Source organism: Methylomonas sp. LL1 (assembly GCF_015711015.1).
GTDB lineage: Bacteria > Pseudomonadota > Gammaproteobacteria > Methylococcales > Methylomonadaceae > Methylomonas.
Genome location: NZ_CP064653.1, coordinates 4,725,637 through 4,783,307 on the forward strand (window position 1 = coordinate 4,725,637; position 57,671 = coordinate 4,783,307).

Annotated in this window: 50 protein-coding genes (2 of these 50 only partly in view); 31 read left to right on the plus strand and 19 right to left on the minus strand. The window is 52.8% G+C overall.

Annotation, left to right across the window (positions count from 1 at the left end):
- The 3 genes in view from IVG45_RS22165 to IVG45_RS22175 are tightly spaced (at most 9 nt apart) and all read right to left on the minus strand, a layout consistent with a single transcriptional unit that may run on beyond the window.
- On the minus strand, positions 1-634 hold the 5' portion of the coding sequence (locus tag IVG45_RS22165) for a phosphorylase family protein (protein WP_230874694.1). Its footprint begins 131 nt before the window's first position; the window shows 634 of its 765 coding nt (coding positions 1-634); it begins with the start codon at positions 632-634; its stop codon lies off the left edge, out of view.
- On the minus strand, positions 631-2,589 hold the full coding sequence (gene shc, locus IVG45_RS22170; protein ID WP_196435909.1) for a squalene--hopene cyclase: 1,959 nt from the start codon (positions 2,587-2,589) through the stop codon (positions 631-633). The genes IVG45_RS22165 and shc overlap by 4 nt, the downstream gene beginning before the upstream one ends.
- 9 nt (positions 2,590-2,598) lie before the next feature.
- Positions 2,599-3,690, minus strand: coding sequence for a phytoene/squalene synthase family protein (locus IVG45_RS22175; RefSeq protein ID WP_196435910.1), 1,092 nt, complete (start codon positions 3,688-3,690; stop codon positions 2,599-2,601).
- 454 nt (positions 3,691-4,144) lie between these two features.
- Here IVG45_RS22175 and hpnH point away from each other — a divergent pair, with 454 nt between their 5' ends.
- Genes hpnH through IVG45_RS22190 form a run of 3 tightly spaced genes read left to right on the plus strand, consistent with a single transcriptional unit; the run spans position 4,145 to position 6,939 of the window.
- Positions 4,145-5,245 (plus strand): adenosyl-hopene transferase HpnH, encoded by a 1,101-nt coding sequence (gene hpnH / locus IVG45_RS22180; protein ID WP_196435911.1) that lies wholly within the window; start codon positions 4,145-4,147, stop codon positions 5,243-5,245.
- A gap of 50 nt (positions 5,246-5,295) precedes the next feature.
- Positions 5,296-5,901 (plus strand): ABC transporter substrate-binding protein, encoded by a 606-nt coding sequence (locus tag IVG45_RS22185; RefSeq protein ID WP_196435912.1) that lies wholly within the window; start codon positions 5,296-5,298, stop codon positions 5,899-5,901.
- A 21-nt stretch (positions 5,902-5,922) separates the two neighbouring features.
- Positions 5,923-6,939: an MlaA family lipoprotein gene (locus IVG45_RS22190; RefSeq protein WP_196435913.1), complete on the plus strand. Its 1,017-nt coding sequence runs from the start codon at positions 5,923-5,925 to the stop codon at positions 6,937-6,939.
- A 38-nt stretch (positions 6,940-6,977) separates the two neighbouring features.
- Here IVG45_RS22190 and IVG45_RS22195 read toward each other — a convergent pair whose 3' ends face one another.
- The 4 genes from IVG45_RS22195 to IVG45_RS22210 all read right to left on the minus strand — a co-directional run bounded on the left by IVG45_RS22195 (position 6,978) and on the right by IVG45_RS22210 (position 10,620).
- Positions 6,978-7,493, minus strand: a complete 516-nt coding sequence (locus tag IVG45_RS22195; RefSeq protein ID WP_196435914.1) for an adenine phosphoribosyltransferase — start codon at positions 7,491-7,493, stop codon at positions 6,978-6,980.
- 17 nt (positions 7,494-7,510) lie between these two features.
- The gene (gene dxs / locus IVG45_RS22200) at positions 7,511-9,370 is read right to left on the minus strand and encodes a 1-deoxy-D-xylulose-5-phosphate synthase (RefSeq protein WP_196435915.1); all 1,860 of its coding nucleotides are present in this window, start codon (positions 9,368-9,370) and stop codon (positions 7,511-7,513) included.
- Between the two features lie 130 nt (positions 9,371-9,500).
- A complete protein-coding gene (ispA, locus tag IVG45_RS22205; protein ID WP_196435916.1) occupies positions 9,501-10,394 on the minus strand; it encodes a (2E,6E)-farnesyl diphosphate synthase in 894 nt (297 codons plus the stop codon).
- A complete protein-coding gene (locus IVG45_RS22210) occupies positions 10,387-10,620 on the minus strand; it encodes an exodeoxyribonuclease VII small subunit (protein WP_196435917.1) in 234 nt (77 codons plus the stop codon). Before IVG45_RS22210 ends, ispA begins: the two co-directional genes overlap by 8 nt.
- A gap of 71 nt (positions 10,621-10,691) precedes the next feature.
- Here IVG45_RS22210 and parE point away from each other — a divergent pair, with 71 nt between their 5' ends.
- From parE to IVG45_RS22230, 4 genes are all read left to right on the plus strand, one after another.
- Positions 10,692-12,581: a DNA topoisomerase IV subunit B gene (parE, locus tag IVG45_RS22215; RefSeq protein ID WP_196435918.1), complete on the plus strand. Its 1,890-nt coding sequence runs from the start codon at positions 10,692-10,694 to the stop codon at positions 12,579-12,581.
- A 75-nt stretch (positions 12,582-12,656) separates the two neighbouring features.
- Positions 12,657-12,896 (plus strand): type II toxin-antitoxin system CcdA family antitoxin, encoded by a 240-nt coding sequence (locus IVG45_RS22220; protein ID WP_196435919.1) that lies wholly within the window; start codon positions 12,657-12,659, stop codon positions 12,894-12,896.
- A 1-nt stretch (position 12,897) separates the two neighbouring features.
- Entirely contained in the window at positions 12,898-13,215 is a 318-nt protein-coding gene (locus IVG45_RS22225) for a CcdB family protein (protein WP_196435920.1), read from the plus strand.
- Between the two features lie 63 nt (positions 13,216-13,278).
- Positions 13,279-14,112 (plus strand): CvfB family protein, encoded by an 834-nt coding sequence (locus IVG45_RS22230; RefSeq protein WP_196435921.1) that lies wholly within the window; start codon positions 13,279-13,281, stop codon positions 14,110-14,112.
- Positions 14,113-14,139: 27 nt separating this feature from the next.
- On the opposite strand, the gene IVG45_RS22235 is transcribed toward IVG45_RS22230, so the two are convergent.
- Positions 14,140-15,822: a serine/threonine-protein kinase gene (locus IVG45_RS22235; RefSeq protein WP_196435922.1), complete on the minus strand. Its 1,683-nt coding sequence runs from the start codon at positions 15,820-15,822 to the stop codon at positions 14,140-14,142.
- 348 nt (positions 15,823-16,170) lie between these two features.
- Between IVG45_RS22235 and tssJ the strand changes: the two genes are divergently transcribed.
- The 8 genes from tssJ (at position 16,171) to IVG45_RS22275 (ending at position 29,889) form a co-directional block, all read left to right on the plus strand.
- Positions 16,171-16,644 (plus strand): type VI secretion system lipoprotein TssJ, encoded by a 474-nt coding sequence (gene tssJ / locus IVG45_RS22240; RefSeq protein ID WP_196435923.1) that lies wholly within the window; start codon positions 16,171-16,173, stop codon positions 16,642-16,644.
- Between the two features lie 236 nt (positions 16,645-16,880).
- Positions 16,881-19,151 (plus strand): caspase family protein, encoded by a 2,271-nt coding sequence (locus tag IVG45_RS22245; protein WP_196435924.1) that lies wholly within the window; start codon positions 16,881-16,883, stop codon positions 19,149-19,151.
- A gap of 37 nt (positions 19,152-19,188) precedes the next feature.
- Positions 19,189-20,781 carry a type VI secretion system-associated FHA domain protein TagH gene (gene tagH, locus IVG45_RS22250; protein WP_196435925.1) on the plus strand — a complete coding sequence of 531 codons (1,593 nt, stop codon included), beginning with the start codon at positions 19,189-19,191 and terminating at the stop codon, positions 20,779-20,781.
- A 29-nt stretch (positions 20,782-20,810) separates the two neighbouring features.
- The gene (gene tssK / locus IVG45_RS22255) at positions 20,811-22,151 is read left to right on the plus strand and encodes a type VI secretion system baseplate subunit TssK (protein WP_196435926.1); all 1,341 of its coding nucleotides are present in this window, start codon (positions 20,811-20,813) and stop codon (positions 22,149-22,151) included.
- A gap of 5 nt (positions 22,152-22,156) precedes the next feature.
- Complete coding sequence (gene icmH, locus IVG45_RS22260; RefSeq protein ID WP_196435927.1) at positions 22,157-23,494, plus strand: type IVB secretion system protein IcmH/DotU; 1,338 nt, start codon at positions 22,157-22,159, stop codon at positions 23,492-23,494.
- 8 nt (positions 23,495-23,502) lie between these two features.
- Entirely contained in the window at positions 23,503-27,048 is a 3,546-nt protein-coding gene (gene tssM / locus IVG45_RS22265; RefSeq protein ID WP_196435928.1) for a type VI secretion system membrane subunit TssM, read from the plus strand.
- Positions 27,045-28,688: a type VI secretion system-associated protein TagF gene (gene tagF, locus IVG45_RS22270; protein WP_196435929.1), complete on the plus strand. Its 1,644-nt coding sequence runs from the start codon at positions 27,045-27,047 to the stop codon at positions 28,686-28,688. Before tssM ends, tagF begins: the two co-directional genes overlap by 4 nt.
- A 301-nt stretch (positions 28,689-28,989) precedes the next feature.
- Positions 28,990-29,889, plus strand: coding sequence for a CPBP family intramembrane glutamic endopeptidase (locus IVG45_RS22275; RefSeq protein ID WP_196435930.1), 900 nt, complete (start codon positions 28,990-28,992; stop codon positions 29,887-29,889).
- A gap of 131 nt (positions 29,890-30,020) precedes the next feature.
- On the opposite strand, the gene IVG45_RS22280 is transcribed toward IVG45_RS22275, so the two are convergent.
- A complete protein-coding gene (locus IVG45_RS22280; protein ID WP_196435931.1) occupies positions 30,021-30,635 on the minus strand; it encodes a hypothetical protein in 615 nt (204 codons plus the stop codon).
- A 90-nt stretch (positions 30,636-30,725) separates the two neighbouring features.
- Here IVG45_RS22280 and IVG45_RS22285 point away from each other — a divergent pair, with 90 nt between their 5' ends.
- The gene (locus tag IVG45_RS22285) at positions 30,726-31,625 is read left to right on the plus strand and encodes an IS1595 family transposase (protein WP_196435932.1); all 900 of its coding nucleotides are present in this window, start codon (positions 30,726-30,728) and stop codon (positions 31,623-31,625) included.
- Between the two features lie 3 nt (positions 31,626-31,628).
- On the opposite strand, the gene IVG45_RS22290 is transcribed toward IVG45_RS22285, so the two are convergent.
- On the minus strand, positions 31,629-31,946 hold the full coding sequence (locus IVG45_RS22290; protein ID WP_196435933.1) for a hypothetical protein: 318 nt from the start codon (positions 31,944-31,946) through the stop codon (positions 31,629-31,631).
- 788 nt (positions 31,947-32,734) lie between these two features.
- On the opposite strand from IVG45_RS22290, the gene IVG45_RS22295 reads away from it, so the two are divergent.
- Positions 32,735-33,067, plus strand: a complete 333-nt coding sequence (locus tag IVG45_RS22295; protein WP_196435934.1) for a hypothetical protein — start codon at positions 32,735-32,737, stop codon at positions 33,065-33,067.
- A 206-nt stretch (positions 33,068-33,273) separates the two neighbouring features.
- The gene (locus IVG45_RS22300; RefSeq protein WP_196435935.1) at positions 33,274-34,059 is read left to right on the plus strand and encodes a dienelactone hydrolase family protein; all 786 of its coding nucleotides are present in this window, start codon (positions 33,274-33,276) and stop codon (positions 34,057-34,059) included.
- 134 nt (positions 34,060-34,193) lie between these two features.
- On the opposite strand, the gene IVG45_RS22305 is transcribed toward IVG45_RS22300, so the two are convergent.
- Entirely contained in the window at positions 34,194-34,796 is a 603-nt protein-coding gene (locus IVG45_RS22305) for an arylesterase (RefSeq protein ID WP_196435936.1), read from the minus strand.
- 1 nt (position 34,797) lies between these two features.
- Here IVG45_RS22305 and IVG45_RS22310 point away from each other — a divergent pair, with 1 nt between their 5' ends.
- Together IVG45_RS22310 and IVG45_RS22315 are read left to right on the plus strand one after the other, a co-directional pair.
- On the plus strand, positions 34,798-35,487 hold the full coding sequence (locus IVG45_RS22310) for an ABC transporter ATP-binding protein (protein WP_196435937.1): 690 nt from the start codon (positions 34,798-34,800) through the stop codon (positions 35,485-35,487).
- Positions 35,484-37,967 (plus strand): ABC transporter permease, encoded by a 2,484-nt coding sequence (locus IVG45_RS22315; RefSeq protein ID WP_196435938.1) that lies wholly within the window; start codon positions 35,484-35,486, stop codon positions 37,965-37,967. The genes IVG45_RS22310 and IVG45_RS22315 overlap by 4 nt, the downstream gene beginning before the upstream one ends.
- A gap of 81 nt (positions 37,968-38,048) precedes the next feature.
- Here IVG45_RS22315 and IVG45_RS22320 read toward each other — a convergent pair whose 3' ends face one another.
- Positions 38,049-38,882, minus strand: a complete 834-nt coding sequence (locus tag IVG45_RS22320; protein ID WP_196435939.1) for a PEP-CTERM sorting domain-containing protein — start codon at positions 38,880-38,882, stop codon at positions 38,049-38,051.
- Positions 38,883-39,075: 193 nt separating this feature from the next.
- Between IVG45_RS22320 and IVG45_RS22325 the strand changes: the two genes are divergently transcribed.
- From IVG45_RS22325 to IVG45_RS22355, 7 genes are all read left to right on the plus strand, one after another.
- Positions 39,076-40,386: a sigma-54 interaction domain-containing protein gene (locus IVG45_RS22325; protein WP_196435940.1), complete on the plus strand. Its 1,311-nt coding sequence runs from the start codon at positions 39,076-39,078 to the stop codon at positions 40,384-40,386.
- Positions 40,387-40,409: 23 nt separating this feature from the next.
- Positions 40,410-41,318, plus strand: a complete 909-nt coding sequence (locus tag IVG45_RS22330) for an HDOD domain-containing protein (protein ID WP_230874695.1) — start codon at positions 40,410-40,412, stop codon at positions 41,316-41,318.
- An 89-nt stretch (positions 41,319-41,407) separates the two neighbouring features.
- Positions 41,408-42,862, plus strand: coding sequence for a serine/threonine protein kinase (locus IVG45_RS22335; RefSeq protein ID WP_196435942.1), 1,455 nt, complete (start codon positions 41,408-41,410; stop codon positions 42,860-42,862).
- A gap of 154 nt (positions 42,863-43,016) precedes the next feature.
- Positions 43,017-43,580 carry an FHA domain-containing protein gene (locus IVG45_RS22340; RefSeq protein ID WP_196435943.1) on the plus strand — a complete coding sequence of 188 codons (564 nt, stop codon included), beginning with the start codon at positions 43,017-43,019 and terminating at the stop codon, positions 43,578-43,580.
- A gap of 3 nt (positions 43,581-43,583) precedes the next feature.
- Positions 43,584-45,011: an FHA domain-containing protein gene (locus IVG45_RS22345; protein WP_196435944.1), complete on the plus strand. Its 1,428-nt coding sequence runs from the start codon at positions 43,584-43,586 to the stop codon at positions 45,009-45,011.
- Positions 45,011-45,889 (plus strand): PP2C family protein-serine/threonine phosphatase, encoded by an 879-nt coding sequence (locus tag IVG45_RS22350; protein WP_196435945.1) that lies wholly within the window; start codon positions 45,011-45,013, stop codon positions 45,887-45,889. The genes IVG45_RS22345 and IVG45_RS22350 overlap by 1 nt, the downstream gene beginning before the upstream one ends.
- A gap of 128 nt (positions 45,890-46,017) precedes the next feature.
- Positions 46,018-48,258, plus strand: a complete 2,241-nt coding sequence (locus tag IVG45_RS22355; protein ID WP_196435946.1) for a sensor domain-containing phosphodiesterase — start codon at positions 46,018-46,020, stop codon at positions 48,256-48,258.
- On the opposite strand, the gene IVG45_RS22360 is transcribed toward IVG45_RS22355, so the two are convergent.
- Both IVG45_RS22360 and IVG45_RS22365 read right to left on the minus strand, forming a co-directional pair.
- Positions 48,248-49,357, minus strand: a complete 1,110-nt coding sequence (locus IVG45_RS22360) for a GNAT family N-acetyltransferase/peptidase C39 family protein (protein ID WP_230874696.1) — start codon at positions 49,355-49,357, stop codon at positions 48,248-48,250. The two genes, IVG45_RS22355 and IVG45_RS22360, sit on opposite strands and share 11 nt — an antisense overlap.
- Positions 49,354-50,445: a DUF2817 domain-containing protein gene (locus IVG45_RS22365; protein WP_196435948.1), complete on the minus strand. Its 1,092-nt coding sequence runs from the start codon at positions 50,443-50,445 to the stop codon at positions 49,354-49,356. The genes IVG45_RS22360 and IVG45_RS22365 overlap by 4 nt, the downstream gene beginning before the upstream one ends.
- Positions 50,446-50,559: 114 nt before the next feature.
- Between IVG45_RS22365 and IVG45_RS22370 the strand changes: the two genes are divergently transcribed.
- The 3 genes from IVG45_RS22370 (at position 50,560) to IVG45_RS22380 (ending at position 53,653) form a co-directional block, all read left to right on the plus strand.
- On the plus strand, positions 50,560-52,035 hold the full coding sequence (locus IVG45_RS22370) for a RimK family protein (protein WP_196435949.1): 1,476 nt from the start codon (positions 50,560-50,562) through the stop codon (positions 52,033-52,035).
- Positions 52,036-52,136: 101 nt separating this feature from the next.
- Entirely contained in the window at positions 52,137-53,180 is a 1,044-nt protein-coding gene (locus IVG45_RS22375; protein WP_196435950.1) for a methyltransferase domain-containing protein, read from the plus strand.
- Positions 53,181-53,245: 65 nt separating this feature from the next.
- Complete coding sequence (locus IVG45_RS22380; protein ID WP_196435951.1) at positions 53,246-53,653, plus strand: hypothetical protein; 408 nt, start codon at positions 53,246-53,248, stop codon at positions 53,651-53,653.
- Between the two features lie 81 nt (positions 53,654-53,734).
- On the opposite strand, the gene IVG45_RS22385 is transcribed toward IVG45_RS22380, so the two are convergent.
- Together IVG45_RS22385 and IVG45_RS22390 are read right to left on the minus strand one after the other, a co-directional pair.
- Positions 53,735-54,175 carry a hypothetical protein gene (locus tag IVG45_RS22385; RefSeq protein ID WP_196435952.1) on the minus strand — a complete coding sequence of 147 codons (441 nt, stop codon included), beginning with the start codon at positions 54,173-54,175 and terminating at the stop codon, positions 53,735-53,737.
- Between the two features lie 38 nt (positions 54,176-54,213).
- A complete protein-coding gene (locus IVG45_RS22390; protein ID WP_196435953.1) occupies positions 54,214-54,615 on the minus strand; it encodes a hypothetical protein in 402 nt (133 codons plus the stop codon).
- Between the two features lie 392 nt (positions 54,616-55,007).
- On the opposite strand from IVG45_RS22390, the gene IVG45_RS22395 reads away from it, so the two are divergent.
- Complete coding sequence (locus IVG45_RS22395; protein ID WP_442923350.1) at positions 55,008-55,841, plus strand: ketose-bisphosphate aldolase; 834 nt, start codon at positions 55,008-55,010, stop codon at positions 55,839-55,841.
- 27 nt (positions 55,842-55,868) lie between these two features.
- Here IVG45_RS22395 and IVG45_RS22400 read toward each other — a convergent pair whose 3' ends face one another.
- The 3 genes from IVG45_RS22400 to IVG45_RS22410 form a co-directional block, all read right to left on the minus strand.
- The gene (locus tag IVG45_RS22400) at positions 55,869-56,732 is read right to left on the minus strand and encodes an IS3 family transposase (RefSeq protein ID WP_196438121.1); all 864 of its coding nucleotides are present in this window, start codon (positions 56,730-56,732) and stop codon (positions 55,869-55,871) included.
- Entirely contained in the window at positions 56,729-57,025 is a 297-nt protein-coding gene (locus IVG45_RS22405; RefSeq protein ID WP_196433868.1) for a transposase, read from the minus strand. The genes IVG45_RS22400 and IVG45_RS22405 overlap by 4 nt, the downstream gene beginning before the upstream one ends.
- Before the next feature lie 525 nt (positions 57,026-57,550).
- On the minus strand, positions 57,551-57,671 hold the end of the coding sequence (locus tag IVG45_RS22410; RefSeq protein WP_196435954.1) for a sulfate/molybdate ABC transporter ATP-binding protein. 923 nt of this gene lie beyond the right edge of the window; the window shows 121 of its 1,044 coding nt (coding positions 924-1,044); the start codon falls outside the window, past its right edge — the gene reads right to left on this strand; it ends in the stop codon at positions 57,551-57,553.

Genomic DNA, 57,671 nt, shown 5'->3' on the forward strand with positions numbered 1-57,671 from the left:
AGTAACGCAGCAATTTGGCCATGACCACCTGGCCGTCACTGTCTAAAGCACGTTGGACAGCTTGCGGCAAATCCATGCCGGCCGGATCGGCTATGGCGCGAACCGCCAGGCACGGCAGGCCGGCGCGCTGCGCGGTTTCGGCAATGGCGGCGCTTTCCATGTCCAACGCAATGGCTAGGCTGGTTTGATGAAGGCGCTGTTTGTGTTGGTGACTGCCGACCAATTCGGCGCTGCTGAATAATTTGCCGTCATGTACGGGGATGCCGGTGGGCAAAAAAGCAAGTATCCGGCTGCGCCAATGGCTATCGGTATCGAATTGTTGTTGCTCGGTGACGATTTGGGAGGCTAATACCAAGTCACCCGGTTTTAATTCAGGTGACAAGCCAGCCGCGCAGCCCCAACTGATCAGTTGCCGACAGCCTTTGTCAATCAGTAGCTCGGCGGCTTTGGTGGCATTGGCGGGACCGGCGCCGCTGTAAACGACCCATGTGTCGCCGATCCGGCAACATTCGCCTAGTTTGAGTTTGTGGTAGGTCAGCGTGCTCAGTTCTTCCGGCAGCGCAACGACGATGCCGACAAGGGCGTCGGCATCGTTGGTTACCGTGGGAGATGTCAAATGGGCGGTGTCGGTCACTGCTTGGCCAATTCGTTACGGTATCTGGCCAGCGCCCATAACGGGAAAAATTTGTCGTAGCCGTGATATTTCAGATAGAACACTTTTGGAAAGCCGGGCGCGGTGAAGCAGGGATCATTCCAGACGCCATCGGCTTGTTGATGGCGCAGCAGAAATTCGATGCCGGCTTTTACTTCCCTGCAGTGCACTTCGCCGGCCGCGATCAAGCCTAATACAGCCCAGGCGGTCTGGAATGCGGTGCTGAAATGGTAGCGGCCACGGAATTTTTTGTCGTCGTGATAGCTCAAGTTATCTTCGCCCCAACCGCCATCTTCGCGTTGCACACTTTTCAGCCAAGCGGCGGCTTTGGTGTACATCGGGTCGGTTTTAGGCAGGCTGGTTTGTTCCAGGCCCAGCAGAGCGGACCAGGTACCATAGATGTAGTTGGTACCCCAGCGGCCGAACCAGGAGCCGTCGGCTTCCTGATCGTTACGGATGTAGTCGATGGTGCGTTGCAGGGCTGGCAAATATTCGGCATGATCCTTGGTCACCCTGGCCATCAACATCGCGCAACGGGCACTGACATCGACTGTCGGCGGATCCAGCAGAGCGCCATGGTCGGCAAACGGAATCTCGTTCAGGTAGTAATAGGTGTTATCCACATCGAATGCGCCATAACCGCCGTTTTGCGACTGCATGCCGACGATCCAGCGGGTGGCGCGGTGAATGGATTCATCCAGGCCGGACTGCTCGGCTTCAGCCATCGAGAATGCCACGACCGCGGTATCGTCAACATCGGGATAATGCGGATTGGCAAATTGGAATGCCCAGCCACCACCGGCCAGTTCCGGGCGGCGCACGCGCCAATCGCCGGGTTCGTCCGACAATTGCACGCTTTTTAACCAATCATAGGCTCTACCGAGGCTGGTTTTGTTGCCTTGTTTGTCGGCTTCCAATAAAGCCAGGCTGGCCAGGCCGGTATCCCAAACCGGGGACAGGCAGGGTTGGCAGTAAGCATGGTCGTCCTTAATCACCAGCAATTTATCGATGGATTGGCGAGCAATTAAGACATTAGGGTGATCCTTGGGGAAGCCCAGCAACAACATGGACTCATAGGCGTTGACCATGGCTGGAAAAATACCGCCCAAGCCGTCTTCGCCATTCAGACGTTCGGTAAACCAGTCGACCGCTTTATCGATTGCTCGCTTGCGGATGCTTTTCGGAATCAAGGGTTCGGTGACCCGACCCAACTGATCCAATCCCAGGAAAAACTTGTTCAGCAAGGTGCGCTCGGGGAAATAATGCTTTTCCTCGTCGGGATGTACCACAAATAGTTCCAGGATGCTGACGTTATGTGGATTCTTGGCCTTGGCTTTTAAGGTACACATGATGAACAGCGGCACCATGACCGTCCGGGACCAATACGATACTTTATCCAGGTGAAACGGAAACCAGGATGGCAGCAACATGATTTCGACCGGGATATAGGGTACGCCGCGCCAAGGCAATTGCTCGAAGATGGCCAGGGCTATCCGGGTGAATACATTGGCCCGCGCCGCGCCGCCTTGGCTCAGGATCCATTCGCGCAAGCGTTTCATGTGCGGTTCATGGATGGAGTCGCCGGCCATTTTCAAGGCGTAATAGACTTTAACACTGCCGCTGATGTCGCCGGGGCCACCGGTAAACATCGGATAGCTGCCGTCTTCCGCTTGGCGGCTGCGCAGATATACCGCGATTTTGCTTTGCAGTTCTTCGTTAATGTCATCCAGGTAATGCATCATCATGATGTATTCGGCCGGGATGGTGCAGTCGGCTTCCAATTCAAATACCCAGTAACCCGCAGGATTTTGCAGGCTGAGCAATTTACTTTGCGCTCGCTCGATAGCGGCATTCAAACCACTCAGGATATTTGGGGTTGAAGTCGTGCTGTTAGGCATGTCGTGGCTGCTGGTATCTATAGGGGATTCGGTAAACATAATGATTCCTTATTGTCCAGTGTGCGATTGGGGTAAATACCGCCAGTCAGGGGTTTTTAAATCCCGGCTGCTTAGATTGAAAAGTAATGACAGTAAGATGTTGCTGCGAGCCGTCAGCTTGCAGGCGACAATTGTGGTCTTGACGCTGTTGCGGCTGATTTTGACTTGGCCGGATTCGTTGAAGCTCAAGTTTTGTTTGATTTTCTTCAGGGTCAAAACCGCCATGCCTAAAGCCCACAAGCAGAAGTTTCGTATACCGGTTTCATGACTGGGCAGCAATTGGGTGTAGGTCAGTGCGTTTTGCAAATGGCCGTGAGCGATGCCTATCAAATGTGTCAGACCGAGCCTGAAGCGTTCATCGTCGGTAGCCGGGGTCAACTCGGCCAGGTTGAAACCGGTTTCGGTGAAAATATCTTGCGGAAGCCAGCAGACACCTCGTTTGGCGTCGTCCCAAATGTCTTTCAGGATGTTGGTCATTTGCAAGCCTTGTCCAAAAGACACCGACAGCCTGAGCAGTTCTTCCCGATGTTGGGCAATTTCTTCCGAATAATGGCAAAACAATTTAGCCAGCATTTCACCGACACAGCCCGCGACGTAATAGCAGTAATCGTCCATGTCTTTCATGGTTTTCAAGCCCGCGTGCAAGTCTAGCGCTTGATAGACAGGCATGCCGTTAGCCATGGTTTCTACACAACATGCCAAGGCCTCGATTTGCGCGGCATCCAGGCTGCGGGTGATGGCGATTACTCGAGCGCTTAAACGGATCAGGCTGTGTTCGGCCGGAATGGTTTGTTGCGATAGCAAAGGCGCCAATTGGTCCGCGAAGGCTTGGGCATGTTGGCCGGTTTTGACGATGTCGATAAACATGCGGCAAAAATATTTTTTTTGCTCGGCGGTCAATGAGACTTCGTCTTCTATGGTGTCGACGATTCGGCATAGTAGATATGCGTTGGCAACGGCCGGATATAGGGCTGGCGGCAGTTGTGGAATTGTCAGCGCGAAGGTGCGGGACACTCCTTCAAGCAAAACGGCTTGCAGTTCGGTGTCGGATAATTGCGCGAGCAATTGCGGGTTATCGATGGGTGGTTGAGGTCCGTTCATGAGCTGTTGATAGCCAACTAAAGTGTTAAGTCAATGATAGACTGTTTGTTGGTGTTTTGCAAAGCCATGTTGTTTTACTGCAAATCTGGTGGCGAACAGTGTTTTGTTAGGTGGTTTTAGAGTTGGTCCAGCTTCGGTCGATTGGGGATTGACTGTTGTTTATTAAAGATATTTTTGCCATTTAATGTGGGGAAATAGCTCGGGATTTGTCGGCTGAATTCTGCGGTTGTTACTGATGTTTTAATCGAAAAATGTTGCTTTTTGATATTTAAGCTGGAGAGGGCGTTAAAAAAGTAGTATTCTAACAACAATCTAGCCATGTTTTTGCGTCGTATTTTGCCTATCTGCGAATTGTTGTGGCTCGAAGTAATTGTTTTTATTGGGGTTTTTGCTTTTTGTTGTTTTTTTGTGACAATTGCATGGACCGGGTGATTTGAAGTTTTGGAGAGTAGTCGTGAGTGTGCCTTTACGTCAGCAATTAGCTGTTGGTAGTTATCTGATCAAACAAAAATTAATGGGTGCGAAAAAGTATCCCTTGGTTTTAATGTTGGAGCCGTTGTTCAAATGCAACTTGGCTTGCGCCGGTTGCGGCAAGATCGATTACCCGGATGATATTCTCGATAAGCGTTTATCCGTTCAAGAATGTTTGGACGCGGTGGATGAGTGCGGTGCGCCAATGGTGTCAATTCCAGGCGGCGAGCCTCTGATTCATAAGGAAATGCCGCAAATTGTCGAAGGTATCATTGCCCGTAAAAAGTTTGTTTACCTGTGTACTAATGCCTTGTTGCTCCGAAAACGCATCAACGATTACAAGCCGTCACCTTATTTGACATTTTCCGTTCACCTAGACGGCCTTAAACACAAGCACGATAGCTCGGTTTGTCAGGAAGGTGTTTTCGATATCGCCGTTGAAGCGATTAAGCTGGCGCTGGGCAAGGGGTTCAGGGTCAATGTCAACTGCACGTTGTTTCAAGGTGAAACACCGGAAGAAGTTGCGGAGTTTTTGGACTATGCGATGGAATTGGGTGTCGAGGGCGTGACAATTGCGCCGGGATTCAGCTATGAGCGCGCGCCCAAGCAAGACGTATTTATCAAGGGTGTTGATGTTAAAAACCTGTTTCGCGGTATTTTTAAAATAGGTAAAAACAGAAAATGGAAATTGAACCATTCTTCGCTGTATCTGGATTTTCTGGCTGGAAACCAAAACTACAATTGCACGCCCTGGGGTAACCCGACCCGTAACGTTTTCGGTTGGCAAAAACCCTGCTATTTGCTGGCCGACGAGGGTAATGCCGGTTCGTTCAAGGAGTTGTTGGAAACTACGCCTTGGGAGAAATACGGCACGGTCAAAAATCCCAAGTGCGCAAACTGCATGGCGCATTGCGGTTATGAGGCAACGGCGGTCGAAGATACACTGGCACATCCGTTGAAATCGTTGTGGGCTAGTATTCGTGGCCCTAAAACATCCGGCGACATGGTGGTGGAATCAAGTCCGCAGTATGCCAGGGTTGGAAAAACCTCAATTTCCGATATTCCCGTCAAAATTGAATCATGAAGATTCGGAAGCGGATATTCTTGCGTTTTTATCAAATTTAGATGACGGCTATGTTAAAAAAAATTTATTTCAGTTTTAGTTTTTTAATGCTTCTCTGTCTATCGTCATTGTCCTGGGCCGAGGAAACCTCGGCACGTCAGGTGGTGGATGAGTTTCAAAATCAGCTGATCGATGTGATGAAGCAGGGTAAAGAGTTGGGCTTTCAGGGGCGCTACGACAAATTGGATGCGGCGGTAAAAAAGAGCCATGACTTACCCAAAATTGCCCGGATTGTGGTGGGTAAGCAATGGGAGGAGTTGACCGCTGAGCAGCAGAACAAATTGGAAGCCGTATTCAGTCAGTTGAGCGTGTCAGCCTATGCGCATAATTTCAAAAGCTTTTCCGGTGAGTCGTTTAGTTTTGTTTCGGAAGAAGAAACCGGACGAGGCGGCGTAGTGGTGCATACCAATCTGAAAATCCCCGGTGAAAAGGATGTCAAATTCGATTATATGATGAAGAAAAAAGACGATAGTTGGCAGATTATTAATATAATAGCGGACGGAGTCAGCGATTTGGCATTAAAGCGTTCGGATTACACCAGTGTTTTAAACCGGGAAGGGTTCGATGCGCTGATTGCTAAAATCAATGAGAAAATAGAAAGTTACGCTAAACAATAAGTCTGTCAGGAATTGTAAGTAATGCATACCCCCAGTTTACAAGGCAAAAGCCAAGCATCTCTAATTTGGGCGCTGTTTTTTTCGGGCGCGCTATCGGTAACGGGGTGTGCCACTACCGAACCCGCCACCAGTGGTGCCGGGTTTTCAGCCGTAAGCGCCAGCCCGGTTGATCCCTACGAGGGCTTTAATCGCTCGATGTACGGATTCAATATGGGCTTGGATAAGTATCTGTTGAAACCGGTCGCCGACAGTTATAAATTTATCACGCCCAACTTCATGCAAAGCGGAGTCACTAATTTCTTTAACAATCTTAAAGGTATCAATGTCGTTCTAAATGACATTCTACAAGGCAAGTTTGAGCAAAGTGCTTCCGATCTCGGCCGGTTTACCACTAATTCGACTATCGGTCTGTTCGGTTTATTCGATGTGGCAAGCGAATTGGGTTTGCAGCAAAATGTGGAAGATTTTGGTCAAACGCTGGCGGTTTGGGGTGTGGGCCAGGGAGCCTATCTGGTGCTGCCGATTTTAGGGCCAACCACTGTGCGTGATGGGGGAGGGGTTATCCTCGACAAGGCGGCCAATCCCGGTACTTATGTACCTGGTACGGGTGTGCTCGAAGGTATCAGTGATAGGGCTAACGCCGAAGGTGCTTTGAATTTTATCGACGAGGCCGCGTTGGATCCCTACGTGTTTACCCGCGAATCGTTTTTACAATATCGCAATAACCTGATCAACGACGGTAAAGCCGATGCCGACAGTTTTGATTTGGATGTGGATGCCGAAGTCGATGTCGGCGAGATATCCGAGGTTAAATCCAAGGAAGGCAATGGCGTCGACAAATCTAAAACGCCTAAGGTCAAGGATTCCGGCGGCCATGTCGAAAACAATCTTGAACTGGATGCGCCTAAAGCAGACGGTACCGTTCAGGCTTTTGACAGCATGTCTAAATCGTTCGATGATGCGGAGCGGCAATTTGAAGCGGTTTCTCTGAAGATGGACGACATCAGCAAAAAAAAAAGTCGCTGGAGAAGGCGTTAGTCTGACATAAAAGCCGCATGGATGCGGCTTTCGCTGAATCAATAATGCAATAGGGAATGTACCTCGTAATCCTTCAGTTTTTCCCGTCCCTCTAAAAAGTCTAGTTCCACTACAAACGCACAGGCAACCACCGTTGCGCCGAGTTTCTCAATCAATTCGCAACTGGCCTTGGCAGTGCCACCGGTTGCCAGCAAATCATCGATCAATAGCACTTTGTCGCTTTTATCCACCGCATCGATATGCGCTTGCAACTCGGCCGAGCCGTATTCCAGATCATAAGATACGCTTTGCACATCGTAAGGCAGTTTGCCGGGTTTTCTGAGCGGAATGAAGGGAATACCCAGTTCCCAGGCGACCAATGAACCGAAGATGAATCCACGGGCTTCCATGCCGGCAACGGCGGTAATATCACGACCTAGAAAGGGATGTAGCAGTTGATGAACTGCTAGCCTTAGTGCCGCCGGATCTTTCACCAATGGAGTAATATCTTTAAAAATAATGCCCGGTTTTGGGAAGTCGGGAATATCACGGATTTTAGTTTTCAATCTGTCCATCATTGCTCCAGTTTAATTTACGCAGCAAACGTTTGAATTTTCGCCAAAATGCCTTTGGCATCGAGCCCGCACAAACTGAGCAATTCCTCGCGGCTGCCTTGTTCGACGAAACGGTCGGGCAGACCGATATTCAACACCGGCATCAGGATTTTTTGCGCCTGTAAAAACTCGTTGATCGCGCTACCGGCACCGCCGGCGATGACGTTTTCCTCAATGGTGACGACGACGTCGTGGCTCTTGGCCAGTTCCAGCACCAAGGCTTCATCGAGCGGCTTCACAAAGCGCATGTTGACTACGGTAGCGCCCAGTTGTTTGCCAACTTCGACCGCTGGCGTGACCATGCTGCCCCAGGCCAGTATCGCGATGCGGCCGCCCTGATGTCTGACTTCGGCCTTGCCGATTTCCAGCTCGGTGAGCTCAGCCTCGACAGTCGCGCCGGGACCCTTGCCGCGCGGATAACGGACCGAGGCCGGGCCTTGGTGCTTGAAACCTGTCGTCAGCATCTGCCGGCACTCGTTTTCATCAGCGGGCGCCATCACCAGCATGTTGGGGATGCAGCGCATGTAGCTGTAATCGAAGGCACCGGCATGGGTGGGGCCGTCCGGACCCACTAACCCGGCTCTGTCCAATGCGAACAGCACATCCAGATTCTGCAACGCTACGTCGTGGATCAATTGGTCATAGGCCCGTTGCAAAAAGGTCGAATAAATCGCCACCACCGGTTTCGCGCCCTGGCAGGCTTGGCCGGCGGCCAGCGTCACCGCATGCTGCTCGGCGATCGCCACATCGAAATAACGTTTCGGAAACTGCTTGGAAAACTCCACCAGGCCCGAACCTTCCCGCATCGCCGGCGTAATGCCCAGCAAGCGCTCGTCCTGTTTCGCCATGTCGCACAACCAGCGGCCGAAGACTTCGGTGTAAGTCGGATGCGGCGACGGCGCGGCCTTGGGCAGATAATCCTTGCTCGGATCGAAGGCCGGCACGCCGTGATAAGCCAAAGGATCTTTCTCGGCCGGCGCGTAACCCTTGCCCTTCTTGGTCACCACATGCAGGAAAACCGGGCCGGTCAAATCCTTCAGATTCTCCAGCGTCGACACCAGCATATCGACATCGTGACCGTCGATCGGCCCGAAATAATTAAAGCCCAGCTCTTCGAACAAAGTACCGGGCACGATCATACCCTTGACATGTTCCTCGGTCTTGCGCGCCAATTCCCACACCGAAGGCATCTTGGCGAGAGCCTTCTTACTCTCTTCCCGCACCGACGAATAAAACTTACTCGACAACACCTTGGTCAGATAATTATTCATCGCCCCGACCGGCGGCGAAATCGACATATCGTTGTCGTTCAAAATCACCAACAGATTGGCGTTGACGTCGCCGGCATGGTTCATCGCCTCGTAGGCCATACCGCCGGTGATCGAACCGTCGCCGATAATGGCCACCATCTTCTTATCCTCGCCGCGCAGCTGTGAGGCGATCGCCATCCCCAGCGCCGCGCTGATCGACGTACTGGAATGGCCGACGCCGAAAGCATCGTATTCGCTTTCTTCGCGCGACGGAAAGGCCGAGACGCCGCCCAGCGTTCGGATTGTCGGCATCCTGTCCTTGCGTCCGGTCAGAATCTTATGCGGATAAGCCTGATGGCCCACATCCCAGACCAACTGATCCACCGGGGTATCGAACACATAATGCAGCGCCACGGTCAGCTCGACCGTGCCCAGGCCCGCCGAAAAGTGGCCGCCGGAGATGCTGACGGTATGAGTCAGATAGCTACGCAGCTCGTCGGCCAAGGCCTTGAGCTGTTCTTTCGGCAGGGCGCGGACATCGGACGGGCCGTGGATGGTGTTCAGCAAGGGGTAACTGGACAGAGTCATGTCTTAAAAAATTCCTTTATGTGTATCTAGGCAAGACCGGGCGCGCATTTCGGCGTCGCTCTTGCTCGCCAGGAGTAAATAACGACGCGATCCCGATTTAGATGATCACATCGTTGAGATAGTGCGAGGCTTAGTGCGTCCGTTCTATGATGTATAGTGATAAATCGCGCAGCAAGTCTGCTTCGGAGCCAAAACCGGCCAAACTTTCGACGGCTTGTTCGTGTAACTCCAGGGCTTTCTGCTTGGCGCCGGCCATGCCCAGCAGGGCGGGGTAGGTCGGTTTGTCGTTGTCTACATCCTTGCCTTGGGTTTTGCCCAGGGTGGCGGTATCGCTTTCCACGTCCAAGATGTCGTCCTTGACCTGAAACGATAAACCGATGCATTTGGCGTAGTGGTCCAGTTTTTTTGCAATGCAGGGATCGAGTTCGGACTTGGACAGCGCCGCAAGATTGACACTGGCGCGGATCAAGGCGCCGGTCTTATGGATGTGCATGTTTTCCAGTTCCGGCAGGGTCAATTTAGTGCCGACGGAACCCAGGTCAATAGCCTGGCCGCCGACCATGCCTTGCGAACCGCTGGCGCGAGTCAATGCGGCGATCATTTTCAGGCGGGCTTCGGCGTCGACCACAATGCTGGAATCGTTAGCCAGTATTTCAAATGCCAGGGCCTGCAGTGCGTCGCCGGCCAAAATCGCGGTAGCCTCGTCATAAGCCTTGTGACAAGTCGGTTTGCCTCGGCGCAGGTCGTCGTTGTCCATCGCCGGCAGATCGTCGTGAATTAAGGAGTAAACATGAATAAATTCCACCGCGCAGGCTGGCGCGTCCAGCACGTCTTCGCTCAAACCCAAAGCCCGGCCGGTTGCATATGTCAACAGTGGGCGGGTACGTTTGCCGCCGTCCAACACGCTGTAGCGCATGGCTTGGTGCAGGGTCTGCGGTAGAATGTTCTCCGCGGGCAAACGGTCGGCCAACGCGCGTTCGACGCGGTTTTGGCAGGCGGTAAGATAGGTTTTTAAATTACTCATCGTTGAATGGCTCCAGGGTTTGTTGGCCGTTTTTTTCTAATAGGATTTGCACTTTTTGCTCGGCTTCCTGCAAGGCTTGCTGGCAGTTGCGAGTCAATTTAATGCCGCGTTCGAAGGATTTTAAGGATTCCTCCAGGGAAATATCACCGCGTTCCATTTGCTCGACCAAATTCTCCAGTTCTTCCATCGCTTCCTCAAATTGGGATGCGCTTTTTCTTCTCGACATATAATGTGTACTGACGTGCTCAAAAATGACCGAGCATTATAGTATGAATTCACAGCCAATGATGAGTAACAATGAGTAACGAATATAACGCCGCGGCGATTGAAGTACTGAGCGGCCTGGACCCGGTGCGCAAACGCCCCGGCATGTACACCGACACCACGCGTCCCAACCATTTGGTGCAGGAAGTGGTAGACAACAGCGTCGACGAGGCTTTGGCCGGCCACGCCGACAGTATCGAAGTAACGCTTTACAAGGATGGCTCGGTCAAGGTAGTCGATAATGGCCGTGGTATGCCGGTCGACATTCATCCCGAGCAGGGAATTCCCGGCGTGGAAGTCATCCTGACCCAGTTGCATGCCGGCGGTAAGTTTTCCAACAAAAACTATCAGTTCTCCGGCGGTTTGCATGGTGTCGGGGTGTCGGTGGTCAATGCCTTGTCGGAAAAACTGCTGGTCGAGATCAAGCGCGGCGGCGGGGTGTATCAAATGGAATTTGCCGGCGGCGACAAAGTCAGCGAATTACAGCAAATCAATAACGTCGGCAAGAACAACACCGGAAGCACGGTACATTTCTGGCCGGACGGCAAGTATTTCGATTCCAACCGGGTGTCGGTCAGCAAGCTCAAACATGTGCTGCGCGCCAAGGCCGTGTTGTGCCCTGGCTTGAAAATCAGCTTGAATTCGGAGCTCAGCGACGAGCAATTCGAATGGTGTTATCAGAACGGCTTGCGGGAATATTTGCTGGACCGGGTCGGCGACGCGGAGATTTTCCCTCAGCCGCCGTTCATGGCCAACATGGCGGCCAGCAACGAGGCGGTGGAGTGGGGCATTGTCTGGACGCCGGACAGTCTGCCGGAAACCATCGCCGAGAGTTATGTCAATCTGGTGCCGACTGCCCAGGGCGGCACCCATGTCAACGGCTTGCGCGCAGGTTTGACCGAGGCGATGCGCGAGTTTTTAGACTTTCGCAACCTGTTGCCGCGCGGCGTCAAGGTCGCACCGGAAGACGTCTGGGAAAGTTGCCACTTCGTGCTGTCGGTAAAGCTGGAAGACCCGCAGTTTTCCGGGCAGACCAAGGAGCGTTTGAGTTCGCGCGAATGCGTGACCTTCGTCTCCGGCGTCGCCAAGGACACCTTCAGCCTGTGGTTGAACCAGCATCCGCAGGAAGGCGAAAAAATCGCCGAGATCATTTTGGCCAGCGCCCAGAAGCGTTTGAGGGCCGGCAAGAAAATCATCCGCAAGAAAATCACCAGCGGCCCGGCCTTGCCCGGCAAACTGGCGGATTGTTCGGGGCAGGATCTCAGTCGCACCGAACTGTTCCTGGTCGAGGGCGATTCGGCCGGCGGCTCGGCCAAGCAGGCCAGAGACCGCGAATTTCAGGCCATCATGCCGTTGCGCGGCAAGATTTTGAATACTTGGGAGGTCGATTCAGGCGAGGTGATGGCTTCACAAGAGGTGCATGACATAGCGGTGGCCTTAGGCATAGAGCCGGACAGCAACGACCTGCAAAACCTGCGTTACGGCAAGATCTGCATCCTGGCCGATGCCGATTCCGACGGCAACCACATCGCCACCTTGATCTGCGCGCTGTTTTATCAGCATTTCAACGCGTTGGTCAGGGCAGGGCATGTGTTCGTGGCGATGCCGCCCTTGTATCGGATCGATGTCGGCAAGAAGGTGTTTTATGCCTTGGACGAATCGGAACGACTGGGCGTGTTGGCAAGGATAGAAGCCGAAAAACTCACCGGCAAGATCAACATTCAGCGCTTCAAAGGTTTGGGCGAGATGAATCCGTCGCAGCTCAGGGAAACTACCATGAATCCCGACACCCGGCGCCTGGTGCAGTTGACCGTGGAAGAAAACGACGATACCCGTGAACAGATGGACTTGCTGCTGGCCAAGAAACGAGCCGGCGACCGCAAGAGTTGGCTGGAAGACAAGGGTAATTTGGCGGAAGTTTAGGTGCGGCCTACCTGGTTTGTTAAAGTATGTTGGGTTATCATGCGCATACGAAAGCAATAACTAAGAGAGTGTTTTATGGCAACCACCGGAGCGGCAGCAAAGAAAGCTACCAACATCACGCTGTCGGTTGATGTGTTGAACGAGGCCAAGGCTTTGGGTATCAACATTTCGCAAAGCTGTGATCAGTATTTGCGCGAACTGGTGCGTAGCGAGCGCGAACGCCGATGGCAGCAGGAAAATGCTGAATTTATTGCTATCTACAATCAAACCGTCGAGCAGGAGGGGTTGCCGTTGGAACCATGGCGGAATTTTTAGCGTGGCGCGTTTCGATGTCTATCGCAACAGTGGAGGCAAAGTTGAAGAGGTGCCTTTTTTACTGGATGTGCAAAGCGATGTGCTGAGCGCGTTGGATACGCGTGTGGTGGTGCCTTTACGTCGCCGGGATCGATTCTCCGCCAAGACGCTGCCCTCCAATTTAATGCCGGCTGTTATCGTTGACGGTTTGGAGTGTGTGCTGGAAATTCCAAAACTGGCCGCAGTGCCGATACGCATCCTGAAGCGACCAGTGACGACTCTTTACGATCATCAATTTGAAATTACGGCAGCGCTGGATTTTCTATTTCAAGGATTTTAGCCTGCACAATTGGTGTAATTCCCCGCCGGCGTAGCCTGCTTACTCATATCAATTCGGAATATCATGATAGAAATCGGCAAATTAAACACGCTGACCATTAACAATCAACGCGACAACCAGTTTTATCTGGATGGCGGCGAATTGGGGGATATTGCCCTTGCCGATAAGGAGTTTCGCGGACAGGTGGGTGATAGTCTACGGGTGTTCGTCTACATCGATGGTAAAAATCAGACTATCGCCACCATTCAAATCCCCAAGGCCCAGGCCGATCAAGTCGCCTGGTTGAAGGTGGTGTCGTTGAGTCACGCGGGTGCGTTCATGGATTGGGGCTTGCCCAAGGATTTGTTGGTACCGTTCAGCGAACAGAAATGCAAGATGGTGGAAGGCCGGTTTTATCTGGTGCGTTTGTTTTTGGACGAAAATAACCGTATCGCCGCCTCGATGCTGTTGGATGACTTTATTCAGGATGAAGCCTTTTATTACAAGGAAGGACAAGCGGTGGAGTTGATCATAGCCGACGAAACCGAATTGGGTTTCAAGGCGATAGTCGATCATAAATACTGGGGCGTGCTGTATAAAAACGAAATTTTCCAGCCGGTAAAGAAAGGTCAATCGCTGTCCGGTTTTATCAAAAAAGTGCGGTCGGATCACAAGTTGGATTTGATTCTGAACCAGGAGAAATATGGCCAGAAAGTCGATAGCACGTCCGCTAAGATTTTATCCGTGCTGGAAAAGCACGGCGGTTACATCGCCTTGACGGACAAGAGTCCGCCCGAGATGATTTACGATACCTTTGCGGTCAGCAAGAAAGTGTTCAAACAGGCCATTGGTGGCTTGTATAAACAACGTAAGATTGTGATCGAAGACAAGGGCATCAGGCTGGTTGACAAAAAATAGCCGTCCAAAATTTACCAGACAAGCCGGTTATTGGCTTGCCCGTAGCTTCTCTCTTAGCGATAGCAGGCCTTTGTGCGCTGGATGGGCTTCGAGCCCTTCCAACACTTTTTTCAATGCCGCCGAGCGGTCGTTTCTTTCATAGGCTTCCCAGGCTTGTTGCTCCAACGTGTCGGCAATTTTGATGATGCCCTGGGTTGCCGATTTATTGTAGGGATCGATTTTCAGTATTTCCTGGTAGGCCCATAAAGCGTTGCTGCCGGTGGGAGCGGTCAGGTAGCCGACGTCGGCATGGATACTGGCCAATTCCAATAAATCCTTGATTTTTTGCTGCTGTTCGGCGGAGAGCTGTATGGCCACTTTCGGGGCTTCGACCACGGTTGGCGGCGCAATCATGCTCAGATAAATGTTGGCCGCAAAGAGCCCGGTAGCCAGAACTCCGGTCCCCCATAAGCCGTAAAACACCGCCGAACGCGGCCCCAGAGCCGCCAGAAATTTGTCTACCGTCGGGGTGCGTTGCGTTTGTTGAAAAGCCAAGGCTTTTTGCAGGCCTTTCCATTGCCTGCGGGATAATTTGGGAATGGGTTTGGCCTGTAAATTGACTTCCAGGGCTTTTTCGGCGGAAAGGCGTCCGAAAGGATGTTTACCGCTCAACAGTTCATAACTGACGCAAGCCAGTGCGTAAATATCGTCGCGTTGATCCGGATCGCTGTGATGCAGTTGTTCCAGGCTGGCATAGGATGGCGTGAATGCCCCTAATGAACGGGCATTGAATATGGTGGCATCCTGGTGGTCTTTATCGCTACGGCTAATCGCGCAGGCGATGCCGAAATCCAGCACCCGCACTTCACCATTGATGTCGATAAACACGTTGCCCGGTTTGAAATCGGAATGGACGATATTTTTTTTATGGGCATGGCGTAAGGCATCGGCCATCGCATGAATAATCGGCCAGGCTTGTTTGAACGGTAAGCCGTCCGGATTTTCCTTGATTAAATGGCTTAGCGGTTGGCCCTCGAGGTATTCCATGGACATGAATACATGTCCGCCGTCGCGGTCGAAATCGTAAACTTTAATGATGTTGGGATGAGAAAGGGTCTGAGCGCGCTTGGTTTCGCGCTGCAGCGACACCAGAGCCATCGGGTTGGCCTGAAAGTCCTGATTCAATACTTTCAAGGCCACGAAAGGGTCTTTATCCTGGGCCTCGATTTTACGTAAATCGGTGGCCTTGAACACCATGCCCATGCCGCCCACGCCAAGCAGTTGTTGCAACTCGAACCGGTTTTTCAGAATGCTGCCGACCGTGAGTTCCCGGTGCGGATGCTGCTCCCGCAATCCCTTCAGTAGTGACTCGGTATTCATCGGGGGGGAGGTTGGGGACGAGGTCGGTGTTAACGTTTGAGCCAGGGCCGGTGACGGATTCGAGGCGGCGGGTTGGATCCGGGTTGCATCGTCTTGGTTGGCTGATGGGGGAAGGACAGTGGCCGAATCGAACGGCTGACTGATTTGGGTTTTGTCGCTCAATTCCCCTTCCAGGGCGCTATAGACCTGCGGGGGGATTCTGCCGGCGCGATATTCGGCTTCCAGTAACTGTCTGGCCGCATTACTCATGGCTTCCGGCGCTAGTCCGGTCTGTCTGGCGACTCGCGCTAATTCGTCGAAAGGGATTTGCGATTGCTGAAAGGCTTTTAATGCGGTGTCGAACGCGTTCATGGTGGTTTGGCCGTGGAAGTTGATCTTGATTTTAGCCGAACTCGAACCGGATGTCGTGTCGGGGCTGATTTAAGACTCGGATCGTAAAGTTGGATGAAGGCTTGCGCTAATCCAAGACAGCTTGGCCTTATAATCCGGGCTAAGTGTAGGTAAAGCTGTTTTACCGATAAGGCCGAGCGATTTAAATAGGCGCTGTTAATTTTGAAATGTTATCGTTAGCCTACAATTCGGGTTATCGATAAGGCTTGTAATCTTGCCGCTTCGGCAACGGTTTTGTGGAACAGGCTTTAATGGTTTTTAACCTAGGCTTAGGTCAAAACAACTAAATTGAATAGAGGTCTTGCGAATATGAAACGCTATTTTCTATTGTCCATAGTTAATTTTATGTTGCTGGGCTGCGCCGGTGATCCACCGCTGCAACCACTTCCGCCTCCACCTACTATCGTCAATTTGCAAATTGATGCAGCCTCGAACCTGAATGCCGACAATAATGGTAACGGCGCGCCGGTCATGCTTAGGATTTACGAGTTACGCGAGCGAAGCGCATTCCAATCCAGCGATTTTTTTGCTTTGTTTAATAATGACCAGGCCACCCTGGCAGCCGATTTGGTGCGCAAGCAAGAGTTATTGTTGACCCCCGGTGAAACTAAAAAACTGACGATCAAACCTGATGACAACGTGCGTTCCTTGGGTTTTTTTGCCGGTTTCAGGCAATTGGATACCGCGCAATGGCGTGCCGTGGCCGAGTTTCAGTTGAATCGAAGCCAAACTTACAACGTAAAACTGCAAAACAACCAATTAAGCGTTGCTCCCGCGCCTTAAGGGAATTCTAAGCCAGTTGATTCCGTTCATGGTTCGATAAACTTACCGCGAACGGAATCAGTCATTTACTCTTCATCCCGAGCCTACCGAACGAGGTAATCGGAGCTCCTTAAGCACTGTTTTATTCGGCTGGCAAACTCTTGGCGGACTTGGCAAAAAACAAATAGGCATTTGTCGCTATTGCCGTTTTCTGCTATTTTCGAGGGAGCTATTTATCACATCGACAAGGCGGCCGTATGTCTGTAAACCTTTTTAAAGCCCGCAAATTGGTGCTTGCCATCTCCACCGTGTTACTGGCGTCCTGCGCTCATGAAGCCAGCAAGGAGGAAATGGCTAAAGCCACCGAGGGTTTTGCCATACAGGACACCAATAAGCTGTTCGTGGTGGATTGTTTGCTGCCGGGGCAGGTACGCAAGCTGGGTTCGCAGATGACCTATTTGTCGCAGCGCCGGCCGATACGCACCACGGCGGCCGATTGCGAAGTGCGGGGCGGTGAATACGTGGCCTATGACCGGGCCAATTATGCCAGCGCGTTGAAAATCTGGTTGCCCAAGGCTCAGGAAGGCGATGCTTCCGCTCAGTTGTATGTCGGGGAAATTTTCGAAAAAGGCCTCGGCGCGCAGACCGATTATCAGGCGGCCGCGCAATGGTACGAAAAAGCCGCGAATCAAGGTAATTTCCAAGCCCAGTTAAATTTGGGCCATTTATACGAAAAAGGCTTGGGCGTTCCCGAAAATAAGGAAACCGCGATGCGCTGGTACCGCAAATCGGCGGGCCTGGATGAGGCCGGATTGCAATTTACCCCGGCGATCGAGGCCCAAAGCCCAGGCAGTAACGCTAGTAGTGAAATCAGCGCCTTGCGTGAAGAGGTTGCTCAATCGCGGCACGAAGCCGAGCAATTGCGTGAGCAATTGAAAAACACCCGGGAACAGGCCTTGGAGCAACAGGAAAGTCTGCGCCGGGCTCAGGACGAATTGGAGGCGTTACGCGACAAATTACAGCAACAAAAATCCGAAACCCCGGCCGGTTCCAGCGAAATTCAGGCCCTGGAACGGCAATTACGCGAAAAGGAAACCCAGTTGAAAAGCCAGCAGGCTAAGCTGGGAGACTTGACCAAAACCCTGGGACAGGAACGTAAACGCATGGAGCGCGAACTGGAAACCGCCCGTAAGGAAAAAACCACCGAAAAAGCACCTGAAACCGCCAAAAACGATTTGGAAGCCCGGTTGAACGAAAAGATAGAATCCTACCAAAAGCAGTCGGCCGAGCTGACCAACTGGTTGACGTCCAGCCAGAAACCGGACCGGGCTCAAATCGATCAGCGAAAACAAGCCTTGCAACAGCAAGCCAGGGAAATTGCCGGTCTGAAGGAAAAACTGGAACAACAGGCGCCCACTCAATTGGCGGCGGCCGGCGGCGGACCCAATATCGAGTTATTGGAACCGGCCGTGACCGTGACCCGCGGTATTCCGAGCATACAGTTCGGCCAGGGCGAATCGCGTAAACGTTTGGTGGGCCGTATCGATGCCAAGGCCGGATTGACCAAATTATTGCTGAACGATAAGCCGCTGACGGTCGATGCCAATGGTGAGTTCCAGACCGATGTTGCGTTGCAAGGCTCGGAAACTATGGTACATATCGTTGCAACCGATAAGCGCAATCAAACCAGCGATTTGAATGTACGCCTGTTGGCGTCCGAAAATGCCGGACAGGCCGATTTTCCAGCCACCGCCGTCACGGAAAGTAGGCAGGTCGGCGATATACAGTTCGGTAAGTTTTATGCGCTGATCATCGGCAATAATGATTATGCCGGCTATCCCGATCTGCAAACCCCGGCCGCCGACGCCAAAAGCCTTGAGTTATTGTTGCGCGAACGTTACGGCTTTAAAACCAAATTGCTGCTGAATGCTAACCGGCATGCCATCATGTCGGCCTTGAATGAATTGAACCAAAAATTGACCGACCAGGATAACTTGCTGATTTATTATGCCGGACACGGCGAAATCGACCCGAAATCGCAAAATGCCTACTGGTTGCCGGTGGATTCGGAAGCCGGTAACAGCGCTAACTGGATTTCCAGCCAAAGCATTACCGAATATTTAAGCATTATGCCGGCCAAACACATCATGGTGGTGGCCGACTCCTGCTATTCCGGGGCGTTGACCGGTTCGGCGATAGCCCGATTACCGGAGGGCATGGATCAGGCCAAGCGCGAACGCTGGCTTAAAGCGATGAACAGCCGTAAGGCCCGTACCGTGCTAACCTCCGGTGGCGTGAAACCGGTCATGGATAGAGGTGGCGGCGAACACTCGGTGTTTGCCAATGCCTTCTTGAAGGTATTGCGTTCCAACAAACGGGTGATCGAGGATTACGATATTTTTCGGGATGTGGCCAATCAGGTCAAACTATCGGCCTCCAAGGCAGGGTTTGAACAAACCCCGCAATATGCGCCGTTGCAACATGCCGGCCATGAAGGCAGCCCGTTCTTTTTCGTGCCCGAGGCGTAAGGTCCTGATTATGCATTTGACACACCAGGTATAGTCCGTGATATTGATTCTTAGAACCACAAGTTATAAAGGTCAACCGCCAAGCCAGGAAATCAGTGCGCAGTTCGATACGCTGGGGGGCTCGATAGGACGGGCTCCGAATAATCAACTGGTATTACCGGACCCGGACAAATTTATCTCCAGGCTGCATGCCTCCATCGTATTCGAAGCCGGGCAATTCTTCATCGAGGACAGCAGTACCGGCGGCACCTATCTGACCAATTGCGATATGTTGTTACAGCAGGGCCGGGCGGCATTGCATGATGGCGAAAAACTGCGGATAGGCGAGTACGAACTGTTGGTTTCGATTCCCGGTAGCGCGAGTACCGAATCCCTGCCCAACTTCGAAACCCCGCCTATAGTGCGTCAGCTGGATTTGGCCGAAAACAGTCTGCTGCAAAGCAGTATTCTGGACGGGCCATTCGCGCCGGCTAAACCGGCCCAACCGGAAACCGGTTTTTTCTCCAGTTTCATCGAGCAACCCGAGTCTTCGCCGATACACCAAAGTTTCACCGCGCCCGGCATCGAGCAGGCCCCGGTTAAAGCGGAGGTGGACGATCTCGATTTCGGCGATTTATTGTCCAAACTGGAAACGTTGCCGGGTAGCAGTAGCAGCGGTTTTAGCCAGCAGCCGGATCTGCCGGAGTTGCCTGACGATTTCTTTGCCGAGGATTTGGATAAACCCGATAGTTCGCATCCGTTTCAACCCGCTACCGGAATAGAGCCGGTAGCGGCGGAAACCCAGGACAGGACCGGTCCGCAGGCCGCATTTGGGTTATTCGGTCAAACCGAGCCGGAACCGCCGGTTGTGCAAGCGGCCGAACCGGCGCCTTTTTTTCAGGAGCCAGCCGAGACCGTCATCGAACAGGCCGCGCCCCTGCCCATTAGACCGCAGCCGGGCAGGGCGCCTCAAGTCGCACCGGTAGCCGCACCGGTAATTCCGGCTCAACCGGCGCCTGCCGTAACGCCTCAAATACCTTTGGCAGCCGCGGCAGATGCCGGATTGCCCGCCAATGACAGTTTGGTGCGTGAATTTTTAGCCGGGGCCGGAATCGCCGATCCGAGTTTTGTCGCGCCGGAACAACTGCCGGCACTGATGAGAACCTCGGGCGAATTGCTGCGTAGCATGGTCGAAGGCCTGATGTTGGTATTGCGGGCCAGGGCCGAATTGAAAAGCCAATTTCGGGTTTCGGTCACCACGATGCGTGCCGTCGATAACAATCCGTTGAAGTTCACCCCGAATGTCGACGATGCAATCAAGCTGATTCTGGCACCGACCAATCCAGGTTTTTTGCCGCCCAAGCAGGCGGTCAGCGAGGGCTTCAATGACATCATGAATCACCAGATAGCAATGACGGCGGGCATTCAGGCGGCGTTAGCGGAAATATTACGCAGTTTCGATCCCCAGCTAATCGAAAAAACCCAGGCCGAAGGGGTGCTGTTTCAGAAAAAAGCCAAATGCTGGGAGTATTACGTCGACAAATATCCGCAATTGAAAGCCGTGGCCCAGGAAGAGTTTTTCGGCGACGCTTTTGCCGACGCCTATGAAAAACAGATGCTGCTGCTGAGCCGCTCGTCAAAAAAACAATAATCATCGCTGTGCGCTAAGAGCTAAAACATATGTCAGAAAATAATCGGGTAGTCTGGTCTGAGGGGATGTTTCTCCGCCCTCAGCATTTTCAACAGCATGATCGCTATGTAGAAAGCCTGGTACGTGGTTTGTCGCAGGATATTCGGGCCTACACCTGGGGATTTTCGCGCTTGAAATTGGACCATGCCAACCTTGCCATCGGCAAGCTGGGACTAAGCCTTTGCAGTGGCGTGTTTCAAGACGGTACGCCGTTTAATTTGCCGCAGGATGACGATTTGCCGCTACCTTTGGAGGTGCCGGAGGACGAAAAAGCCAGCGTGGTCTATTTGGCCTTGCCGATACGGCGATCGGATTCCACCGAAGTCGATAGCGAACCCTATCCGGACAATATGGCGCGCTTTCGGCTAAGCGAACGCCAGGTGCGCGATCACAACAGCGGTGCCGATGGCCGCTACGATGTGCAGATCGGCGCGTTGAAACCGCGCTTGATGTGCGATAGTCAGGAGCGGTCGGGCTACGTCTGCCTGGGGGTGGCTCGTATTATTGAAATGCGCGCCGATAAAACCGTGATTTTGGATGAACAGTACATTCCGCCGGCCGTGCATTGTTCCAGCGCCGGCCTGCTGGGTGGTTTCGTCAAGGAATTGCAGGGCATGTTCCATACTCGAGGCGAAGCGCTGGCGGCTCGCGTGGCCGGTGGCGGGCAGGGCGGCGGCGTGGCGGAAATAGCCGATTTCATGTTGTTGCAAATGATCAATCGTTATCAACCGTTGCTGACGCATTTGGCTAACGCGGCCACCCTGCATCCGGAAGACTTTTTTCAATTGTGCCTGCAACTGGCGGGCGAACTCTCCACTTTTTACCGGCCCAACAAGCGGCCGATCGATTTTCCGGATTACAAGCATGACGATTTGAAAGCCAGCTTCATGCCGTTGATCGATGAACTGCGTGCGTTGTTGAGCATGATACTGGAACAAAACGCGGTGCAAATACCGTTGGCGGAAGTCAAGCCTGGCGTGTACGTGGCCAAGCGTCCCGATCTAAAGCTGCTGGAAGGCTCGGTGTTCGTGTTGGCGGCCAAGGCCCAGGTTTCGTCGGAATTACTGCGTTCACATTTCGCGCCGCAAGTCAAAATCGGGCCGGTGGAAAACATACAACAATTGGTCAGATCGGCATTGCCGGGTATCGATATTCAGGCCTTGCCGGTGGTTCCGAGGCAGCTGCCCTACCATGCGGGTTATTCCTATTTTGAGCTGAACAAGCAAAGCGAGTTGTGGGGCAAAATGCCCGCATCAGGTGGTTTTGGGATACACATTGGTGGTAATTTTCCGGAACTTGAACTCGAATTCTGGGCTATTAGAAAAGGTTGAAAGTCATGAATCCAAACGATCCTTCCGGACCTTTCGACGACGGTGACCGCACCGTGATCCGGCCGATGCCGGGCGGCAGACGCACGAGTCCCGCGCCGGCGGCCGAATCCCCGATATTTACCCCGCAGCCGGCGCCGGCTATCAATCCCAACTTCAATCCGGGCGCGCCGATTGCAATACCGGTCGCCGAATTTCAGCAAAATACCATGGTGGCCGCGGCGCTATCGATGATGTCACTGGCTAGCCGCTTGCGACAAATGGCGGTTTATCCGGCCATCGATCAATTGCGCCAGCGGCTGTTGTCGGAAGTCAGCGGTTTCGAAAACCGCATCCTGCAATCCGGGGTCAGCGCCGAGCATACCCGGATGGCCAGCTACGCGCTGTGCAGCTTTATGGACGAAACCATACTCAACACGCCCTGGGGTTCGCAAAGCAACTGGGGCCACCAGAGTTTATTGATTTCCTTTCATAAGGAAGCCTGGGGCGGCGAAAAATTTTTCGACATCATCGGTATGCTGGTCAAGCAACCCGCGCAAAACCTGGCGCTGATCGAGTTGACTTACTTATTCCTGAGCCTGGGGTTCGAGGGCAAGTTCCGGATACTGGTCGGTGGCGGCAATGCGCTGGAAAAATACCGGCTTGAGCTGTATCAGTTGATTCAACGGGTGAAGGGCGACTACGAACGCGAATTGTCGCCGCGTTGGCAAGGTTTGCGGGATGTGCGTAACGCGCTGGTGCGTTATGTGCCGTTGTGGGTGGTCGGCGCCGTGTTGGGCGTGGCCTTGATTCTGGCTTATATCGGCTTCGTGCTGGCGCTGAATGCCCGCTCCGACCGCTTGTTCAAGGAATTGTTCGAGCTTTCCAAGCAACCGATCGAGCTGGCTCAAGCCGCCATGCCTGTCCCGGTGGTCAAGCCGCCGGTACCCGGACGCAGCGAGCGCTTCAAACAACTGCTGGCCAATGAAATCGCCGCCAATATGGTCGAGGTGGTGGACGACAGGCTGTTGCGGGTCCGCAATTCCTTCGAATCCGGTAGCGATAAACTCAAGCCCGAGTTCGAGCCGATGTTGAAAAAAATCGCCGACGAACTGGTGGCCGGTAACGATAATGCACTACTCACCGGCCACTCGGACAACGTGCCTATCCGCTCGGCCCGTTTCCCATCCAATTGGCATTTGTCCACGGCACGGGCCAAATCGGTCAGCGATGATCTAGTGAAACTGGCGCCGGCCTTGAATGGCAAACTACGTTCCGAAGGGCGTGCCGACAGTGAACCGTTGGTCCCGAACGATACCCCCGAACACCGCGCGATCAATCGCCGTGTCGATTTACTGATTCAGTGAGAGCATAAATGGGCAGTCTCTTATCACTTTTTACCAATACCTGGTTCGTTCAGCTTTTTGGATTGGCGGCATTCAGCAATCTGATCTGGATGGGGGCATCGTTATTCGCCGTCGCCGGTATGATACCGTTCGAATCACCGCTATCCAGGATTTTATTGATAGCCGGTTTGTTTATAGTCTGGGGTACCATTCAACTGGTCAAGTATCTCAAGGCCAAAAAAACCGACAAGAAGCTGGTCGATGAACTGGTGGCTGGCGATGCCGATCATGTTGCCGCGGCCTCGGCGGATGAAGTCGATATGTTGCGCAAGGGTTTTGAGGAAGCCTTGACGGTTTTGAAACAATCGCGCACCGAAGCCAAAAAAGGTAACCAGTTTATCTATCAATTGCCCTGGTACGCGATTATCGGCGCGCCCGGCTCGGGTAAAACCACGGCCTTGATCAACTCCGGCCTGCATTTCCCGCTGGCGGAAAAAATTGGCAAGCATGCGGTCAAGGGCGTCAGCGGTACCCGCAACTGCGATTGGTGGTTTGCCGATGATGCGGTATTTTTGGATACCGCCGGCCGCTATACCACGCAGGAAAGCCATCAAGCAGTCGATGCGGCCGGTTGGACCGGATTTTTGAACTTGATCAAAAAGCATAGGCCCTTGCGTCCGTTGAACGGCGTGATCGTTGCAACCAGTATTTCCGATTTGTTGCAACAATCCGAACAAGAGCGCTTGGAGCATGCCAAGGCCGTGCGTACCCGCATCAACGAGCTGTATCAGCATCTGGGCGTGCGCTTGCCGATTTATTTACTGTTCACCAAGAGCGATTTGGTGGCCGGTTTTAGCGATTTCTTTGCCGATTTAAGCGCCGAAGAGCGCGCCCAGGTTTGGGGAGAAACCTTCTCCGCCCTCAGTCTGCAAGGCGACCACGATATGCTGGCGCAATTCGGCGACGCTTACGATGAATTGCTGCAACGCGTGCAAGGCCGGACGCTGAGACGGATTCAGGACGAACGCGATATTCAGCGGCGGGCGGTTATTCTGGATTTTCCGCAACAAATGGCCTTGCTGAAACCGGCCATCATGGATTTTCTGCAGGCGACCTTCGCGGTGAACCGTTACGAGCAAGCCTTGCTGTTACGCGGGGTTTATTTCACCAGCGGTACCCAGGAAGGCACGCCGATAGACCGGGTGTTGGGTATTTTGGCCGGGGCTTTTCATCTGGACAGGCAGTCCACGCCGATGTACAGCGGCCAGGGCAAGAGCTTCTTTCTGACCCGATTGCTGAAGGAAGTGCTGTTTCCGGAGGCCGAACTGGCCGGCGAGGATCCGAAACTGGCGAAACGCAAGCGCATGCTGCAACTGGCGTCCTATATCGGTGCCGGCGTGTTGTTTTTGCTGATGATAGGTTTGTGGACCATCAGTTATTACAACAATCAGGCGGCGCTGGACAAGGTCGAGGAACAGATTGCCCAGTACCGTACCATCAAGCTCACCGCTCACGATACCACCAGCAATTTCACCGCCTTGTTGCCGCGCTTGAACGTGTTGCTGGCTGTGCGGGATATTTATAAAGACCACGGTTTCCTGTCAGGGCTGGGGTTGTCGCAGGCCGATAAAATTCAGGCGGCGGCCAATCACAGTTATGAAGAGATGCTGCGCAATTATTTCTTGCCCGTGATTCAGATGCGGCTGAAGGAACGCATGCAAGGCCAGGAAGGCAATAATCTGGATGTGTTGTATCAGTTATTGAAAGTCTATTTGATGTTTAATCAAACCGATAAACTGGACCCGGCCACGGCAATGGCCTGGATACGGGCCGACTGGGACAGGCAATTTGCCACCGACCCGCAAACCCTTAGCCAGTTGCTCATGCACCTGGATAACCTGTTGAAACTGAAGCTGGATCCGATGCAGATAGACGATAGTTTCGTCGATTCGGTGCGCGGCAAATTGACCCAGGTGCCGTTGATCGGTCAAATCTATTCCCGCTTCAAGACCGAAGCCATGGTCGACAAGAGTCACGATTTTCGCCTGGGTAAGGCTCTGGGGCCGGATACCGCACGGGTGTTTGCCTTGTCCGACGGCAAGGATGTGACGGCTTACACCATCCCTGGCGTGTTTACGGCCTATGGCTATACCGAGCTGTTTCTAAAAAAAAGTCGTGATTTCGTCAAGGATGCGCTGGAGCAAAACTGGGTGTTGGGCAATCAAGCCAAGGCCGATGCTCCGCAAACCCAGCAATTGCATGGTGATTTAAAAAAGTTGTATTTAAACGAATATCAGGCCGCCTGGTCCGATCTGCTGGCGAAGCTGAAATTGCAGTCGGCGGTAACCACCAATCAGACCGCGCAAATCCTGGATATTTTGTCGCGTCCGGACGGCCCCTTGCATGCCTTACTGGTCAGCATAGACGAAAATACCGCGCTGACCCGGTTGAACAAGCAGGTTAGCGATGCGCTGGCGCAAGTCGCCGGTAAGGATTTGGCTGCCGCGGCCGGTGCCGATAAGAGTGGCCAAGTGCTGGCGTTGGCGGCCGATGCCGCCAGCCAGGACAGCGGCCCCGATCCGGTGCGGACGGTGGAAGACCAGTTCGAGCCCTTGCGTAATTTAGTCGGCGGTGGACCGCCCAGCGCGCTGGACCCGGTGTTGCAGCAATTGAAGAGTCTGCGCGATTATTTTTTGCAGTTGAGCAGTGCCAACACCGGCGGGCAGGCCTTGCAGAATCAGGCCAACCTGTTCAGCGGGGCCGGCATGGATGTGCTGAAACAGGCGCAGCTGGAGTTCGACCGGTTGCCCGAACCATTGCGCAGCTGGTTTCAGATCGTGATCAGCAGCGGCGGCCAAAAATTGACATCGGCGGCTAAAGGCAAGTTGAGCGACATGGTCAAAACCGGAGTGGGGTCGACTTGCAAGGCGGCCTTGAATGGCCGTTATCCTTTTGCCGGTGGCGCGCAACAGGATGTATTGCTGGCGGACTTTGCCAAGCTTTTCGCCCCATCCGGCGTGATCGATCAGTTTTTTCAAACCAATTTGAAAGCCTTTGTCGATACCAGCAAACCGGTCTGGAGCGAGATGGCATCTCAAAAACCCCTAGGGTTGTCGCAAGCCTCGATCCGGCAGTTTCAGATAGCTTCCAGGATCCGAGATGCCTTCTTTGCGGTCGGCGGCATGCCGCAGGTGCAATTTGAATTGAAGCCGCAGTCGTTGGATAACACGGTCGGCACTTTTCGCCTGCAGCTTGAGGGCCAGGAAGCAGTGTATCGGCATGGGCCGGAGCAGGCTGTCAGCCTGAAATGGCCGGGTCCCAACCCTAGCCAGGGCGTGAGGATAGTGTTTGAAACCCTGGATGGGCGCCAGGTCAGCAGCGGCAAGGAAGGGACTTGGGCGTTTTTCCGCTTGCTGGATGATGCGACTATCGTGCCGGGTAACGCGCCGGAAAAATTTACCCTGACCTTCCAACTGCAAGGCATGAACGCCAGTTACGAATTACGCGCCGCCAGCGTCAACAATCCCTTCAACTTGCGGGAATTGCAAAGTTTCCGTTGCCCGGATGCGCTGTGAGCAGGCCGGATAACGCGGCCGGCTTTTACGGCAAACTCCCTAGCCATGGCGATTTTTTATCGCGCCGGTTGCCCAGGCAGTTTATCGAACCCTGGGACCAATGGTTGCAAGCCGGGATCGCGGCCAGCCGGGAACAACTGGGCAAGGACTGGCTGAACACCTTTCTGGTCAGCCCGATCTGGCATTTCGGTTTGGCGCCGGGACTATGCGGCGGCGAAGCCTGGGCCGGGGTGATGATGCCCAGTGTCGACAAAGTCGGGCGCTATTTCCCCTTGACGCTGGCCGCCAAAGTCGACGCTTCCAGGTTGCCGGAGCTATTCGACCCGGTTTGCGGCTGGTTCGAAGCATTGACTCAACTGGCGTTTTCATCGCTGGATTACGATTTTGATTTGCAAAGATTCGATGAGGGTTTGCAGCGCCTATGTTTGACTGATTTTTTGTCGACACATCCGGCTCAATCGGACGGCGGCCGGTTACTGGCCGGTTCGGCGCGGCTGGCTTTTCAATTTCAGCTGGAAAGCGACTGGGATACGCCGCAAGCGTTCGAAGACCTGGGCGGACTGCTGAAGGAGCGTTTTTTGGCCCATTGTAGTTATTGGCGCTCATCGAGCGGTAATGAGAGGCAAGCCTCCTTGTTATTGTGCGAAGGGCTACCGCCTATCGATGCCTATGTCGGTTTTTTGAACGATGACTGGCCTCGGCGCGGTTGGCGGTTTTCCAGTAGCAAAGTGACGGCGAAACCGCCGGTTGAAACCGGTAGCGTCGTCGCGCCGCAAGCCGAAGCCGTTATCCGGCAAGAAGAAGGGCTTGTTCATACGATGTCCTATCTGGTCGAAGACGACGAGCAGACCCTGCCGCTTAGATCCAGTTTGCCGGCCGCCGAAGAAATTCCGGACGACTCCCCTTGGCAAAGTTTCGGACTCAGTGTGGTGGGCTTGCGCCGGAAATTGAATGAAGATTCCATTCTGCTGCGTAGCGATGTCGGCTTGTGGGCGGTGGCCGACGGCATGGGCGGGCATAGTGCCGGCGATGTCGCCAGCCAGGCTTTGGTGGCGGCGTTGGCGCAAATTCCGCCGGTGGATGATCTGGAGTATTTCAGCGAACAGGTGGCGTCGAGTCTGCATGCGGTTAATCGTAACTTGGTGCAAATGGGGCAGAGCCGCGGCAATGGGCATATCATCGGTAGCACTATCGTAGTGTTGTTGATTGCCGGCCGGCAATTTCGTTATCTGTGGGCGGGCGATAGCCGGTTATACCGTTACCGGCAAGGCGAGCTGGAACAATTGACCCTGGACCATTCGTTGTATAACGAATCCATCAGTCAGGGCTTGTCGCCACTAGATGGTAGTTTGGAGCAAGGCCGAGGCAACATCATCACCCGCGCGGTGGGGGCCGATACTCAATTGCAGCTTGATTGCGGGCAGGGCGATGTGTTGGCGGGGGATATGTTTATCTTATCCAGCGATGGTTTGGATAAAGAGCTGTCGCATGCCGATATTGCCGCGCTTTGTGCTAGCGGCACCGTCGGCGAAATTACCCGCAGACTGATCCGGGAAGCGGAAAAACGGGGCGGTAGAGACAACATTTCGGTGATCGTGGTTAAAACTTCGGCTGTCGTGGAGCCTGCTAGCGTAGCGTAAGTGGACGCTCGTGGTTTTGCGGGGATGGCGATCTCTCGTAGTGCTCAATCGCTCCAGTTCCACGTTCGGCTTATTGACAACGATTTTCCAATGAACTGAATCATCAATGTAATAATAGGCAAAAACGGCCCAAATCCGATTTTTTCAATTGACGGCCGCCAACAAAAAGCGGCCAATCGCTATTTGGTGCCGTTTCCTAATTTAGTCTTGATAAAACCTAGTCACATTCGGGCGCATCTAAATCTACCCGCATTTCATTTTGTTGATCATAATGTGCAAATTTTTGAAGGGGTTTTCGCTGATGCGATCGATGGTTTTTGCGCTGCTACCGCTGGCGCTGCTGCTGGCATTGGCCGTCGTTGCCTGTGTGCTTGGCTATGGAGTATTGCACCTGATTAGCGATGAATTGCCGCTAGCCAAAGTGATTAGTAAAACCACGCAGATTTTACTTTTACTAAGCATTTTTCCACTGAAAAAAATCCTTAATCTGAACTGGTCCGATTTTGGTTTTACGGCGCCAGCCCGATTTTTCAAGCAAATGGGACAAGGGTTGATGCTGGCTTTAATTACGCTGTTGCCGGTGTTGCTGATACTCTATTTTTTGGATGTGCATGTCTGGGACGGAGGGCGAACTTGGACAGCGGGTAAGGTGTTTGAAAAAGTCGGCCTGGGGTTATTTTTGGCGATGTTGATTGCGATCGGTGAAGAATTATTATTTCGCGGTCTATTATTCGGTAGTTTGCGGCACAAGCTACCGGTTTGCGCTGCAATTGTGATTAGCTCATTTTACTATGCGGCGTTGCATTTTCTTAAAAGCAAGACTCAAATTCCTTACGACCAGCAAACTTTTGCCAGTGGTTTTGAATTGATGGCGGAAGCGTTTGCCAACTGGTTGAATCCAAACATCATCAGTGCATTGATTGCCTTGTTCATGGTGGGGGTGTTTCTGGCAGTGCTCCGAAGCCGTGTGCCGCAAAGTCTGGGATTATGTGTCGGCTGCCATGCGGGCTGGGTTTGGCAAATCAAAGTTAGTAAGGATTTGTGCAATGTGAATCCGGAGTCGGATTATCTGTATTTGGTTAGCGCTTATGACGGTGTGGTGGGGCCATTGGTTAGCCTGTGGCTGGCTGTTGCGATAGGCGTTTGGTTATGGGTTAGGCGGGTATGGTTAAAAAAGAGCCTAGTAGCCTGTCGGGCTTGAGGTTTTAATAATAACAATGGGTTATGGGTTTTCATTTGCTGATTTTGTCGTATTTTGCATAAAAACACCAAAATTTAAAAATAAACCCATAAAAATCCGATAGGCTCCTAGCGGGGGATGGCGCAATGGGATTATTTGATTCCAATATAAAGTTCAGCGCATTTGTCTTTGGCCGAATTAGGCGCATGAATAAAATCCCTCGTTTCAATGTCTTGATTCCCTAGCGCGGAAAGCTTTTCTTTTTCCATTTCCCAGCGCCTTTTGAAGTAGTCGAGAAACAGATCGGACATATTCCAGTGATCGGATTCGAACAGCTCCTGATTGCTAAGTTTAAGCTCCGTTTCCCAATGCAGATAAGGCATTTTCGAAACCGGTTCGGTCAGATAAAAACTGTTATAAACCTCCACCTTTCTGGATTCCTTGCGAATAATGATAAACAGCGGCAGGCTGGGCAGACCATCGTAGACAAACACACCTAATGAGCCGGTTATGCTGTCGTCTATGCGGCTAATGACATCTTCCAGCGACACTTTAAATAATTTGGAATATTCGTTGAATTCGTGCGGGTTAAAGCCATTTGTTTCTTGGGCCCGTAATTCGCCGCTTCGGCAATCGGCTTTTAAAATCAATATTCTGAAATGCACGCCGGTTTTGATGGCATTTTCCAGTTCCCGCGATTTGTTTTTGAAACGAGGATCGAAAGTGATCAGCAAATACACGTAATCGCCCGGTTTCAGTCCATGCATTATCTGACTGAAATCGAATTCCTTAAATGGCTGTGAACTTACCACAGGTTAACAAATCCGAACTCTAGGGGGATAACCTGGAGAGCGGTCATGCAAGCAAAGATCACGAGTTTTTGGGACTGGCAAAAGCACTTTGCCGATGAAAAAAGTTGTCTTCAAGCCATCATCAAACTCAGGTGGCCTGAAGGATTTTGCTGTCCACGCTGTGGCCATCAGAAAGGATGGTTGCTTCAGACACGGCATGTTTATGAATGTGCAGTTTGTCATCATCACACTTCGGTGACAGCCGGCACCTTGTTTCACAACACCAAACTGCCGCTCGTGAAATGGTTTTGGAGTCTTTACTGGGTATCGTCCGACAAGGGGAGCATCTCCGCTTTGCGGCTGACCAAACTCATTGGTGTTTCCTGGTTGACGGCGCAACGCATGTTGAGAAAGCTACGCACGGCCATGGGTGATCAGAATAATCTGTACCAACTAAGCGGCATTATCGAATTCGATGATGCTTTTATCGGCGGTAAGCGTGCCGGTAAACGCGGGCGAGGCGCCGCGGGCAAAACCGCTATTTTAGTGGCTTGCGAACACAATGACGGCAAGCCCGGTTTTGTGGCTATGAAGGTGGTTGGGCAGGTGACGCACGAGAGCGTCAGAGCATTCGCCCAACAAACACTGGCACCCGGCCAAACCCTGCATACCGATGCGCTGGCCGCTCTCAACGTACTGGCAGAGGAACACCACCACATCGCCAGGGTAACGCCACCAGAAATGGCTAGCGAATGGTTGCCGTGGGTTCATGTGGTGATCAGCAATCTTAAAAGCTATTTGCTGGGCACTTACCATGGCGTATCAGGCCACTATGTGCAGGAATATCTCGACGAATTTTGCTATCGGTTGAATCGACGATTTTGGGAAAACCAAATCCCTAATCGATTACTCACGCTATGCGTCGCACATAAACCGGTTTTTCTTCAACCTGCAACTTGTTCATAGCCATTATTCCTTATTGGTGATGCCTAAAAATCCTCTTTTTACCGAGTTCAGTAAAATTCTGTCGACATACTTGCCAAGCGTCTCGCGCAAACCAATTTCGGTTTCCTTTTGTTCTTCGGCCGCGATAAACCAGTGATGAAAATAGCCGACTGAAACGATAACCGATACGAACAGACCAAATTCGGAAATAATTTTGAATATCCATTCATAAGCTTGGTAGGCGGGATTATGGGCTAGTCCCTCGAATAGTTTGTACAGCGTAAATCCACCGAAAATCAGTACCAGTGCCAACAGCCATTTGAGTTTTATTGTGGTGGTCATGACCGGCACTCACGTTGGAAGAGACTGCCGCTAAGTATCCTCCATCGGTGATACCTTGCCAACTCTCTGGAGGATAAAGCCATGGCTTGCTCTAACCCATGGGCGGTTTTCCTGTCATGGCCATGGCATCACGCCGAATAGTTCAAAAATCACGATATCGAGCACGATGCCGGCCAATAACATCAGTACCCAGGCTCTGCGCAGTTGTTTCAAATAATTGCTGTCTATCACGTCGCTACCTCTCGATGTTTGGCTCTGGATTCGATCCGTCTCGGGTCTACGGCTTACGGCTGGATGCTGTTGGACGCTTGGTTCAACGCTTGTTCGGCCAATAATCCACGCGCCGTGTAGAAAGTTTTGCTTCCTTGCCAGCTTGTAAATTAAGCGTGCTGGGATTCTGCTTCAGCCATCAGGCAAAGTCCGGTTATTAACATTGCTGGGAGATGATTTGAAGGCTTCACGGCAGCGGGGCTTTTGTGATGATCCGAATCCGATGTTGGTATGTTCTGGTTCGTGGCGTAACGTTCAATAGCAACTCATCAAACAAATCTGGCGCGCTATGCTCGGAAAGTGGCATGTGCTCCAGTGTAGATACCCGGAAAAACGCTAGTTGTTGCCGAACACAGTTTCCCGCTCAGGCGCCGGAAGTTTAAATGCGGAGGTGCGCCAGATTTTATTGCTTAGATTTCTGCAATCAAGGATGATATTTAGAGCCAGCCAAATTTGACAACCAAAATAGTAAAGCCGACTATTAATCCATCACTTTAAAATTTGCGAGCAATAAAAATATGACTTCTTTAAAGAAAATTTCTGTTTTAGCGTTGTTATGCCTAATCTCAAGTCCGGTTTGGTCTGCAAGAGTAGACTTTTGCAAAGTGAAGAAAAGTTATGATGAAAAAGATCCCGGTATTTCTCCTAAAATCATTTATGAGGATTGTGCAGGCGTAGCTTATCTTGGCTCAATTGGAAAAGATTTAGCAAAAGCGGCCTGTTGGTCAGGGGCTAATGACCTTCTTGAAGGCAAATGCGAAATTTATAACAATGCGGACCGCAAAAAAGATGCCGCTGAAAATCTTGGTGACGACGCGCAAGAGGCCTTGCCGTCAGAGCTGACTGAGTAAAAAAAGCGCCATGGATGGCGTATTTGCCGGGGTTCGTTTCCGGCGCGTAAAGCCTCAATGCTATTAGCTTCTCAATTGGCTCGCTACGGTCGGAACATCGTTAGGCCTGTTTTCAACATATTCCGCGGTCATTTATCGTTAACTAAACCGGCAAGTTCCAGCCGAACTTTGGCGCCAATGATTTTAAATTCGTTTTGGAGTTGTTCATGAAGTATGGTTTGTTACTCATTGTATTGCTGTTCAGCCCTTGGTTACAGGCCGAGCTGCGTGAAGAAAGTATCGATTATCGCGCCGGAGATAGCGTTTTGAAGGGCTATTTAGTCTGGGACGATGCCAAGGGTGACCACCAACCCGGCGTGCTGGTGGTGCATGAATGGTGGGGATTGAACGACTATGCCCGCAAGAGGGCACGGATGCTGGCGGAGTTGGGCTATACCGCGCTGGCGGTGGATATGTATGGTGACGGCAAAAATAGCGAGCATGCCAAGGATGCCGAGGCGTTCATGAATAGCGTGGTCAAAAATGAAGGCGTTTCGCGGCAGCGTTTTCTGGCCGCTAGGGATTTGTTGGCGGGCAGACCTGATGTGGATGCGGACAACATAGGGGCGATTGGGTATTGTTTCGGCGGTTCGACAGTGTTGAACATGGCGCGGTTGGGCGTCGATTTGAAGGCCGTGGTCAGTTTCCATGGCAATCTTGCGACGCAAACCCCGGCGCAACCGGGTAAAGTGAAGGCCAAAGTGCTTGCGTTGAATGGCGGAGCGGACGGATTCGTCACGCCGGAGAGCATAGAAGCCTTCAATAAGGAAATGACGCAAGCCGGTGTCGATTATCGATTCGTCAACTATCCCGGCGTGCTCCACGGCTTTACCAATCCCGATGCCGATCGCCTGGGCAAGGCCAACGACTTGCCGGTTGCCTATGATGCCGAAGCGGATCGACAATCCTGGGCGGCGATGCGGCAGTTGTTTAAAGATGTTTTCGGGCGATAGCTTGGTAGGGTACGCATTGAGGATCTTGCTGATAGACGGTATCTCGCGTATCCGACCACGTTTCATCGGCGGGCTATCCAGGCGGGTTTGATGAAGGCCAGGATTCTTGCCGATCAGGAGTTTTGATCCGATTCCTATTTCAATAGCGGCTGCAAATATGGCCAGATTTTGTCCACAATCATGGGTTGGCCCAAGGTATTGGGGTGCAGTCCGTCGGCCTGCATTAGTTCCGGTTTCAATGCGACCTGTTCCAAAATGAAGGGCACCAACGGCACTTTTAGTTCGGCCGATAATTGCGGATAAATGTTGAAAAACATCTCGATATAACGCTTACCGTAATTGGGCGGAATTTTCATGCCCAGTAACAACACTTCGGCGCCGGCCTTACGGCAACGGTGCGCTATTTCGGTCAGATTGCCTTTCATGGCCTGTGGCGTCAAGCCGCGTAAGCCGTCGTTGGCCCCCAGTTCCAACAATACGATGGCCGGCTTATGCCGAGCCAGTACCTGATCGATACGCGCCAGACCGCCCGCCGAAGTATCGCCGCTGATGCTTTCATTGCTGATAACATAATCAATTTTTTGCCGGTTGAACTTTTGTTGTAGCAAATTCACCCAACCCTGGCCGACATCGATGCCGTAACCGGCGCTGATGCTATCACCCAACACAACTATCGATTTGGCCGTAGCGGCCATGGGCAGTAATCCCAGAATAACGGCAAGGACAAGGCTATACATAATGCATTCTCTTAGTGAACAAACAAATACTCCCATTATCGTGACACAAAACCTGGGTAAATCGGTACCCACCTCGGAAGGTCCGCTGCATATATTGGCATCGGTGGATTTAAGCATCAACCGCGCCGAAAGTATTGCCATCGTTGGCGAATCCGGTTCCGGCAAAACCACCTTGCTCAGTTTACTGGCCGGGCTGGATACTCCCAGTACTGGTTCGGTCAGCATAGCCGGCCGCGACATCACCCGGATGGACGAAGACGGCCGGGCGTTGTTGCGCAATGCCTTGATAGGCTTCGTGTTCCAGTCCTTCCAATTATTGCCGGGACTGACGGCATTGGAAAACGTGATGTTGCCGCTGGAATTGAGCGGCGATGCCAATGCCGAGGATGCCGCGCGCGGTTTGTTGCAGCGAGTCGGTCTGGCTCAACGCTTGGCGCACACGCCCAAGCAATTGTCGGGCGGAGAACAGCAGCGGGTGGCCTTGGCGCGGGCCTTTGTCACCCAGCCGGCGATTTTGTTTGCCGACGAGCCGACCGGCAACCTGGACAGCAAAACCGGCGCCCATATCATCGATCTGTTGTTTGAATTGAATCAGGAAAAACAGACCACGCTGGTGCTGGTCACGCATGATGCCACGCTGGCGGCCCGTTGCGGGCGCATGATCAAACTGGATGCCGGGAGCGTGGTATGAACCGCTTTAGGCTGGCTTTACGATTGCTGAAACGCGATGGTCGTTCCGGCGAACTGACCTTGCTGGTGTTGGCCTTGCTGATCGCGGTAGCCAGCTCGACTACGATTTCGCTATTCGCCGATCGGTTGCAACGCACATTCACGCTACAGGCCGCCGAGTTTCTGGCCGGCGATCTGGTGTTGGCCGGTTCCGCGCCGATTGAGCGGAACTGGCTGGATCGGGCAGCGTCATTGGGTTTAAGCCAGTCGCAAACCACCGAATTCAGCAGCGTATTGCTGGAAAACGAGCAGATGTTGCTGGCGTCGATTAAGGCCGCCAGTCTGGGTTATCCGTTGCGCGGTTTTTTGAAAACTCTGGCTGCCGAAACGGCCGAAGAAAACAAAGCCTATCAAGGTCCCGAGCCGGGTACGGCTTGGGTGGAAAAACGGGTGTTGTCGGCGTTGCATTTAAATTTAGGTGACACGCTAACGGTGGGCGAAAAGCCGCTGACGGTAACTAAGATATTGAGTTATGAGCCCGACAAACGCGGGGATTTTTACAGCTTTTCGCCGCGAGTGCTGATTCATCGGGCCGATTTAGAGGCTACCGGCGTGATTCAGCCCGGTAGCCATGTGCATTATTTCTATCAATTCAGCGGTTCCGAAGCGGTGTTAAACACCTATAAGCAATGGCTGAAACCGCAACTTAATCCCTCGCAACGGATTTTGGATATTCATGAAGACCGGCCGGAACTGGGTTCCGCGCTGACAAGAGCCGAGCGTTACCTGGGCTTGTCCAGCATCGTGGTAATTTTAATTGCCGGCGTGGCGATCGCGATGGCGGCCGGCCGTTATACCGAGCGCCATTTCAATGCCACGGCCTTGTTGCGTTGCCTGGGATGCACCCAAAATGAAATCGTTCGCTTGTATGCCTTGCAGTTTTTGCTGTTGGGTACGCTCGCCAGCGCTGCCGGTTGTGCATTGGGATGGCTGGGGCAACTTGGGTTGTTTTATTTGTTAAAACCTTTATTGCCACAACAGTTGGCCAATCCGGGCGGGTGGGCAGTGGTGTTCGGTTTCGTTACCGGTATGGCAATATTACTGGGTTTTGCCTTGCCGCCGTTATTGCGCCTGAAAAGGGTTACCCCGCTACGGGTGTTGCGCCGGGAACTGGCGCCCATGCCGACCACGGCTTGGTTGATTTATGGCCTGGCTCTGGCGGTGATGTCGGTGTTGGTCTGGCGCTATAGCAATGACTGGCAAATGACGGCCAGCATTCTGGGGGGCGGCATGCTGGTAGTGTTGATATTGGGCCTCCTGATAGCCGGTTTGCTGAGATTGATACGGCCAGGTCTGTCACGCTTGAACCTGACCTGGCGCTTTGGCGTGCAAGGCCTGTTGCGTAACAGGCGAGCAAGCATCGGCCAGGTTCTGGCTTTCGCTATCACGCTGGCGGCGATGAATCTAAGTTTTAGTGTACGTAACGATTTAATCGACCAGTGGCGGGAACAGCTACCGGATCGGGCGCCAAACCATTTTGCTCTGAATATTATCCCGGAACGACAGCAAGCTTTTGAGCAGGACTTGCAGCGGGCCGGCATAGTCAGTAGCCGGTTTTATCCGGTGGTTCGCGGACGGCTGGTGACTATCAATGACGAGGCCGTGCAGAAAAGAGTCAGCAAGGACAGCCGGGGCGAGGCCGCGACCCAGCGCGAATTGAGTCTGACCTGGTCGGAAACGGTGCCGGAGGATAACAGCATCACTGCCGGACAGGCCTGGCCGTTGGATAAACCCGGGCTGGTGTCGGTGGAGCAAAAGCTGGCGGAGAATTTGGGCATCAACGTCGGTGATAATTTGCAGTTTACGGTCGGCAGCGAGCAAGTCGGCGCCAAGGTCGCCAATATCCGCGGTTTGCAATGGGACACCATGAGGCCGAATTTTTACATGATATTCTCGCCCGGTACGCTGGATGATTTCCCGACTACCTATCTCACCAGTTTTTATTTGGCGGACTCGCAAAAAAATCTATTAAATCAATTGCTCAAAACCTATCCAGCCACCACCATACTGGAGGTCGATCAGATTCTGAAGCAGTTTAAAACCATACTGAAGCAACTGACCCAGGCCATCGATTTGTTGTTGTTGTTTGCCTTGCTGGCCGGATTTATGGTGTTGTTGGCCGCGGTCCATGCCACTTTGGACAATCGGATTCATGAGGGCGCGTTGATGCGTACCTTGGGCGCCAAACGCGACTGGCTCGGGAAAACGCACTTGATCGAGTTTGGCTTGTTGGGCGCCCTGGCGGGATTTTTGGCCGCGATAATTTCGCAGGCGATCCTATATGTTTTATATCGCTGGGTGATGCATATCCAATTCCGGCTGGAATTTTATGCCTGGATTGGGCTACCTATCATCGGTTTTTTGGCGGTCGGCCTGATCGGATATTGGGGCGTGCGGGAGGTGGTCAATCAATCCCCAATGCGAGTGTTACGGCGCTTGTGAAGCTTATTACCTTGAATGAGTGACGGGCAAATTCACAACGCCTGGCTCAACCGTAGCGGGGAAGGCGTTTTGTGAGTTGGCTTAGGCCAATACGGAGCGACGGTTGCTGTGCCGGGAAAATGCCATGCCGCTCAAACCTAGCGTCAACAAGGCAAATGTTGCCGGTTCCGGCACGTTGCTAATGATGGGGTCGACCCAGATCGCGTCATTGGCGCAATTCATGGTCCAATGAATGTCGAATTTGCCGGAAAATCCGCTGAAAGCCAGCAGCGGTATGGCGGCTTCGATAACATAGTGGCTGTCGTCAACGTATTGGCCCATGTTGGTAAACGAGATGCCGGAATAAATGAGGTCGCCCACTCCAACCTCGGTTCCGGTGCCGCTAATGATGGATGTGGGATGGCTAGGGTCTGGGGCTAGCTTGGAGTCTTTGATGTATTCGCCGTTGCTGTCCCATAATCCATAATCCCAGGCAATGTCCCGGTAAACTTTTCCTGCATTATCTCCGGTGGTTTGAATGCCAAACTCGAAGCTGCCATCATGTCCGAAATCAATCGCAAAATCGCCTGGGCCAAAGCTGTTGCCGGTCGGATTGTTGGGGGTTGAGGGAGACAGGCCGGTGACCAGGGCAATATAAAGGTGGGTATTATCGATAAAGGTGTATAAAGCCTCCGCATCGTATGCTTGACCGCCGTATCCCGGAAAAACGCGAGTGTTTCGGTTACCCGTTTGATCCTCGACATAATATTGAGACAAGGGCACTAGCAGAGGGTTGGGAGTCCAGTCATTGATATTGCCGTTTCGGTGTAAGCCCCAATCGGCCAAATTACCATCAACATGAATGCTGGCGGCTTGCGCGGAGGTTATTAGGCAACTGACAGTGAGGGTTAAAATTGAAAGTTTCCGATTTTTCATGAGGACTCCGAAGATGGTTAGGAAATACCTAACAATTTTGGGGCCAATGCGTCTTAGTCTTGGAAAATACGGCGTTATAGCTACAATGCTAGTGTTACCTGTCAGATTTGTCAGATAGGACTGACATAGTCGGCGATAATGGTCCGATGGATGTCATGAAATTCCCGGCAATTGAATACTACTGAAAAGGATTATGTCGCAAAGCGTCTTTAAGCTTGAATCATTGCTAGAAACCCACGAGCAGCCGTTTGTGGTTATCGGCCCCGATTTGCATGTGCTGGCTGTGAATCAAGCCTGGGAAACCGTTTTCGGTCTTGCCAGGGAAAATTTTATCGGCCAGCCTTGCTGCAATCAGCAGGGCGCCTGCCGTCATCAACGTATGTTCCAAACCCTGGAGCCCTATGCCGGTATTTTTACCGGAGATGAGCAGGCTACGAAAATGCTGCTGAATGTGCGAGGGTTTCCGTTATTAACCGCCGATGGTCGTGTGTATTTGGGCGAGTCGCAAAGTTTGTTGGTCAAGCCGGGTTCCGACGATGATCAGCCCGGACTCATCGGCAAATCGGATGCATTCATCGGGTTGAAAACCAAGTTGCAACAGGCGGCTGTTACGCCAGCTCCGGTATTGTTGTTGGGAGAAACAGGTACTGGCAAGGAACTTGCTGCTGAATTCATACATCGACATTCGCAATATGCGCATGGCGAATTTGTGATAGCCGATTGCACGGTGTTTGGCGAGGATTTATTCGAAAGCGAGTTGTTTGGACACGAAAAAGGCGCTTTTACCGGCGCGGCTTCGAATAAAAAGGGCTTGTTCGAGTTGGCGGATAACGGCACCTTGTTTCTTGACGAGATTGGCGAGTTGCCTTTCTCCCAACAAGCAAAATTGTTACGCGCGTTGGAAAGCGGCCAATTTAGACGGGTGGGCGGTACTGCCACGCTCAATGCATCGGTCAGGGTGGTTTGCGCTACCCATAGAAATCTGGCCGAGATGGTGAGACTAGGTAGGTTTCGGGAAGACTTGTTCTACCGCTTGTCGGTTTTCCCGATCAATATTCCGCCATTGCGCGAGCGGAAGCAGGATGTTCCGGTGTTGGTTGATCATTTTTTGCGGCAATTAAGCCTGATACGGGGTGGTCAATTGACGATCGGCCGTTCCGCCTTGATCAAATTGATGCAACATAATTGGCCGGGAAATATCCGCGAACTGAGAAACTGCCTGCAACTGGCCTCGGGCTTGTGTCATGGCAATACGATACAGGAAGCCGATATTCATTTCATGCGCGGTGCGGCTGATTCTATGGATACGGTGATTCCTGATCGGGTAGAGGCTGAGCCGGTTGAACAGCCTCAACAATCGATGACGATGCTGGAACAATATGAAGCCAACTTCATTGCTGGTTTGATCAAAAAGTACCAAGGGAATCGTAAATTAATAGCTGCCGAAATGAATATTAGCGAAAGAACGCTTTACCGCAAGCTAAACCGGCTTAACTTAAACTAGGCATCAACATGCAGTCGACGTTAATGAATTGGACAATCAACGCCATCAACCCGCAAACCAACAGCTTTACGCCGCCGTTGGATATGCGTGACGCCATCTCCGGTATTCGGGCGCTTCCGCCCTTGCCCGGTAGTGCCGTGCGGATTATTAACCTGATTTCCGATCCCAAGGCTGACGCCGATAAATTAACCGCTATCATAGAATCCGACCCGCTGTTGGCTGCCCAAATCATCCGCTGGTCAACCTCCTCGCTGTACGGTTACCGCGGCCAAATCACCACGGTGCACGATGCGATTGTGCGCGTACTCGGCTTTAATTTTGTGCTGGATCTGGCTTTGGGACTGGCGGTGTTGGCGCCGTTGAAGGCGCCGAAGGAAGGTGTGGTCGGCACCCGGATGTTTTGGATACACGCCCTGGCCAGTACCCGTTTGATGGCTAAATTAAACGAAAAACTGCCCGAAGAGCAAAGGTTAGCATCGCAGGAGGTTTTTCTGACGGCTTTATTGCATAACATAGGCTTTCCCTTGCTTGGGCACCAGTTTCCCGACGAGTTTAAGCATTTGGACAATCTGATCAACGCCAATCCTAGTTTGTCGATCTATCATCTCGAAACCTTTGCCTTTGGCGTTAATCACGCGCAAATAGGCGCCTGGCTGATGAGCGCCTGGTCGATGCCGGCAGTCATTACCAATGTCGTTTATCACCACCACAATCCCTATTATCGGGGCGAGAATCACCCGTTAAATTTACTGACATTTCTGAACGATTATTTGTTGGGCCAAATCGGTATCGGTGATGCCGCCAATCAAAGTTGTTCCGATGAAGCCTGGGCGGCTCTTGGTTTGGATCAAGAAACAGGGCATCGGATTCTGGAAAACCTACAGACCGAGATCGAAGCGATTGCCGAGATGGCCGAAAGTCTGACTCATTAACAGCCTGTCGTCCGAGCATTTAGACCTGCCGACCGGTCTCAAGCTGGTTACGCTTTAGCCGAGTTGAATCCGCAAATTCCGAGACATCAATGCCCGACTCGTTTTGCCCTGCTTGTTTGTTGCCGGATACCGGTTTGTCCGCCTGTCCGCATTGCGGCTGGCAAGAGGGAAGGTCGCGGGTCGATGCGCTTTATCTGATTCCGGGAACCGTAGTCAATCCGCCCTATCAAGTGGCGAGGGTGCTGGGTCATGGCGGCTTCGGTATTACTTACCTGGGCTGGGACGCTAATTTACAAATCAAGGTGGCTATCAAGGAATATTTGCCACGCGAATTCGCCTATCGGGCTCCCGGCGGCGGACAGGTGATTGCCTATGACGGCGATGCACGTCCGCGGTTCGAATCGGGGTTGAATAGTTTCCTGGATGAGGCACGGGTATTGGCCAAATTTCAGCAGCATCCGGGCATAGTCTCCGTGTTGGCGTTTTTTCGCGCATTCGGTACCGGTTACATGGTGATGGAGTATGTGGAAGGCCAAACACTTAATCGTTATCTGCAACAGCATCTCGGGCGTTTGAATTGGAATCAAACCCTGGATATTTTCATGCAGATCATGGATGCGTTGCGCGCCGTGCATAAGGCCGGCATGCTGCATCGCGATATAGCGCCCGATAATATCTATTTGTGCGGCGATGGCCGGGTAAAGCTGTTGGATTTCGGTGCCGCCCAGGCTGGCTGGGATAGCTTGCAGCAAAGCCATGATGCGCGGATCGTGATGGTCAAACCCGGTTTCGCGCCGGAAGAACAATATCGCGACCCGCGCGAACAGGGGCCTTGGAGCGATGTCTATAGTGTCGCCGCCAGCATGTATTACTGCCTGACCGGGCAAGCACCGCCCGATGCATTGGAAAGGCTTGAGCAAGACCGGCTCAAGCCACCATCGGCCTACGGAGTAACAATTCCTGCGGCCGTCGAACAGGTTTTGTTGGATGCGCTGGCGGTTAGTTCCCTGCGGCGTCCGCAGACTATCGCATCCTTGCAGAATCAATTTTTAAGTTTACAAGCCAAACCGGCGCCGGCCATTAGGGAGCCTCGATCCGAGCCGCTTATATCTCGTCAGCCGCCCGACCGCTTGCAGCCGGTCGAGCAAGGCGCTTCTCTCCCGATTTTTCATTGGCGGCGTTGGTTGCTGATCGGGTTTGTGTTGGTTTGTTTGTGGTTGTTGGCTTATCGGCTGACAGTTAACAAACAAGCCGATAGTTTGCCCGAACCTTTGCCCGCTGATCACGCCGGTTCGAGTTTTGAAAAAACGGATGAGATGGACGAGGCCGGCGATAACGCCCATCAGCGAGAGTTGGAACGGCAGGCCGCCGAAGAATTGAAGCGACAGCAGGCCGCCGCGCTGCAACGTTTTGAAGAACGGCAACGGCAGCAAGCCGGTCCGCTCCCGGCGAATCCCAAACAACCCGATCCCAGACAGATGGAGCATTTGCGTAGCCTATGCGCCGAATGGGGCGCTACAATGGATTGTGAAAACGTCCGATGACGGCGGTATTCACCGCGTAATAATTGTCTGGCGTGTCCGATAGCTTTTAAACGATGTGCAGGGACCCATTAGCCATGTTTAGGACGGGTTTTGCATGCGTTCTGGCGATCAACTACTATTTCGCCACGCGCTCAATAATCAACAGGGGATAACCATGAAACTGATACGCTGTGAACGCGGCCACTATTACGACTCTCGGCAACATAGTAGCTGTCCCACCTGCGGCGTGCCCGGGCTGGATGTACAAAATACTCAAGCCAAACCGGCAGCTCCCGAGGCGGAGTCCATGGTGACGCAAGTGCGAGGACAGGGCGGCGTGCAGGCCGATGTCGGAGTGACGGTGGCGATGGTGCGCAAGAAAATCGGCATTGATCCGGTGGTCGGCTGGCTGGTGTGCATCGATGGCCCGGAAAAAGGCCGGGATTATAGGGTGCGTAGTGAACGCAACGGCATTGGCCGAGGTTCGGACATGGCGATTTGCATCAATGGTGATGAAGCCATATCACGCGAGAATCATGCCTATATTAGTTTCAATCCGCGTAAGGCCAGTTTTCGGATCGCTCCCGGCGACGGCCGAGGCATGATTTATCTGAATGGCGAGGAGGTCGATGTGCCGATGCCGTTACAGGCTTATGACCGTATCGAATTGGGCCAGACCCATCTGTTGTTCGTGCCCCTGTGCGGCGAAAAATTCAATTGGGAAACCCAGGGGGCTTGAGCCATGCGTCATGTTTGCCTATTGTTGCTTTTACTATGGACAGGATGGAGTCGCGCGGGGGAAACCGGCGATTTACGGCTGATCCAGGCCCAAGCCGATTTACCCGTCATCGCGTTGTGGTTGAATTTGCCGGCCGCCGCCCTGCTTGAGCCGGAGCAATTCAGTATCAGTGTTGGCGCCAATCCGGCCAAAGTGACAGCCATCGATACCTTTCGGCAAACCGGTGAAGGCGTGGCTTATATTTTTTTGGTGGATATATCCAAATCCATCAAAAGCCGGCAGTTCGAACAAATCAAAAGCGCGTTGCGCGGTTGGCTGGACGGCATGGGGGAGCAGGATAGAGGCGCGTTGATCAGTTTCGGCCGCGAGGTTAAACAACAACTGGATTTTACCGGCGACCGAGATGCGCTAAATAATGCCATAGACTCGTTGGCGGCCACCGACATGGAAACCGGTTTGTATCGAGGCTTACTGGAAGGAATCAGTCTGGGGCGCCGGCAGAATCAAGACTTACCGGCGCGTCGGGCTATCGTGGTGTTAAGCGACGGCATAGATGACAGCTTGAAAGGCGTGGCGGTGGACGAAGTTTTCAAACAAAGCCAGGAATACCGGGTGCCGATCTACAGCATCGGTTTTACTTCGCAGCCGTTCAGCGAGAGCAAGCGCGAGGGCTTGAGAGTATTGAGCCGATTGTCGCGCCAGTCGGGCGGGTATTTCGTCCAGGCCGAGTCGGCCCAACTCAATGATGCCTATCAACAACTGCAACAATCGATCACCCAAGCCTATCGTCTAAGGCTGGATTGCCCTGACTGTCGCGCTGATGGGCAGTTACATCGGATCAACGTAACCTGGAGCGATGGCCAACAGACGCTGAGTGATGGTTTTGACCTGCGTTTGTTGCCCAAATCAACCGTCGGCAAACCGCTGACGGCTGATGGCAAGATAACCGGCATGCCAGAGCAACTTCTGATTTTGGCCGTCGCGGCAATTGCCCTTATGGTCGGCATGCTGTTGATTTATCGGCAACGTCTGGCTCGGGCCAGGGCCGCCATCTTGGAGCCGATAATCGAACCCGGGGTGGTGGAAAAAAACGCGCAGCCCTCGAAGCAATTGACTGCCGGGTATGAGGTGCGGCTGACGGTCGTGGCCGGTATGCGCAAAGGCAAGACCTATGGTTTACGGATTGCCGAACGCGCCACGCTTGGCCGTGCCGCAAGCTGCGAATTAGTGCTGGACGACGATGTGGAAATCTCCGGTCAGCATGCCATGCTGCGGATCGCGGACGGCAAATTGAGCGTGCGCGATTTGAATTCCACCAACGGCACTCTGGTCAACGGCGTGCCGATTCATAACGACTATCCGTTACGCCGGGGTGACTTACTGTTGCTGGGGCGCACGGAACTGCGGATCGAATTGGCCGGGCCAGCTTGATGCGGGTGTTGCCGGGCAATGCCAGTTATATAGGCGATAGGCAACAACAACAGGATGCGTTCGCCCTGTCAGACTTTGCCGATGCCGATTTCATCGCCCATGGCGGTTATCTGGCGCTGGTGGCCGATGGTATCGGAGGGCTTCAATATGGGGCGGAGGCCGCGGGTATTGCCGCTAGCGGCTTTTTAACCGAATATTTGGCTAAATCATCCGAACAAACCGTCGATCAGGCGCTGGATCGGGCATTGGATGCCGCCAACCGGGCGGTTTTCGATGCCGCGCTACAGCGCGATTGCGCCGAGCAAATGGGCACTACCTTGGTTGCCGCGCTGATTCATCAAGACCGATTGTACTGGCGCTCGGTCGGAGACAGTCATTTGTACTTGTGCCGCGATGCGCGGCTGAGCCAACTCAATGCCGATCATAACTTCGCCAGACAACTGCAACGGCAAGTGGGCGAGGGCTTGATCAGCCAGGATGACGCGGATACGCATCCCGAACGCAAGGCCCTGGAGTTCTTCATTGGATTAGAACTCTTGCCAGAGGTCGAACGTAACCGGCAACCCTTGCCGTTACGGGCTGGCGACATATTGCTGCTGTGTTCCGACGGTATCGACGGCGTGCTGCCGGCGGAAGAGATGGTGGCTTGCCTGAACCAATCGCCGATGATAGCGGCCCAGCGCCTATGCGACGAAGTATTAGCCAGGCAGCAACCTAACCAGGATAACTTGACTGCGGTGGTGTTGGCCTATCAAGCCGATCAGCCTCAACCGAGGCAATTATCGGGTCGGGTAATGAATATCGGATGTTTGCGGATCGGTATTTTGTCGCTGGGACTGGTGCTAGCCTATTTGCTTATACGCCAATATCTGGCATAAGCATCCCAGCAGGCTAAAATTCAGCACCGGTAACATGAGTCTGTTTTATTTCAATATGATTCGCCGCCGTTGCGAATCGGGATCATCAAGTAATGACAAGCCAGCCGCCCAATCTTGAAAATGTTTGCATGACGCTCGATAAGACCACCGAATACATCGAGCTCGACAAACAAGAGCAAGCCAAGATTCTACAGTTTCAGCAGGATGTCTTGAAGTTGGTGGTGCTGGGTTATGATTGTGGCGAAGTATGCGAAAAGCTTTGCCTATTGGAAGAACAGTTATTACCCAACTCGGTGGCTTCGGTCATGTTGCTGGACGACACCGAACAATATTTAAACGTCTTTGTAGCGCCGAACATACCGCAAGAGGGGATTGCCCAACTCAACGGCTTGAGACCCGGCCCTTGTGCCGGTTCTTGTGGGAATGCCATTTATCGGCAAGAGCCGGTCTATGTCGAAAATGCCTTCACCGACCCTCGCTGGCAAGACATTCGCCATTTAGCTACCGACTTCAATATTTGCGCCTGCTGGTCGATGCCGATACGCGGTAAGGGCGGCCGAGTCATCGGTTCGTTTGCCTTGTCCAGTTTTGAACATCGACTGCCCGGCCCTTTTCACTGTAAGTTATTGGAAATCGGTAGTTTCATTATCGGCATTGTGCTGGAACAGCGAAAAACCAATCAGCAGCTGCATTTGTCCGGGAAGGTGTTCGAGCACAGTACCGAAGGCATCATGATCACCGACATTAACAATAAGATTGTTTCGGTGAACCGGGCCTTTACTCGCATTACAGGCTATCGGCGCGATGAGGTATTGGGCAAGAACCCTTCGTTGTTGTCATCGGAGCAGCATGATCCCGATTTCTATCGGCAAATGTGGCAACGCATCAAAGCCGCCGGACACTGGCAAGGCGAAATTTGGAACAAAACCCGTGACGGCTCGCTCTATCCACAGTGGTTGAGTATCACCGCCATTTTGGATGAGCAGCAGCGGGTGACGCATTATTTGGGGATTTTTTCCGACATCTCGGAAAAAAAGCAAACGGCCGAAATTATCTGGCGGCAAGCCAATTATGACCTGTTAACCGGCTTGCCGAACCGAAACCGGTTTTATGACCAGTTGGCGCGGGATATTAAAAAAGCCGGCCGTACTGGCCGGCGCATAGCCTTGATGTTTATCGATCTGGATCGCTTCAAGGAAGTCAACGATGCCATGGGACACAGCAGCGGCGATGCCTTGTTGAACGCCGCTGGAAAAAGATTGCTGAGTTGTGTCCGAGACACCGATTTGGTGGCCCGGTTGGGAGGCGATGAATTTACCTGTATTTTGAATGATATTGCCAACGCCGATGGAATCGAGCAAATTTCCGAGCAGATATTGCACAAGCTAACCGAGCCGTTCGATCTGGATGGCAAGCCGGCTTATGTTTCGGCCAGTATCGGGATTACGCTATATCCCGACGATGCGCTGACCGAAGACGCCCTATTGAAATGCGCGGATCAGGCCATGTACGCCGCCAAAAATCAAGGACGTAATCGTTGGTGTTTTTTCACGCCGGCGATGCAAGTTGCCGCTGAAAAGCGTTCCCGCACCGCCAGCGATTTACGCGTGGCGCTGGCCAACAAGCAATTTTATTTGCTCTATCAGCCGATAGTGGAACTCGCAAGCGGCAAGGTGCATAAGGCGGAGGCCTTGATACGTTGGCAACATCCCGAATATGGCATTATCAGTCCGGCCGAATTCATCCCGGTTGCCGAAGAAACCCGGATGATTTTGGATATCGGCAATTGGGTGTTCGAGCAGGCCGTCGGCCAGGTTGCGATTTGGCAGGCGACTTACGGTAGCGAGTTTCAAGTCAGCATCAATAAATCGCCGGTGCAGTTTTACAACGAAAGTAGCCAATGCTGGTCCGATAATCTGCGACGCTTGGGATTGTCCGGCCACAGCATCGTGGTTGAAATTACCGAAAGCTTATTGCTTGATGCCAGCGAGCAGGTTTCCCGGCAATTGCTGAGTTTTCGCGACGCCGGCATTCAGGTGGCGATTGACGATTTCGGCACCGGCTATTCGTCATTGGCCTATCTGAAAAAATTCGATATCGATTATCTGAAAATCGATCAGTCGTTTGTGCGTAATTTGAGCTCGGAATCCAGCGATTTAGTGCTTTGCGAAGCCATCATCACCATGGCTCACCGTTTGGGCATGAAAGTCATAGCCGAGGGGGTGGAAACGCAACAGCAATGTGATTTGTTGATGGAAACCGGTTGTGATTATGCCCAAGGCTACCTGTTTTCCAGGCCGTTAAGCGCCGAAGCGTTTGACGGCTTTATCACCGAACAAGGCAGGGCCAAATCGCTTGTCACCGGCTAACGCACGGGCGGACAATCACCGCCGTTCGCAGGCGGGTCTTGCCAAAACTGGCCATCCGCTCGAAATCGTTCCGCGCCACCGGGATAAACTGGCAATCCAGTTCGCTTTGCCGGTGTTCTTCGGGGTCGGAATCGTGCATGTACAGGCAATCGTCATCGAAACCACTCATCACCACCCAATGCGGGGCTTTTTTTCTATCCATCGAATAGGTACTGATCAGGACTAGCGGGATGGCGCCGTCATTGAACGCCGCGATCAGGTCGGCTTGGGTGATGTTGCTGTAATGTATGGGAATAGCCTGTTCCTCGGCCTCGCGTTTGAAATAAGTGTCCACCAGCTCGATCACCTGTTTTTTCTCATCGTTGCGCACGCTGTCGATAAATAACGGCCCGGTTTGATTGATCCAGACTTCGACCGAAAATTGCCGGCGTTTGGCCGCCAGCGCCAGACCCACCGGATGGCAGCCGCCATGGCCCGATGTCATGAATATGGTGGTGGCCTCGCGCCACAGATTGATTTCTTCGTCCAATGACGGCAGGTAGGCCGAATTCAACGCATGCATCGCCATCATCAAGGCCGCCGGGCCGCAGGTAAATGGCGTAGTTTGCCGCAGCCAGTGTACTTGCCGGTGTTGCGGCGTGTCGCGGTAACGGCGGATGCGTTTTTGGTAACGCAAGGCATCCTTGTGATCCTGATAATAATCCCGGTATAAACCAAACTTTTGAAACCCCAAGGCTTGATACAGATTGATGGCCGGCGTGTTATCGACCCCTACTTCCAGCCGCAAATACAGCCTGCCGTCATCGCGAGCCGCTTGCTCGCCGGCGATCATCAGCGCCTTGGCGATGCCCCGGCCACGTAGCACGGGAGCCACCGCCAGCGAATAAATCCGCGCTAACCGGGTGCCGGGGTGGTAAATGATCAAAATATAGCCGGCGATATTCTTATCGGCCTCGGCTACCAGCAATGCTCGGTGCTCGGTGGTCAGCCAGTGGCGGAAGCTGCGGCGGCTGAGTTTATCGGTATCGAAGCTGGCGTTTTCCAGCTTGACCAGCGCTTCCAGATCGTTAGGCTGGGCCGGGCGTATGGATAGATTCAAGACGAAACTCCCCGCAAACCTTGTGCAATCACCTGGCGGGCGCGGAATAGCACCATTTCTTGCCATGCGCTATCATTCGGACAAAAGTGCCGGCGCATCAGTTTGGCGTGAGCCATGCGTTCGGCGGTGTTATCGGTTTGCGCCCATAACTGGTGATCGCGCAGCAGGGTTTCGAATAGACAGTCGGTGCTGTAGGTGCCGAATTCCAAGGTGATGTAGCAGCTGTTTTTGTCCATGATCGCATGCCAGGCATAATCCAGTAGTCCCAGTTTCGGAACCGAACTGGAAGTACCGGCCAGGGGCAGGGTGGTGGCATCGCCATACCATTGCTTGGCGACCATTGCGCCATCGCTGTCCGGGGCGTGATCGCAAATGATTTCGCCGTAGCCATAGGAGCCCAGTCCGGTATGCAGATCGATTAGCGCCAGCCGGCGCTGGGAGAGGGAATGGTGGCGGATTATGTCTTCGCAAACCAAGCGGCCATGTGCCGGTGCTCGTCCGCCGTAAAACGGGCCGGCGGGATCGAGATATTGGCCGCCGCTGATGGCTTTTTCCAGCGCAACTCGGCCGTATTCGCGTTCGTAGTCGGCAAAGGCCTGTCGCCTTTGGTTGCTGTCGGTTTCGAACATCGCCCAGCGTAGCCGATCGTAATCCGGGTTATCGGGCAAGGGCCTTGAAAAGTCCACCGCGTTGCGGTTCAGATCAACGCCGTCGGCATCGCAGCGCCGTAGCCAGGCATAGCCCCAGGGAGTCAAGGCGTGAACCAGCAATAGCGCGCTGTTGGTAGGGATAACAAACTTGCCGCAAGCCAGCAGCTGCAGCAGATCGGATTGAATCGCGCTGCCGGTAAGGCCTTCGACCCCATGGGTGCCGGCCAGCAGCACCATGACGTTTTCGGCCTCGTCGTTACCGATCCAGGCCGTATCGGTAAACAAAGCTTCGTTGTCGGGGCCATGGCCCGCGCAAGGGTATGGCCGTTGCCGCTGCGAAAGCCTAGCGACGGCATCCAACCATTGCTGGCGCCCATGGCTATAATCGACCGGAAACACGCCGGTATCAATGTCGGTATAAGTCAAACGGATGGACATCAAGCTTTACCTGTCGGTTTTTTTGCGTAGCATAGCAATCGGCGGCATATTGCGTCTTGTTTTAAAACCGCTCCGGTTTCAGAATGCCACCAATTTCTTTTTTCGGATCTATTCATGGCCAACACATTGCTGGTTGTCGACGAACTTGCTGACTGGAGTCCTTATTACCCCAGCGATCAGGTAATGACCTTCGAAACCTATCTGGCTACCGAGCAAGGCGATGCCGATCAGCGAGTACGGGTGATCAATCTGTGCGGTAGTTACGCCTATCTGTCCGATGGCTATTACTGTTCCCTGTTGGCCGAGGCCCGCAATCATCACGTGATTCCGTCGGTCAAGGTCATCAACGATTTGGGCAAAAACGCATTGTATCGCTTGCAGCTGGACGATTTGAGTCAAGCCCTGGCTCGTGCCTTCAAGCATCGAAACCAAAACGGCGAATTTACCCTGTATAGCTATTTCGGCACCAGCCCCGAGCCGGAATTTCAGGAGTTGACCCGCTTGCTGTTCGAGCGCTTCCCGTGTCCGATTCTGCAAATCACCTTGCGCGGCCAGCAGCAGTGGGAAATTAGCGATTTGACCGCCATATCCCCGCGCCATTTGGACGATACCATGCAAACCTTGTTTGCCGAAGCGCTGGACAAGTTCAGCAAGAAAGTCTGGCGCAAGGGGCGGCCCCGTAAAGCGGCGCGTTACGATTTGGCGATTTTGATCAATCCTGAGGAAAAGCTGCCGCCCAGCAACCGTTCGGCCTTGAAGAAGTTTATTCGTACCGGCCGGCAATTAGGCATAGACGTCGAACTGATCACGCAAAAACATTATGGCCGGCTGCCGGAATTCGACGGCCTGTTCATCCGCGAAACCACCGCCATCGATCATCCGACCTACCGTTTCGCCAAAAAAGCCGAGGCCGAGGGTTTGGTGGTGATCGACGACCCGACTTCTATTCTGCGCTGCGCCAACAAAGTCTATCTGGCCGACATGTTTCGCACCCATAAGGTGCCGTCGCCGAAAACCTGGATCCTACACCGGGGCAATGCAGCCCATCTGGACAAGCTGGAAGCGACCGCCGGTTTCCCGGTAGTGATAAAGATTCCGGACGGTTCCTTCTCCAGGGGCATCGTCAAGGTCAACAACCGGCGGGAGCTGGAACAAAAAGTCGCTGAATTGTTCGAACAATCGGCGCTACTGCTGGCGCAGGAGTTTTTGTATACCGATTTCGACTGGCGCATCGGCGTATTCAACCATAAGGCCTTGTATGCCTGCCGCTATTTCATGGTGAAAAATCACTGGCAAATCTATCGGCACGGCGCCAACCGCACCGACAGCGGAAATTTCGCCACGATGCCGACTTTTGAAGTGCCCAAGGCGGTGCTGGATGCTGCCTTGAGAGCTACGCAGCCGATAGGTAACGGCCTTTACGGAGTCGATGTCAAGGAAATCGACGGCAAGGGTTACGTGATCGAAGTCAATGACAATCCGAACATCGACAGCGGTATCGAGGACAAATACCTGGGCGACGAATTGTACCGGCTGATCATGAGTGAATTCCTGCGGCGGATGGACAATCGCAGCAAGGGGCTGGAATAAAGGTCCGATCCATGGGGACGGGTTGTTTAGCGTCAATGATGTTATAACTGAGCCGAAGATGTAATCGGCATCTGCTTTATTGCAAATCGGGGGGGAGATTAATGACCAGCAGCATCGAAATCAGCGAAACCGTCCGCCATTACTATGGCGAAGTCCTGCAATCCAGCAACGATCTGAAAACCAGTGCCTGTTGCAGCATCGAGGCGATGCCGGGTTACTTAAGGGCCTTGCTGTCCGGTTTGCACCCGGAAGTGCTGGAGCGCTTCTACGGTTGCGGCTCGCCGCTGCCGCCGGCCCTGGAAGGCAAAACCGTGCTGGATCTGGGGTGCGGCACCGGTCGCGACTGTTATTTGTTGTCGCGCTTGGTCGGCCCGAATGGAAGAGTGCTCGGGGTAGACATGACGCCGGAACAACTGGAAGTGGCGGTACGCCACCGCGAATGGCATGCCGAACGTTTCGGCTACGCCAATGTCGATTTTCTGCATGGCCATATCGAAAATCTGGCCACGGTCGGCATCGCGGACAACAGCATCGATGTGGTGGTGTCCAATTGCGTGATCAACCTGTCGCCGGAAAAACCCAGAGTGCTGGCGGAAATCTTCCGAGTGCTGAAGCCGGGCGGTGAGCTATATTTTTCCGACGTATTCGCCGATCGCCGGATTCCGGGTGGACTACGGCATGACCCGGTGTTGCTGGGGGAATGCCTGGGCGGAGCCTTGTATTGGGAAGACTTCCGGCGCATTTTACAGGCGCTGGGTTGCCCGGACGTGCGGGCGGTCAAGCAAAATGCCATTAGCCTGGACGATCCGGAAGTGGTAGCCAAGATCGGCATGGTCAAGTTCAAATCGGTGACGGTGCGCGCCTTCAAGATGGCGTTGGAAGACCGCTGCGAGGATTACGGCCAGGTGGCCTGCTATCTAGGCACGATAGCGGAGCATCCGCATGTCTTCGATCTGGACGACCATCATCATTTCGAAACCGGCCGGCCCTTAAGAGTCTGCGGCAACACCGCCGACATGCTCGCCGCCAGTCGCTACGCCGAGCATTTTCAGGTTTTGGGCGACAAGTCCCGCCATTTCGGTTTGTTCGACTGTACGCCGGGTCCGCAAGGCGAATCGGCGGCGGCTGGTGGCGCGTGTTGTTGAGTTACGCGCCAGCGTTCCCTGGCAATTCAAGCTACGCTTGACCTTATCAAAGCCCCGGAATAGCAATGCGTACACACCTCGAATTTACCTCGTCCGATTTCCCCGCCTATCCCGGCGAGGAGCAAGAGATTAATCCTGGCCGCTTCGGTAAACGGTTGGCGGAGTTTCTCGCCCAAAAACTGCCCGAACATGGCTTTTCCGTTTCGTCTATTGGAACCGAGGATTGGGGAGTGATGGTGGAGTTGGAAAATGACGCGTTTCCATTGTGGATCGGCTGTGGAAATTACGAGGCATTTGAAAATGGATTTCTGTGTTTCATCGAGCCTTCCGTTCCTATTGTCCGCAAGTGGTTCAAAAAAATCGAAACCGGTTCGACTGTTGAAAAACTGGCCACCGCAATAGATGCGATCCTGATCGCTAGCGGCAAGGTTTCCAGTCCGCGCTGGTGGCCTGAAAACGAAGTCAAACCCTGACAAATCTAGCTCGCTGGAGTTTTTCAACTGGCGCCTACAACGAGCCGAGTCATTTCACTCGCGCCCTATCATTGAATAAATTCAATGCTTTCTTTGTTTTCTTTTCAGTGCTTGTTTGATTTTCTCGATATTTTCAACGCCAAGGCCTGATCTACCACAGGTGTTGCCGAATAAAGCGGCTTGACCGTCCGGCGTTATTTTGCTGACTGCGAAAACGTACTCATCGCCCTCGGCAAATAGGCTAATGTTCGGTCTTTGATGAACAAAGTCATACTGGAATTGCAAATTTGTTGCCGATGTGTTTCCCTTCAGGATTTCCATTACATCGATGTTGAATTGGTGTTTACAAATATCGGGGCCGCACTGCGCGGAAACAAGATCGGCTTTATTGGATTGAGTAACCTTGCCATGAATGATGAAAGGGATCTTGTCGATTGATTTAAGGAAATCAAACGGTACGCACCTTGCCATGGCCGTGCCGGGAATTAAACAGACTAACAGGGATAACGTTAAAAGTCGCATGTCTTTGCCCCCGAATACTGAAACCAATGATGCGAGCTTTAACCGGAAAGGCCCGGTGTGTAGGGACTGTGTGGGTCGTCAACTCCGGTACGAAATTCCGTAAGCGTCCCCAATCCACAATGGGGAAGCGCGTCTTCGGCGGCCGTGCTTGCGCCGCCAGGTGCGCCATTACAATGCGCGAGTTCATGTATCAAAGTCGCCAGCACGGTCCATCGGCCGATCCTGAACGCACTGGGTCCGATAGCGCATTCCGTGGCAAAACCGGCGGCCCCCGGCGTTACGCCGAAGTCGTTAAGCGTGGCATGAAAATTGACCCAGATGTTGCTGTCGGCAAGTAATGCCGTGAGGGAGCGGGAGCCGGCGGTGATATTGCGAAAGTAGACGTCGGCCGAAGGTATATTCTTGGCGATCCATATCGCGCGTTGACGTGCCCATCTCATCGTATCGCGACGGGAGTTTGGAAACGCGATGAATCCTGCATGCGGGCTGACGTGATCCCCGATGTTGATTTGGATAGTCATATTACCTTCTCATTCAAATAGGTAGGACCGATTGATTATAGAAAGAATGGCTTTTTAAACAAGTTAAAAAATGAATTAAGGGTCAATCATCACTGGATACTGTTTCGATAAGGTTTCTTGAACGGATTGTTTCGATCTGGCTTATTCAGCTTAATGACATTACTATGCGCCACCGTGGTGTTTCCTGTTGGTGATTGTTCCGGGCAAATCCGAACCAACCGGCCACGCCTTACCATCAAGTCATACAGGAAACGTGCATGGCGCCTGGTGATGACTGGAACCCAAAAACACTTAGTTAAGGAGCGCCGATCATGGCTTTAGTGTCATTACGACAACTTTTGGATTATGCGGCGGAGCAGGGCTTTGCCGTTCCCGCATTCAATATCAGTAACATGGAGCAAGTTCAAGCCATCATGCGAGCGGCTGATGCCTGCAATAGCCCGGTGATTATGCAAGGCTCGGCCGGCGCCAATCGTTATGCGGGCGAGGTATTTTTACGCCATTTGATTCTGGCGGCCGTCGAACAATATCCGCATATCCCGGTTGTAATGCATCGGGATCATGCGCCCACCCCCGACATCTGCGCGCAGGCCATTCAATCGGGTTTCAGCTCGGTGATGATGGACGGCTCGTTGCTGGAAGACATGAAAACGCCGGCTTCTTTTGAATACAACGTGGACGTGACTCGCGCCGTGGTCAGGATGGCGCATGCTTGCGGCGTATCGGTGGAAGGTGAAATCGGTTGTTTGGGGGCATTGGAAACCCAGCAAGATCATAGTCAATTGCTGACCGATCCCGATGAAGCGGTCGAATTTGTCAAACAAACCCAAATCGATGCGCTGGCTGTTGCCATCGGCACCAGTCATGGTGCGTACAAGTTCAGCAAGCCGCCTACCGGCGAGGTTTTGGTGATCAGCCGCTTAAAAAGCTTGCAACAACGCTTGTCGAATACCCATTTTGTCATGCACGGTTCCAGTTCGGTGCCTCAGGATTGGCTGAAAGTCATCAACGAATACGGTGGCGAAATTCCGCAAACTTACGGCGTGCCGGTTGAGGAAATTGTCGAAGGGATTAAATACGGCGTCCGCAAAGTCAATATCGATACCGACTTACGCATGGCTTCCACCGGTGCCATGCGCCGATGATGTGTCAACACTTTTCCGGACACACAGCTAAGCAGCTTTAAGCTGCACTTCGTAGTCAACGGGCGACAGGTAGCCATGGGCGGAATGAAGTCGCTCGCGGTTATAAAACACTTCGATATATTCGAATACGGCCTGCCTGGCCTCGGATCGGGTTCGATAGGTCTGGTGATGTATCAACTCGGTTTTCAGGGTATGAAAGAAACTTTCCGAGACGGCATTATCCCAGCAGTTTCCCTTACGACTCATGCTTTGCCGGATGCCGTGTTGCGTTAATAAGGCTCGATGGCTGTCCGATGCATATTGGCTGCCGCGATCGGTATGCCATAGCAAGCCTTTCTCGGGCTTGCGCTTCCAAACCGCCATCAGTAGCGCATCGTTCACCAGTTTGGTCCGCATATGTTCGGCCATAGACCAGCCCACGACTTGCCGGGAATAGAGATCAATCACCACGGCCAGATACAGCCAGCCCTCCTGCGTATGGATATAGGTGATGTCGCCGGCATAGACTTGATTGGGCTTTTCCACGGCAAATTGCCGATCCAGGTGATTGGACGCAACCGGTTGATGATGCTTCGAATTCGTCGTGGCTTTGAATTTGCGCTTGGTTTTACAGGCCAACCCCGCTTCCCGCATCAAACGACCGATACGGCGGCGGCTGACGGTTCGGTTCTGAGCGGATAAGGCGGCTTTGAGACGGCGCGTACCGTAGGTTGCCCGGCTTTTGCCAAAGGTGCTTTGGATCATCTCGGATAGGGCGGCATCGTCTTGTTCGCCCGCAGAGGGGCCTTGCTTCAGCCAGTCGTAGTAGGCGCTTCGGGATACCCTCATGAACCGGCACAGGGTATCTACCGCAAAGTCCTCTGCATGCTGCTTGATCCAGGCGTACTTCATCTTTGTTCCTTGGCGAAGTACGCCGCTGCCTTTTTTAGTAAATCGCGCTCCTCGGTCAATCGGGCCACTTCCTTCTTAAGGCGCTTGAGTTCATCGTACAGATGTTCATCGGTACGGACCGCTTTATTGCTGTCTTTGGGGCGACTGTATTTTCCTATCCAGGTATGCAAGGTATTGACGTTAATGCCAAGATCCTGGGCTACCTGGCTGATCGGTTTATCGGATTCATTCGCCAACTTGACGGCTGAGGCTCTGAATTCGGCTGTATAGGTATTGGGTTTTTCTTGGCTCATTTTGGATTCACGCTTTTTCAGGTTATTTTAAAAAGTGTGTCCGGTTTAGTGTAGCCACATCACCTGTTCCCGCTGCCATTTGGCTGTTCAGTTCCGGTGTGCTTGGTTTGACAGGGTTGGCTTCGTTGAGACGTAAATCTCGTCAACATTAATTGTGAGGATGCAAGGAGAAATCGGGGTCAGGTCTTTCAATCAAGCATGCATGGCTAACTTGGAAGGCAGTTACTTATTCAATTGCTGTCACTCAAAATCATAGACAGCAGTCCGGTTTTGGCCGAAACTTGCCGTGTCCTACAGTTACAAGTGTCCACTGAAATTTTTCACTATTTCCGGCAGAAAATCCGGTTTATTTCAAAAATTACGTCAAAACCAGCCTTGATAGTAACACAAAAAACGAAATAGCCTTTATAAATCAATCGTTCAGTTTTTATTAATTGTGTCATCCGACATCAGCGCATAAGCCTGACATACGATGGCGACGTCGGCCTGGTGATGGAACTGCAAATCTATGTTATTGAACGGCACTCAATCGAACCAATGCGCATGTTTGATGTGCAGATTGACGTGCTCGCCTTTCTGTAATTCCAACTCCTGAAACTGGGCGTTGGGCATTTCGGCGTAGATGATGTTGGGCGAACCTTCGTTG

Excerpts from the sequence above, each read along its gene's own strand:
- parE (WP_196435918.1), top strand. The coding sequence starts at position 10,692 with ATGAGTAACGAATATAACGCCGCGGCGATTGAAGTACTGAGCGGCCTG.
- tssJ (WP_196435923.1), top strand. The coding sequence starts at position 16,171 with ATGAAACGCTATTTTCTATTGTCCATAGTTAATTTTATGTTGCTGGGC.
- IVG45_RS22375 (WP_196435950.1), top strand. The coding sequence starts at position 52,137 with ATGACCAGCAGCATCGAAATCAGCGAAACCGTCCGCCATTACTATGGC.
- IVG45_RS22190 (WP_196435913.1), top strand. The coding sequence starts at position 5,923 with ATGCATACCCCCAGTTTACAAGGCAAAAGCCAAGCATCTCTAATTTGG.
- IVG45_RS22390 (WP_196435953.1), bottom strand. The coding sequence starts at position 54,615 with ATGAGATGGGCACGTCAACGCGCGATATGGATCGCCAAGAATATACCT.
- icmH (WP_196435927.1), top strand. The coding sequence starts at position 22,157 with ATGAATCCAAACGATCCTTCCGGACCTTTCGACGACGGTGACCGCACC.
- IVG45_RS22220 (WP_196435919.1), top strand. The coding sequence starts at position 12,657 with ATGGCAACCACCGGAGCGGCAGCAAAGAAAGCTACCAACATCACGCTG.
- IVG45_RS22310 (WP_196435937.1), top strand. The coding sequence starts at position 34,798 with ATGCATTCTCTTAGTGAACAAACAAATACTCCCATTATCGTGACACAA.
- IVG45_RS22345 (WP_196435944.1), top strand. The coding sequence starts at position 43,584 with ATGCGTCATGTTTGCCTATTGTTGCTTTTACTATGGACAGGATGGAGT.
- IVG45_RS22185 (WP_196435912.1), top strand. The coding sequence starts at position 5,296 with ATGTTAAAAAAAATTTATTTCAGTTTTAGTTTTTTAATGCTTCTCTGT.
- IVG45_RS22350 (WP_196435945.1), top strand. The coding sequence starts at position 45,011 with ATGCGGGTGTTGCCGGGCAATGCCAGTTATATAGGCGATAGGCAACAA.
- IVG45_RS22335 (WP_196435942.1), top strand. The coding sequence starts at position 41,408 with ATGCCCGACTCGTTTTGCCCTGCTTGTTTGTTGCCGGATACCGGTTTG.
- IVG45_RS22330 (WP_230874695.1), top strand. The coding sequence starts at position 40,410 with ATGAATTGGACAATCAACGCCATCAACCCGCAAACCAACAGCTTTACG.
- IVG45_RS22395 (WP_442923350.1), top strand. The coding sequence starts at position 55,008 with ATGGCTTTAGTGTCATTACGACAACTTTTGGATTATGCGGCGGAGCAG.
- IVG45_RS22280 (WP_196435931.1), bottom strand. The coding sequence starts at position 30,635 with ATGCATGGACTGAAACCGGGCGATTACGTGTATTTGCTGATCACTTTC.
- IVG45_RS22290 (WP_196435933.1), bottom strand. The coding sequence starts at position 31,946 with ATGACCACCACAATAAAACTCAAATGGCTGTTGGCACTGGTACTGATT.
- dxs (WP_196435915.1), bottom strand. The coding sequence starts at position 9,370 with ATGACTCTGTCCAGTTACCCCTTGCTGAACACCATCCACGGCCCGTCC.
- IVG45_RS22210 (WP_196435917.1), bottom strand. The coding sequence starts at position 10,620 with ATGTCGAGAAGAAAAAGCGCATCCCAATTTGAGGAAGCGATGGAAGAA.
- IVG45_RS22400 (WP_196438121.1), bottom strand. The coding sequence starts at position 56,732 with ATGAAGTACGCCTGGATCAAGCAGCATGCAGAGGACTTTGCGGTAGAT.
- tssM (WP_196435928.1), top strand. The coding sequence starts at position 23,503 with ATGGGCAGTCTCTTATCACTTTTTACCAATACCTGGTTCGTTCAGCTT.
- IVG45_RS22370 (WP_196435949.1), top strand. The coding sequence starts at position 50,560 with ATGGCCAACACATTGCTGGTTGTCGACGAACTTGCTGACTGGAGTCCT.
- IVG45_RS22380 (WP_196435951.1), top strand. The coding sequence starts at position 53,246 with ATGCGTACACACCTCGAATTTACCTCGTCCGATTTCCCCGCCTATCCC.
- IVG45_RS22235 (WP_196435922.1), bottom strand. The coding sequence starts at position 15,822 with ATGAACGCGTTCGACACCGCATTAAAAGCCTTTCAGCAATCGCAAATC.
- IVG45_RS22325 (WP_196435940.1), top strand. The coding sequence starts at position 39,076 with ATGTCGCAAAGCGTCTTTAAGCTTGAATCATTGCTAGAAACCCACGAG.
- IVG45_RS22275 (WP_196435930.1), top strand. The coding sequence starts at position 28,990 with ATGCGATCGATGGTTTTTGCGCTGCTACCGCTGGCGCTGCTGCTGGCA.
- IVG45_RS22365 (WP_196435948.1), bottom strand. The coding sequence starts at position 50,445 with ATGTCCATCCGTTTGACTTATACCGACATTGATACCGGCGTGTTTCCG.
- IVG45_RS22320 (WP_196435939.1), bottom strand. The coding sequence starts at position 38,882 with ATGAAAAATCGGAAACTTTCAATTTTAACCCTCACTGTCAGTTGCCTA.
- IVG45_RS22300 (WP_196435935.1), top strand. The coding sequence starts at position 33,274 with ATGAAGTATGGTTTGTTACTCATTGTATTGCTGTTCAGCCCTTGGTTA.
- IVG45_RS22175 (WP_196435910.1), bottom strand. The coding sequence starts at position 3,690 with ATGAACGGACCTCAACCACCCATCGATAACCCGCAATTGCTCGCGCAA.
- IVG45_RS22285 (WP_196435932.1), top strand. The coding sequence starts at position 30,726 with ATGCAAGCAAAGATCACGAGTTTTTGGGACTGGCAAAAGCACTTTGCC.
- IVG45_RS22340 (WP_196435943.1), top strand. The coding sequence starts at position 43,017 with ATGAAACTGATACGCTGTGAACGCGGCCACTATTACGACTCTCGGCAA.
- IVG45_RS22245 (WP_196435924.1), top strand. The coding sequence starts at position 16,881 with ATGTCTGTAAACCTTTTTAAAGCCCGCAAATTGGTGCTTGCCATCTCC.
- IVG45_RS22385 (WP_196435952.1), bottom strand. The coding sequence starts at position 54,175 with ATGCGACTTTTAACGTTATCCCTGTTAGTCTGTTTAATTCCCGGCACG.
- IVG45_RS22355 (WP_196435946.1), top strand. The coding sequence starts at position 46,018 with ATGACGCTCGATAAGACCACCGAATACATCGAGCTCGACAAACAAGAG.
- IVG45_RS22315 (WP_196435938.1), top strand. The coding sequence starts at position 35,484 with ATGAACCGCTTTAGGCTGGCTTTACGATTGCTGAAACGCGATGGTCGT.
- ispA (WP_196435916.1), bottom strand. The coding sequence starts at position 10,394 with ATGAGTAATTTAAAAACCTATCTTACCGCCTGCCAAAACCGCGTCGAA.
- IVG45_RS22195 (WP_196435914.1), bottom strand. The coding sequence starts at position 7,493 with ATGGACAGATTGAAAACTAAAATCCGTGATATTCCCGACTTCCCAAAA.
- shc (WP_196435909.1), bottom strand. The coding sequence starts at position 2,589 with ATGTTTACCGAATCCCCTATAGATACCAGCAGCCACGACATGCCTAAC.
- tssK (WP_196435926.1), top strand. The coding sequence starts at position 20,811 with ATGTCAGAAAATAATCGGGTAGTCTGGTCTGAGGGGATGTTTCTCCGC.
- IVG45_RS22295 (WP_196435934.1), top strand. The coding sequence starts at position 32,735 with ATGACTTCTTTAAAGAAAATTTCTGTTTTAGCGTTGTTATGCCTAATC.
- IVG45_RS22305 (WP_196435936.1), bottom strand. The coding sequence starts at position 34,796 with ATGTATAGCCTTGTCCTTGCCGTTATTCTGGGATTACTGCCCATGGCC.
- IVG45_RS22405 (WP_196433868.1), bottom strand. The coding sequence starts at position 57,025 with ATGAGCCAAGAAAAACCCAATACCTATACAGCCGAATTCAGAGCCTCA.
- IVG45_RS22230 (WP_196435921.1), top strand. The coding sequence starts at position 13,279 with ATGATAGAAATCGGCAAATTAAACACGCTGACCATTAACAATCAACGC.